General features: G+C 64.9%; 45 protein-coding genes, 4 tRNA genes and 1 pseudogene (2 of these 50 cut by a window edge). 27 read left to right on the forward strand and 23 right to left on the reverse strand.

The window, feature by feature from the left end; translation table 11 throughout:
• From DZC52_RS02115 to DZC52_RS02125, 3 genes are all read right to left on the reverse strand, one after another.
• Nucleotides 1-1,167, reverse strand: the 5' portion of a protein-coding gene (locus tag DZC52_RS02115; protein WP_116649467.1) for an NAD-binding protein. The gene continues 525 nt to the left of window position 1, outside the view; the window shows 1,167 of its 1,692 coding nt (coding positions 1-1,167); it begins with the start codon at nt 1,165-1,167; its stop codon lies off the left edge, out of view.
• Between the two features lie 15 nt (nt 1,168-1,182).
• Nucleotides 1,183-1,566 carry a DUF6394 family protein gene (locus DZC52_RS02120; protein ID WP_116649468.1) on the reverse strand — a complete coding sequence of 128 codons (384 nt, stop codon included), beginning with the start codon at nt 1,564-1,566 and terminating at the stop codon, nt 1,183-1,185.
• Between the two features lie 77 nt (nt 1,567-1,643).
• Entirely contained in the window at nt 1,644-3,323 is a 1,680-nt protein-coding gene (locus tag DZC52_RS02125) for an ABC1 kinase family protein (protein WP_116649469.1), read from the reverse strand.
• 128 nt (nt 3,324-3,451) lie between these two features.
• Here DZC52_RS02125 and DZC52_RS02130 point away from each other — a divergent pair, with 128 nt between their 5' ends.
• The gene (locus DZC52_RS02130; RefSeq protein ID WP_116649470.1) at nt 3,452-4,084 is read left to right on the forward strand and encodes a transglycosylase SLT domain-containing protein; all 633 of its coding nucleotides are present in this window, start codon (nt 3,452-3,454) and stop codon (nt 4,082-4,084) included.
• On the opposite strand, the gene DZC52_RS02135 is transcribed toward DZC52_RS02130, so the two are convergent.
• Complete coding sequence (locus DZC52_RS02135; protein WP_181918728.1) at nt 4,015-4,506, reverse strand: hypothetical protein; 492 nt, start codon at nt 4,504-4,506, stop codon at nt 4,015-4,017. The genes DZC52_RS02130 and DZC52_RS02135 overlap by 70 nt on opposite strands.
• A 96-nt stretch (nt 4,507-4,602) precedes the next feature.
• On the opposite strand from DZC52_RS02135, the gene DZC52_RS02140 reads away from it, so the two are divergent.
• The 3 genes from DZC52_RS02140 (at nt 4,603) to DZC52_RS02150 (ending at nt 7,480) form a co-directional block, all read left to right on the forward strand.
• Entirely contained in the window at nt 4,603-5,691 is a 1,089-nt protein-coding gene (locus DZC52_RS02140; RefSeq protein WP_116649471.1) for a PQQ-dependent sugar dehydrogenase, read from the forward strand.
• Between the two features lie 113 nt (nt 5,692-5,804).
• Complete coding sequence (locus DZC52_RS02145) at nt 5,805-7,115, forward strand: ferredoxin reductase family protein (protein ID WP_181918729.1); 1,311 nt, start codon at nt 5,805-5,807, stop codon at nt 7,113-7,115.
• Complete coding sequence (locus DZC52_RS02150) at nt 7,112-7,480, forward strand: cytochrome b5 domain-containing protein (protein ID WP_116649473.1); 369 nt, start codon at nt 7,112-7,114, stop codon at nt 7,478-7,480. The genes DZC52_RS02145 and DZC52_RS02150 overlap by 4 nt, the downstream gene beginning before the upstream one ends.
• A gap of 1 nt (nt 7,481) precedes the next feature.
• Here DZC52_RS02150 and DZC52_RS02155 read toward each other — a convergent pair whose 3' ends face one another.
• The 3 genes from DZC52_RS02155 to DZC52_RS02165 all read right to left on the reverse strand — a co-directional run bounded on the left by DZC52_RS02155 (nt 7,482) and on the right by DZC52_RS02165 (nt 12,030).
• On the reverse strand, nt 7,482-9,695 hold the full coding sequence (locus DZC52_RS02155; RefSeq protein ID WP_116649474.1) for an MtrB/PioB family decaheme-associated outer membrane protein: 2,214 nt from the start codon (nt 9,693-9,695) through the stop codon (nt 7,482-7,484).
• Between the two features lie 9 nt (nt 9,696-9,704).
• On the reverse strand, nt 9,705-10,676 hold the full coding sequence (locus tag DZC52_RS02160; protein WP_116649475.1) for a DmsE family decaheme c-type cytochrome: 972 nt from the start codon (nt 10,674-10,676) through the stop codon (nt 9,705-9,707).
• A 103-nt stretch (nt 10,677-10,779) separates the two neighbouring features.
• On the reverse strand, nt 10,780-12,030 hold the full coding sequence (locus DZC52_RS02165; RefSeq protein ID WP_116649476.1) for an arginine deiminase: 1,251 nt from the start codon (nt 12,028-12,030) through the stop codon (nt 10,780-10,782).
• A gap of 168 nt (nt 12,031-12,198) precedes the next feature.
• Between DZC52_RS02165 and DZC52_RS02170 the strand changes: the two genes are divergently transcribed.
• Nucleotides 12,199-13,362 (forward strand): AI-2E family transporter, encoded by a 1,164-nt coding sequence (locus DZC52_RS02170; protein ID WP_116649477.1) that lies wholly within the window; start codon nt 12,199-12,201, stop codon nt 13,360-13,362.
• A gap of 108 nt (nt 13,363-13,470) precedes the next feature.
• Here the strand turns inward: DZC52_RS02170 and DZC52_RS02175 are convergent, their stop codons facing one another.
• Both DZC52_RS02175 and DZC52_RS02180 read right to left on the reverse strand, forming a co-directional pair.
• The gene (locus DZC52_RS02175; RefSeq protein WP_116649478.1) at nt 13,471-14,562 is read right to left on the reverse strand and encodes a DUF4397 domain-containing protein; all 1,092 of its coding nucleotides are present in this window, start codon (nt 14,560-14,562) and stop codon (nt 13,471-13,473) included.
• A 141-nt stretch (nt 14,563-14,703) separates the two neighbouring features.
• Nucleotides 14,704-14,790 (reverse strand) — tRNA-Leu (locus DZC52_RS02180).
• Between the two features lie 91 nt (nt 14,791-14,881).
• Here DZC52_RS02180 and pgsB point away from each other — a divergent pair.
• The 4 genes from pgsB (at nt 14,882) to DZC52_RS02200 (ending at nt 19,203) form a co-directional block, all read left to right on the forward strand.
• On the forward strand, nt 14,882-16,096 hold the full coding sequence (gene pgsB / locus DZC52_RS02185; protein WP_116649479.1) for a poly-gamma-glutamate synthase PgsB: 1,215 nt from the start codon (nt 14,882-14,884) through the stop codon (nt 16,094-16,096).
• Nucleotides 16,093-16,674, forward strand: a complete 582-nt coding sequence (gene pgsC, locus DZC52_RS02190; RefSeq protein ID WP_116649480.1) for a poly-gamma-glutamate biosynthesis protein PgsC — start codon at nt 16,093-16,095, stop codon at nt 16,672-16,674. Before pgsB ends, pgsC begins: the two co-directional genes overlap by 4 nt.
• Nucleotides 16,671-17,819 (forward strand): poly-gamma-glutamate system protein, encoded by a 1,149-nt coding sequence (pgsW, locus tag DZC52_RS02195; RefSeq protein WP_220338243.1) that lies wholly within the window; start codon nt 16,671-16,673, stop codon nt 17,817-17,819. The genes pgsC and pgsW overlap by 4 nt, the downstream gene beginning before the upstream one ends.
• 97 nt (nt 17,820-17,916) lie before the next feature.
• The gene (locus DZC52_RS02200) at nt 17,917-19,203 is read left to right on the forward strand and encodes a TonB family protein (protein WP_116649481.1); all 1,287 of its coding nucleotides are present in this window, start codon (nt 17,917-17,919) and stop codon (nt 19,201-19,203) included.
• Between the two features lie 54 nt (nt 19,204-19,257).
• Here the strand turns inward: DZC52_RS02200 and DZC52_RS02205 are convergent.
• Together DZC52_RS02205 and DZC52_RS02210 are read right to left on the reverse strand one after the other, a co-directional pair.
• A tRNA-Cys gene (locus tag DZC52_RS02205) sits at nt 19,258-19,331 on the reverse strand.
• 98 nt (nt 19,332-19,429) lie between these two features.
• A tRNA-Gly gene (locus tag DZC52_RS02210) sits at nt 19,430-19,505 on the reverse strand.
• A gap of 156 nt (nt 19,506-19,661) precedes the next feature.
• Here DZC52_RS02210 and infA point away from each other — a divergent pair.
• Nucleotides 19,662-19,880: a translation initiation factor IF-1 gene (gene infA, locus DZC52_RS02215; RefSeq protein ID WP_116649482.1), complete on the forward strand. Its 219-nt coding sequence runs from the start codon at nt 19,662-19,664 to the stop codon at nt 19,878-19,880.
• 9 nt (nt 19,881-19,889) lie between these two features.
• On the opposite strand, the gene clpA is transcribed toward infA, so the two are convergent.
• The gene (clpA, locus tag DZC52_RS02220) at nt 19,890-22,169 is read right to left on the reverse strand and encodes an ATP-dependent Clp protease ATP-binding subunit ClpA (protein WP_116649483.1); all 2,280 of its coding nucleotides are present in this window, start codon (nt 22,167-22,169) and stop codon (nt 19,890-19,892) included.
• Nucleotides 22,170-22,252: 83 nt separating this feature from the next.
• Nucleotides 22,253-22,588 carry an ATP-dependent Clp protease adapter ClpS gene (gene clpS, locus DZC52_RS02225; RefSeq protein WP_116649484.1) on the reverse strand — a complete coding sequence of 112 codons (336 nt, stop codon included), beginning with the start codon at nt 22,586-22,588 and terminating at the stop codon, nt 22,253-22,255.
• A gap of 391 nt (nt 22,589-22,979) precedes the next feature.
• On the opposite strand from clpS, the gene DZC52_RS02230 reads away from it, so the two are divergent.
• Entirely contained in the window at nt 22,980-24,017 is a 1,038-nt protein-coding gene (locus tag DZC52_RS02230; RefSeq protein ID WP_116649485.1) for an ABC transporter substrate-binding protein, read from the forward strand.
• Nucleotides 24,014-28,039: an EAL domain-containing protein gene (locus tag DZC52_RS02235; RefSeq protein WP_116649486.1), complete on the forward strand. Its 4,026-nt coding sequence runs from the start codon at nt 24,014-24,016 to the stop codon at nt 28,037-28,039. The genes DZC52_RS02230 and DZC52_RS02235 overlap by 4 nt, the downstream gene beginning before the upstream one ends.
• A 144-nt stretch (nt 28,040-28,183) precedes the next feature.
• Here DZC52_RS02235 and DZC52_RS02240 read toward each other — a convergent pair.
• Nucleotides 28,184-28,444 (reverse strand): annotated as a pseudogene (locus tag DZC52_RS02240) (isocitrate lyase); the annotation flags it as partial.
• 125 nt (nt 28,445-28,569) lie between these two features.
• Between DZC52_RS02240 and DZC52_RS02245 the strand changes: the two are divergent.
• The 3 genes from DZC52_RS02245 to DZC52_RS02255 are packed head-to-tail and all read left to right on the forward strand — an operon-like array spanning nt 28,570 to nt 32,335.
• Nucleotides 28,570-30,531: a DUF1800 domain-containing protein gene (locus DZC52_RS02245; RefSeq protein WP_116649487.1), complete on the forward strand. Its 1,962-nt coding sequence runs from the start codon at nt 28,570-28,572 to the stop codon at nt 30,529-30,531.
• An 11-nt stretch (nt 30,532-30,542) separates the two neighbouring features.
• Entirely contained in the window at nt 30,543-31,856 is a 1,314-nt protein-coding gene (locus DZC52_RS02250) for a DUF1501 domain-containing protein (protein WP_116649527.1), read from the forward strand.
• Complete coding sequence (locus DZC52_RS02255) at nt 31,853-32,335, forward strand: hypothetical protein (protein WP_116649488.1); 483 nt, start codon at nt 31,853-31,855, stop codon at nt 32,333-32,335. The genes DZC52_RS02250 and DZC52_RS02255 overlap by 4 nt, the downstream gene beginning before the upstream one ends.
• A 39-nt stretch (nt 32,336-32,374) precedes the next feature.
• Here DZC52_RS02255 and aceA read toward each other — a convergent pair whose 3' ends face one another.
• A complete protein-coding gene (aceA, locus tag DZC52_RS02260) occupies nt 32,375-33,670 on the reverse strand; it encodes an isocitrate lyase (RefSeq protein WP_116649489.1) in 1,296 nt (431 codons plus the stop codon).
• 33 nt (nt 33,671-33,703) lie between these two features.
• Nucleotides 33,704-35,329, reverse strand: a complete 1,626-nt coding sequence (gene aceB, locus DZC52_RS02265; protein WP_116649490.1) for a malate synthase A — start codon at nt 35,327-35,329, stop codon at nt 33,704-33,706.
• A gap of 129 nt (nt 35,330-35,458) precedes the next feature.
• Between aceB and DZC52_RS02270 the strand changes: the two genes are divergently transcribed.
• On the forward strand, nt 35,459-36,367 hold the full coding sequence (locus DZC52_RS02270) for a LysR family transcriptional regulator (protein WP_116649491.1): 909 nt from the start codon (nt 35,459-35,461) through the stop codon (nt 36,365-36,367).
• 97 nt (nt 36,368-36,464) lie between these two features.
• On the opposite strand, the gene DZC52_RS15885 is transcribed toward DZC52_RS02270, so the two are convergent.
• On the reverse strand, nt 36,465-37,241 hold the full coding sequence (locus DZC52_RS15885) for a class I SAM-dependent methyltransferase (protein ID WP_116649492.1): 777 nt from the start codon (nt 37,239-37,241) through the stop codon (nt 36,465-36,467).
• Nucleotides 37,242-37,625: 384 nt separating this feature from the next.
• Here DZC52_RS15885 and mnmA point away from each other — a divergent pair, with 384 nt between their 5' ends.
• The 3 genes from mnmA to acnA all read left to right on the forward strand — a co-directional run bounded on the left by mnmA (nt 37,626) and on the right by acnA (nt 42,244).
• Nucleotides 37,626-38,762, forward strand: a complete 1,137-nt coding sequence (gene mnmA, locus DZC52_RS02280; RefSeq protein WP_116649493.1) for a tRNA 2-thiouridine(34) synthase MnmA — start codon at nt 37,626-37,628, stop codon at nt 38,760-38,762.
• Nucleotides 38,759-39,370, forward strand: a complete 612-nt coding sequence (gene hflD, locus DZC52_RS02285; protein ID WP_116649494.1) for a high frequency lysogenization protein HflD — start codon at nt 38,759-38,761, stop codon at nt 39,368-39,370. Before mnmA ends, hflD begins: the two co-directional genes overlap by 4 nt.
• Before the next feature lie 129 nt (nt 39,371-39,499).
• A complete protein-coding gene (gene acnA / locus DZC52_RS02290; RefSeq protein WP_116649495.1) occupies nt 39,500-42,244 on the forward strand; it encodes an aconitate hydratase AcnA in 2,745 nt (914 codons plus the stop codon).
• A gap of 335 nt (nt 42,245-42,579) precedes the next feature.
• Here acnA and DZC52_RS02295 read toward each other — a convergent pair whose 3' ends face one another.
• Complete coding sequence (locus DZC52_RS02295; RefSeq protein ID WP_116649496.1) at nt 42,580-43,068, reverse strand: Lrp/AsnC family transcriptional regulator; 489 nt, start codon at nt 43,066-43,068, stop codon at nt 42,580-42,582.
• A gap of 83 nt (nt 43,069-43,151) precedes the next feature.
• Between DZC52_RS02295 and DZC52_RS02300 the strand changes: the two genes are divergently transcribed.
• Nucleotides 43,152-44,396, forward strand: a complete 1,245-nt coding sequence (locus tag DZC52_RS02300) for a trans-sulfuration enzyme family protein (RefSeq protein ID WP_116649497.1) — start codon at nt 43,152-43,154, stop codon at nt 44,394-44,396.
• Here the strand turns inward: DZC52_RS02300 and DZC52_RS02305 are convergent.
• Nucleotides 44,308-44,781, reverse strand: coding sequence for a cyclic nucleotide-binding domain-containing protein (locus DZC52_RS02305; protein ID WP_116649498.1), 474 nt, complete (start codon nt 44,779-44,781; stop codon nt 44,308-44,310). The two genes, DZC52_RS02300 and DZC52_RS02305, sit on opposite strands and share 89 nt — an antisense overlap.
• 155 nt (nt 44,782-44,936) lie before the next feature.
• Between DZC52_RS02305 and DZC52_RS02310 the strand changes: the two genes are divergently transcribed.
• The 3 genes from DZC52_RS02310 to DZC52_RS02320 all read left to right on the forward strand — a co-directional run bounded on the left by DZC52_RS02310 (nt 44,937) and on the right by DZC52_RS02320 (nt 50,202).
• The gene (locus tag DZC52_RS02310) at nt 44,937-46,727 is read left to right on the forward strand and encodes an acyl-CoA dehydrogenase C-terminal domain-containing protein (RefSeq protein WP_116649499.1); all 1,791 of its coding nucleotides are present in this window, start codon (nt 44,937-44,939) and stop codon (nt 46,725-46,727) included.
• Between the two features lie 82 nt (nt 46,728-46,809).
• A complete protein-coding gene (locus DZC52_RS02315; RefSeq protein WP_116649500.1) occupies nt 46,810-48,804 on the forward strand; it encodes an alpha/beta hydrolase family protein in 1,995 nt (664 codons plus the stop codon).
• 18 nt (nt 48,805-48,822) lie between these two features.
• Nucleotides 48,823-50,202, forward strand: coding sequence for a YfcC family protein (locus DZC52_RS02320; RefSeq protein WP_116649501.1), 1,380 nt, complete (start codon nt 48,823-48,825; stop codon nt 50,200-50,202).
• Nucleotides 50,203-50,250: 48 nt separating this feature from the next.
• On the opposite strand, the gene DZC52_RS02325 is transcribed toward DZC52_RS02320, so the two are convergent.
• The 4 genes from DZC52_RS02325 to DZC52_RS15890 all read right to left on the reverse strand — a co-directional run bounded on the left by DZC52_RS02325 (nt 50,251) and on the right by DZC52_RS15890 (nt 53,797).
• Nucleotides 50,251-51,186: a ribose-phosphate diphosphokinase gene (locus tag DZC52_RS02325; RefSeq protein WP_116649502.1), complete on the reverse strand. Its 936-nt coding sequence runs from the start codon at nt 51,184-51,186 to the stop codon at nt 50,251-50,253.
• Nucleotides 51,187-51,239: 53 nt separating this feature from the next.
• Nucleotides 51,240-51,316: transfer RNA gene (locus DZC52_RS02330), tRNA-Gln, on the reverse strand.
• Nucleotides 51,317-51,389: 73 nt separating this feature from the next.
• The gene (gene lolB / locus DZC52_RS02335; RefSeq protein WP_116649503.1) at nt 51,390-52,004 is read right to left on the reverse strand and encodes a lipoprotein insertase outer membrane protein LolB; all 615 of its coding nucleotides are present in this window, start codon (nt 52,002-52,004) and stop codon (nt 51,390-51,392) included.
• Nucleotides 52,001-53,797, reverse strand: a complete 1,797-nt coding sequence (locus tag DZC52_RS15890) for a tetratricopeptide repeat protein (RefSeq protein ID WP_342766684.1) — start codon at nt 53,795-53,797, stop codon at nt 52,001-52,003. The genes lolB and DZC52_RS15890 overlap by 4 nt, the downstream gene beginning before the upstream one ends.
• Here DZC52_RS15890 and hemA point away from each other — a divergent pair.
• The 4 genes from hemA to DZC52_RS02360 all read left to right on the forward strand — a co-directional run.
• Entirely contained in the window at nt 53,748-55,004 is a 1,257-nt protein-coding gene (gene hemA, locus DZC52_RS02345; protein ID WP_116649505.1) for a glutamyl-tRNA reductase, read from the forward strand. The two genes, DZC52_RS15890 and hemA, sit on opposite strands and share 50 nt — an antisense overlap.
• Nucleotides 55,001-56,092, forward strand: a complete 1,092-nt coding sequence (gene prfA, locus DZC52_RS02350) for a peptide chain release factor 1 (RefSeq protein WP_116649506.1) — start codon at nt 55,001-55,003, stop codon at nt 56,090-56,092. The genes hemA and prfA overlap by 4 nt, the downstream gene beginning before the upstream one ends.
• A gap of 5 nt (nt 56,093-56,097) precedes the next feature.
• A complete protein-coding gene (locus tag DZC52_RS02355) occupies nt 56,098-56,505 on the forward strand; it encodes a secondary thiamine-phosphate synthase enzyme YjbQ (RefSeq protein WP_116649507.1) in 408 nt (135 codons plus the stop codon).
• A 120-nt stretch (nt 56,506-56,625) separates the two neighbouring features.
• Nucleotides 56,626-57,671, forward strand: the 5' portion of a protein-coding gene (locus DZC52_RS02360; RefSeq protein ID WP_116649508.1) for a cytochrome ubiquinol oxidase subunit I. The gene runs 364 nt beyond the window's last position; only the first 1,046 of its 1,410 coding nucleotides appear in the window; it begins with the start codon at nt 56,626-56,628; its stop codon lies off the right edge, out of view.

Consider the following 57,671-nt stretch of genomic DNA (forward strand, 5'->3'; position numbering starts at 1 on the left):
CAGCTGGCGATTGTGCAGGTGGTTTTCGCGCGCGATCACCAGCAGGTCGGGGTTGATCATCAGCGCCGTCATGATGGTCGAGAGGTTCTCCGCGTCGCTGGCATGGGCAACGACAAGCCCGGTCACCTCGGCCACCCCCGCGCGCTCGAGGGCGTGCCCCTCCGAGCTGGGCCCGAATACGCTGCCCGTCGGCCAGTCCCCATCCTCGCCTTCCTCGGCAATGATGCGCGTCGATACGCCCTGGCTTTGCAGACTCTCGGCCAGCGAACGGCCGAAGTCGTCCTGGCCGCAAATCAGCCAGGTACCGTCCAGACTGGTTTCCGGGTCCCATTTCTGCCTTGCACCGGCCTCGGAAAGGCGCTCGTAGAGCCGGTAGGCCTGCGGGCGCGTGATGGCCAGGGCGACGCGCCGCGAAAACTCCTCGGCCGGCCGGATGACGAAGCCGGTTTCGAACGAAGCCATGTTGCTGGCCGTGGCGCTCGAATCCGCGCGCGCGGCGACCATCACCTTCTGGTTGAGCAGGCGGCCCGCCAGCGCAATTTTCAAGTTGGTCTCGTCGCTGTCGGTCAACGCCAACAAGCCTGCGCACCAGCGATTCTGGAGACCGGCCTTGAGCAGGTTGTCCGGCACCGAGGCGTCCAGCCTAAAGCCCGGCACCAGAACGTGATAGTCACGCAGTTGAAGCTCGCGAATTGCGTACTCGGAACGGTCGACGACAACCACCCGCCTGCCACTTTGCACGAGATTGTCGACGAGCATCCCACCGGCACCGCCGTATCCGCAGATCAGGTAGAAGGGTGAGCGAATCGCGGCAATGGTGCGCTGCAGCCGGCGGCGTCCCAGCGCTTCGTGAAAGGCCTCGTCACGAACCAGGCCGACCAGGCTGCCGATCGCGAACAACCAGGCGAAGACCGTCAAGTAGATGCACACCATCGTCCACAGTCGCTGCGCCTCGCTGAACCTGGCGGGAATCTCCCCGAACCCGATCGTGCTGCCGGTGTAGCTCACGACATAGAAGGCATCCAGGAAATTCATGGTCCAGCGCTGGCCGTTTTCGTCGTAGCCGGGCACCAGGGTGTAACCGACCGTGGCCACGGCATACGCGCCGATCAGCACGATCAGCGGAAAGCGCATGCGCTGGAAAAGAAGTGAAAGCGGCGTGTTCATGGCCGGCGCTTCGACTCAACGCCGAAAGCGACTCGTCTCGATCAGCACCACGACCATGGAGACGACGTTCGCCAGCAGCGCGCCACCTGACAGCGAAACTACCGAGGCCATGACCGCAGGCGTGAGACCCGCTTCGGTGACGTGCACGGCCACGCCCCAGACCACGGCGGCAGCCAACAGCTGGAGGTCGGCGACCAGGCTGGAGGCCAGCAGCACCGCGCCGATGTGGGTCCGCTCGCCCAGCTTCATCACGGTCGCGATCAGGCTCACCACGATAGCCGCGAACAACTCGTAGGCATTGTGATGATCCGGGTTGTCGATCTCGCCGATGAAGAACCCGAAGTTGAGCGTCAATGCCAGAAGAATGAAAAACGCGAAAACGATCTTCTCGGGATTCATGACAGGTCCCCTCGCCGGCGGCAGTAACAAGCTGCACGTTAGCCGACCCGCCGGAGGCCGTCAATTCCGCGAATTCGCTAGTCCTTTCCGCTGCGCCAGATCGACACCAGCAACCACACGCCGCCGATTGCCGCGCCGACGAAGCCGAGAAAGCCGAACAGCGGCAGGCCGAACGCCTGCTTGTCCCCCTGTACGTTCATGACGATGGCCGAGCCGATGATCAGCGCGGCCGTGACGATGCCCAGAGTGAGCCGGCTGGCGGCCTGATCGAGCTGGTTGCTGACCTCCTTGAGCGCGCGGATGTCGACGTGTACCTCGATCCGGCCCTTGCTGGCGTTGCGCAGCAAGCGGCTCAGATCGGCCGGCAGGTCGCCGAGCAGACGCAGGGTCTGCGCCACGCTCTTGCGCATTCGCCGCGCCAGGTTGATCGGCGCGTAGTGACGGCGCAACACTTCCTCGATGATCGGCGCCGCTTCCCCGGCCATGTCGAAATTCGGGTCCAGGCGCCGCCCCATTCCCTCGAGCGTGATGAAGGCCTTGAGCATCAACACCAGGTCAGCCGGCAGCACCAGCTGATGCTGGCGCAGCACGGCGGTAATGTCGCCAATCATGCTGGACAGGTCGAGCTGCTGAAGCGGCACGCCGTGGTAGTGGTCGATGAACTCGTCGACGTCTTCACGCAGCTTCTCCTCGTCGACCTTGTCGTCTTCGCTCCACTCGATCAGAATATTCGCGGCGCTCTCGGCATCGCGCGAGACCAGGCCGTGCAGCAACTCCGCCACCTCATGCCGCCTCTGCTCGGACAGCCGCCCCACCATGCCGAAGTCGAGCAGGCCGATGCGATTGCCGGGCAGGTAGAGGATATTCCCGGGATGCGGGTCGGCATGGAAGAACCCTTCCTCCAGGATCATCAGCAGGATCGCGCGCGTGCCCCGCAGCGCGATCTCGTGTCGATCGAGCCCGGCGGCATCGACCGATTCCAGGTCGCGTCCCGGGATGCCGTCCAGGCAAGCCTGTACATTGAGACGTTCGCAGCTCCACTCCCAGAAGATATCGGGAATCACGATGCCCGAATCGGGCTCAAGGGAGTCGGCGATGCGCTCGGCATTCCGGCACTCGGCCATGAAATCCAGCTCGAGCCTCAGGGAGCGGGCGAAGTGCCGCACGAGCATCCGGGGACGGTAGTGGCGGAGCTCGCTCGCCTCGGACTCGAGGATCTCAGCGAGGCGCCGAAGCAGCCGCAGGTCGGCCTCGATGACGGACTTGATGCCCGGCCGGCGCACCTTCAGCGCCACGGCCGTGCCGTCCTCCAGCCAGGCGCGGTGCACCTGCGCCAGGGAGGCGGCCGCCAGCGGTTCGCGCTCGACCCGTTCGAACATCTCTTCGGGTGGCGCCCCCAGATCCTCGGTCAACTGGGCCTCGATCTCTTCCCAATCGACTGCGGGCGCATGGTCCTGGAGCTTGCCGAACTCCGCCAGCCATTCCGGGCCGAACAAGTCGACACGGGTGGCCAGCACCTGGCCGAGCTTGACAAAGGTCGGGCCCAGTTCCTCGAGTACCCGGCGGACGCGTTCCGGGGGCCTCAGCCTGGCCAGCTCCTCGCCCTCCTTCCAATGCAACACCTTGCCGGCCCGCTGCAATGCACCGGCCATGCCGATGCGCTGAACGACGTCGCCGAAGCCGTATCGGATGAGGACCGAGGCGATGTCCTGCATTCGACCGATATCGCGTGCTGCGCTGAGTGCCTGCCAGAGCATTCCGTCCACCCGTTCAAAATTAGCGACTAGAGTAGCTTATCGAGCAAGTGCTCGCCGTCGTCCGCCGGGCCAAAGGGCGCCTGCCCGCTCGCGAAACGAACACGCTCGACCGGGGTAGAATCCGGTTCATGCGATCGACAAGCCGAATCCTCGTGACCTTGGCCCTGGCGTGCCTGCTCTTCGGATGCGCATCGACGCCGCCGAAACGCCAGGACAACCTGTGCGAGATATTCGAACAGGAACCGGGCTGGTACGACCACGCCTACACCAGCGAGAGGCGCTGGGGTATTCCGATCTCCGTCCAGATGGCCATCGTCCAGCGCGAGTCGTCCTTCCGGGCCCGAGTTCGGCCCGAACGCACGAAACTGCTCGGGTTCATCCCCTGGCGGCGCCCGTCTTCCGCCCACGGATACGCCCAGGCGCAGGATCCGGCCTGGCAGGAATACCTCGAGATGACGGGCCGTTCGGGCTGGCTCACCAGCCGCGCCGACATGGCCGACGCGCTGGATTTCATCGGCTGGTACAACTACACCAGCCATCGGCGTCTCGGCATTGCCCGCAACGACGCCTACGAGCTCTACCTGGCCTATCACGAGGGCCGCACCGGCTATGAGCGGGGGAGTTGGCGCGGCAAGCCAAAAGTACGGCAGACCGCACGCCAGGTGGCCGAAAGAGCCGACCGCTACGCCCGTCAGCTGCCCGCCTGCGAAGAGGAGTTTCGCTGCGCGGCCTGGTGGAAGGTCTGGCCCTTCTGCCGCTGAAGCAGGACCACGTAGAGCCAGCCGCCGAATGCACCCGGCAGGCTCATCATCATCAGCCCGCCCCAGGTTCTCGCTGCGGCTACCACGGTCACGGGCAGCATCGCGTCCATCACGAGCAAGGCCACCAGCGGCGCGAAAAAACCGGCAAGCACGTGCAGCGAAACCGACCATATCGGCCAGCGACGCGCCAGCCCGCTCGCGACCAGCAGGGCCACCAGCAGTCCGGCGGCGACGATGACGCCCCACAGCGGCGCGAAGCCGAGCAGGTCCTGCCCGGTCGTCACCAGCCGCTCCGCCACGCTCACATCGACGCCGAGGCCCGTTATCCGGGCGAGGTTGATCTGGGTCTGGATCACGCTGCCGATCGAGGCGGTGACGAACACCGCCGTCACCCAGGCCAGGAACCATCTCAATACCTTCATGCGAGGTACTCCGCGCTGCGTCGAGCGAACAGATTACCAGCCCCGAAGCCCGAGTCTGCTATCTTCGAAGTCACTGCCTGGTTGATGGAGCCCCCAATGGCCCGGATTGCCGTGCTGTTCAGCCTGATCCTGATGTGCTGCACCCTTCGCGCGCAGCCCCTGGCTGTCGAAACCCACGTCGACGGACTCGAGCATCCCTGGTCGATGGTCTTCCTGCCCGACGGCCGGGCACTGGTGACGGAGCGACCCGGCCGGTTGCGGGTGATCGCTGCCAACGGGCGGCTCGTCGAGGCGCCCGTGGCCGGCACGCCGGAAGTCTACGCCGACAGCCAGGGCGGTCTCATGGGCCTGGCCCTGCATCCCGATTACGCCGAAAACGGCTGGATCTACATGACGCTGGCGCACGGCACCGCCCAAGCCAATGCCACGCGCGTGGTGCGTGGACGCCTGGAGGAAGGCGCCTGGACCGCCAACGAGGTCCTGTTCACGGCGCAGCCCTTCAAGGACACGCCCGTACACTACGGCGGCCGGATGGCCTTTCTCCCCGACGGCACGCTTCTGGTCAGCGTTGGTGACGGCTTCGACTACCGCGAACACGCCCAGCGCCTCGACAGTCACCTGGGCAAGATCATCCGCATCCACGACGACGGCAGCGTGCCTGCCGACAATCCATTCCGCAGTCGCGAAGACGCGCTCCCGGAGATCTTCTCCCTGGGTCATCGCAATCCTCAGGGTCTCGTGGTCGAACCCGGCACCGGCCACATCTGGTCGCACGAACACGGCCCGCGCGGTGGCGACGAGCTCAATCTGATCCGGGCCGGAAACAACTACGGCTGGCCGGTCGTCACGCAGGGCGTGGACTACTCCGGCGCACGGGTCACGCCATACACCACCCGTCCCGGCATGATCGATCCCGTGCACGGCTGGACGCCTTCGATCGCACCCGCCGGAATGGGCCAATACCACGGCTCGCTGTTTTCCGAGTGGCAGGGCGACCTGCTCGTCGCCAGCCTGGTCGAGAAGACCGTACGGCGCGTGGCGATAGAAAACGGCGAGGTTGTCGGCGACGCGCCGCTGGGCCTGGAGCTGGAACATCGGCTGCGCGACGTGCGGGTGGGTCCGGACGGCGCCCTGTACGTGCTCACCGACGAGAAATCAGGTCAGATCATCCGCATAAGCTATTGATGCTTGTTGATCCGTAGCGAGCTGGTCACGCACCTGCCGGGGCGCCCTTGATCCCATCCCGGCGATGAGAGTCTGGTAAATTGATGCTGTTTCGTCATCGGGAGGGAGCGAGCATGTCGGCAAGAACCGCCCATCGCCTGGTCTGGCTTGCCGCCTTGCTGCCTTCGGTGATTTTCCTGGCGCACCTGGACGCAAGTGCGATCGCTTCGACGAGCGCTGTACTGAATTCGACTGGCCGCCTCACGGGCGTGGCCGGCCTGTCGATGCTGCTGATGGCCGCGATCCTCAGCGCCCGCGTCCCGGGCTTCGACCGCCCCTTCGGCGGACTGACGCGGCTGTGGCGAACCCACCACCTGCTCGGCGCATGGTCCCTCATCCTGCTGCTCCTGCACCCTGTCCTCCTGGCGTTCTCGGCGGCCGGCGCCAGCATCGATTCGGCCGCCGCCACCCTGCTCCCGCCGCTCTCGGACCTGGCCAGCTGGAGCGGCTGGGCAGCGCTGGTGCTGATGATGATCTTCCTGGCGCCGAGCTTCTCGTTCTTCGGCCGCCCCCGCTACGAGCGCTGGAAGAAGATCCACCGGCTGGCCGGTCCGGCCGTCGCGCTGGCGCTGGTTCACGATTTCTGGCTGTCCCGGGGGCTGCCGACCTGGCTCGACATCGCCCTGTGGTCAGCGCTGGCTCTACTCGCCGTGGGCGCGGTCGGCTGGCGCTTTGTTTTCTCCCGTCGAATCGGCCGCCTGGCTTACACGGTCAGCGAGGTCACCGCCGTCGCCAACAACGTAGTCGAACTGAGCCTGGAACCTCACGGCCGCAAACTTCGGCACGAGGCGGGCAATTTCATCTATCTCACCCTCGAAGACGCTTCACTGGCAGCGGGACGAGGCGAGGAACACCCCTATACCCTGTCCTCCTCGCCAGACGAAAGGCAGCTTCGCGTGGCGATCAAGTCGCTGGGTGATGCCAGCCGCGCCACGCAGACGATCCGACCGGGAACGACCGCGCGCGTCGAAGGTCCTTACGGACGGTTCTTCGTCACGCCCGATCGTGTTCCGGAACCCGAGCTATGGGTGGCCGGCGGTATCGGCGTGACGCCCTTCCTGGCGAGAATGCGGCATCTGCAGCGTCGGGGTGAGACCGCCGACGTGTGCATGATCTTCTGCGTCCAGGACCCCGCCCGCGAGATCTTCGCGACCGAACTGCAAAACCTGGCCGACCAGCTGGAAGGGTTCCGGCTCAATATCCACTACTTCTATCGCGAGGGACCGCTGTCGGGCAGCTACCTGGACGAGGCCTGTCCCGACATCAGCCGGCGAAGCGTCTACATCTGCGGACCCGAGCCGCTCAACGCTCTCGTCCAGCAGCATGCCGCAGCCGCCGGCATTGCGGCATCGAGGATCCACACAGAGGAGTTCGAACTGCTATGAAACAGGCCGTCTACACCATCTTCGTCGCATTCTGGGCTTGCGTCCTGACCGTCGTCGCACTCGACGCCCTGACGCCAGCCGCCGAAGCCGGCGATGGCCAGGAAACGAAGTCCACGTTCACCCTGGCCGAAGTCGCCGAACACGACCGGCTCGAGGACTGCTGGATGGCCATCGAGGGTCATGTCTACGACTTCACCGCCTACATCGATCAGCACCCTACCCCGCCGGAAGTCCTGGAGCCCTGGTGCGGCACCGAGGCGACCGAGGGAATGCGCACGAAGGGGTACGGACGCGACCATTCCGAGCGTGCCTGGCAGATGGCAGAGCAGTATCGCGTCGGATCGCTGGCCGAAAACGGCAACTGAATCAGAAGCGGTAACCCAGGGTCGCCAGGACGGCGGTCACCGAGTAGTCCGGGGCCGCCCGTCCCAGCAGGAGCAGGTTGGCCACGCTGTCGATGGCCACGTCCTCGAAGGCGTAGTCGCGCGAACGGAAACGCTCGTGCTCGACTCGCAATTGCACGCGCCAGCCCGACGGCGCCGAGTAGCTGGCCCACGCGGCCCAGCTTCGCCGGCGGCTGAGCGTCTCCGGCAGGGGCTCGACGTTCAGTCCCTCGGCCGCCCGGACGTCGATATCGCCGCGGGCGCTGACGTACACGAAGTCCGCTCCGAGATCCACACCACCGTTTAGGCCCAACGAGGCCATCAGGCGCCGCGCGAAATCCGCATCCCGCCAGGCCAGCGACACGCTCGCCGTCTCGACCCGGTCGTCGTGGCTGGCCCACCAATTCCTCGCGGGATCGAAAGCCAGTTGCGGCGCAAAGCCCGGCCAGTCGCGACCCGACTGGTCGGCCCGGTATCGGTCGCTGGCATAGAGGCCGCTGACCGTCACCGCCCGAGAGAGCTGCCAACCGAAATCGGCCGATACCGTGCGCACTTCGGATCGTTCGAGCCCGAACCGCTCGTCGTCGTAGTCGTCGCGATGGTAGCGACCGCCCAGGCCAAGATTCAGCCGCGCGGTCGGCTGCGCATCCAGTCGCAGTCCGATGCCCGTCCGGTCGCGATCGGCGACGTTGTACTTGCGCAGCTCGGGGTGATTCTCGAAATCCTCCGGCTCGACCGTGCCCGGCAGGCGTCCGGCGCGAAACGGTGCCCGACCGACGTACTCGTCGAATCGGCGAGTCGATCGCTCGGCGTCCAGGCGCAGACGCATCTTCGAGCCGACACGACCACGCCAGCCGATCTCACCGCCCCACTCGTCCAGTTGCGCCACTTCCGCGAAATCGTCCCGATCCTCCCGCTCGAAGGCGACACCGCCCACCAACCGCTGGTAACCGTCCAGGCGCCAGCGGCCGTCGATTTCCAGCTTCTGGCGGCGCAGGCTGTACGGCAGGTTGATCCGGGTGTCCTCGACCGCGCGCTGGCCCTGGGAATCGGCGCTGACGATCCGCCAGGGTAGCGAGGGCGTACGGTTGTCGCGATCGTCGTAGCGGTAGGCGACGACCAGGTTGAGTCGGTCGCTCGCTTGCGTCACGAGGCGCAGGTTGGCCACGGTCGTACGCATTTCCGCGTCGAGCCGGGTCACGGGAAGCGGCTCGTCGACCTGCAGCTGCTCGTTGGCCGTGTAGGGAAGCAACAGGTCGTCCTGCCGCATCAGACCATAGGCCAGGTCCGCGCCCAGTCGAGTTCGGTCGCCCAGCGTCCAGGTCCCGAATGCCCGAAGCTGGTGGGCGCTGTTGTCCGGGTAGTCGGCGATGCGCCCGACGCCCTCCGGATAGCCCGCCGCAGGCGGCCACTGCGGATGCCGGGCGAAGGCGTTATCGAACTCGATCGACCGACGGTCGTTGCGGTAGAACGATCCCGACCAGGCCACGCCGTACTGGTGACCGGCCGGGTCGGCATAGGTCAGCCGGCTCTCGAGGCGCCGGGTGCTGTCGTCGACCACGGCGGGAAGGAGCATGCCCCGCGGGTTGCCGCCGGTATAGCCGAAAATGGCGCCGATCAGGCGATTGCCGTCGCGTCGCTCTTCGCTCGCCTCGACCTCCACGCGCCAGCGATCGCGGAAACGCTGCCAATAGCCCAGATCGAGCCGCTTTCGCCGCGACCGGATTTCGACCGGGTGCAATTCCGCATCACTCGCGGCCAGCCCGGCCGTGGTTTCCAGGCCCTGCCAGTTGCCCGGCAATGACAGGCGCCCACCCGGACCGGCCATGAAAGGCGTGGCGCCACCCGACAGGCTCCAGCCGGGCATCTCCCGCCAACTCAACGACAAGGCCTGCCGGCCGGAACGCTCGGCGAGGAAGTCCAGCCGGCGCGACGGCAGGCCGAGACGCGATCCCTCAAGACGCAGGTACCAGTCGTCCGAGCCCTGCCGGGGGCGTTCCAGGCGAATGTCCACCAGCGGCGACATGCCGGCCTCGTCCAGGCCGGAGAAACGCCCGAAGCGCTCGGCGTCCTCGTCGAGCCAGGCCAGGCCCAGGTCGATGCTTCCGAACAACTGCATCCCGGCGGCCCGGCTGGGCGCTGTCATTGCCACCAGGGCCGTGGCGATGACGAAGACTGCGGCGAGCGGGGTCCTCATGGCCGCCTCCTATCGCGTGAAGCCCGGCGAGGACGGATGGTTGGAGCCGTGGACCGCCGTATGGCAGTTCATGCAGCTCTGTCCGAGCAGGTTCGGGTCAGCGCCCAGCGGCGGCAGACCGGTGCCGCTGCGAACCGTGCTCGGATGATACTGGGCCAGATGGCACTGCTGGCAAAGCTGGGGCGGTCTCTGGCGCAGCAAGGCGTCGTGGATGGCGCCGTGCGGCAGGTGGCAGGTGCTGCAGTCTTCGCGCACGGGTGCATGCTCCCAGAGGAACGGCCCCCGCAACTGTGCGTGGCACTCGTAACAGGTTTCGTTGAGCGTCATCCGATTGAGCTCGGCGACGGTCGCGCTGCCGTGCGCATCGTGACAGTCGCTGCAGGAAAGCAGGCCGGCATCCGACGCGAATCCGCCGGAGGCCACTGGGTGTCGACTCGGCCGCATGAACTCCGCGCGTTCGCGCTGGTGGCACTCGAAGCAGACGCCCGCCTGCCGCGCGGGATCGAGCGCCGGATCACCGGCCGCATCGTGCGCGTTGTGGCAGTCCGTGCAGGCCAGTTCCTCGAACTCGTGCACGCTGCCCTGCCAATGGGGCGCCACTTGTCCGGCGTGACAGGTCGAGCAGGTCGCATTGATTCCGGCGCTCGGATCATCGGGGCCGAAGGAATGATCCGGCGGCGGTCGCGTGCCGTCCTCGGCCAGGCCCAGGTGCTCCCGGCTGGAGCCGTGACAGGCCGTACAACCCTGCCCGCTTTCGCCGAACAGGACGGCGTGGCTCGAGTGAACGATGCCCGCGGCAGGCAGAGGGGCATTTTCGCCGTGGCACATCAAGCAAGCGCGCGAGGGATCGGCTTGCGGCGATGGCGGGGAATCGGGTTGCTCTGCAGCGGCCCACAGGACCAGTCCGGTCCAGGTCAACAACGCACCCAGCCCCGCCGCCAGGACCTGACGCCTTCCTTTCCTGCACACTGCCTTCGTCATCCTGCCCTCCCGATGGCTTCCCTCGGCTCCCCGGCCGCCCCTGCAGTCTCAGATTGGCATGGCGGAGATCACGGCACGTTGACCGGGATCAAGCGCCGGGCACTCAGGACGAGAGTGGATCCCTTGCCACCGGCATGGTCATGCAACGGCAGCCGCCGCCGCCGCGCGACAGTTCCGCGCCGCCGATGGTCACGACCACGCGCTCGTCGCGCCCGATCGTTCGACCTGCATCGATCAGTTCCGGGGCGTCGACCACGCTGAAGCCGGCCTTGTCCAGCGCCTCGACCGTATAGCGGTTGTGCCGGTAGCCCAGGATCTGGCCCGGGCCGAAAGCGAAGAAGTTCGCGCCGCTGGCCCACTGCTCGCGCTCCTGGTGGAATTCCTGCTCGCCGCCGCAATTGATGGGGGCAAGATCGATACCAAGCGAAGACAGCGCGGACAGCACGTCGCGATGCTCGGTGATCTTCGCGTCCGGCCCGCCGTTGAAGGCGCAATGGAAGGCGCGCGAGCGATTGGGGCCGGTGATCAGCGGCGGGAAGACCACACACTTGTCGTGGTCGACCATGGTAAAGATCATGTCGAGGTGAATCGTCGCACGCGTCTTGGGAATCTCGACGACGATGAAATTGCTGATCGGCCCCTGCGCGGCGATGGAGCGCATCAACTGATCGATGCCGGCAACCGACGTGCGCTCGCTGTAACCGATGACCGCCAGGTCCTCGCGAATCACCAGCAGGTCACCCCCTTCGATGGTCACCTCCGAGTTGCGGTTGTCGGTGCCGTCGAAGTAGAAACCGGAGGAGTGGATATCCGGGTGGTACCGGAATACCGCCTTGAGCAGCAGGGCTTCGGCCATGCGCGCCCGGTAGGCCATCGATCCGATGATGATGCGGTCGTTGACGCACATCGTCGCGTCGCGGGTGAAGAAGGTATTGGGCAGCGGCGGAATGGCGTAGCGCGAGGGACTCAGGTACTTCTCGAGGCTGATCGCCTTCTTGGGCGTCCCCTCGACGACCTGGCGCGCCAGGTCCTCGGCCGGCAGGGCGAGCAGTTCGTCGCGCACCTCCGGCGAGTCGAACAGGTCGCACAGGGCCTGCACGAGCGCCTCGCAGACCCGTCCGTCCTCCAGCACCTCCACCAGCAGGTCGTGCAGCTCGATGGTGCGGCAGACTTTTTCGAGCACGCCCTTGAGCTGGCGGTGCTCGCCGGTGGCCAGCTCCAGGTTCAGGATGTCGTCGTAGAGCACTTCGGCCGCCGTTTGCGGCGTCATGTTCTCGATCTCCTGCCCCGGGGTGTGTACGACGACGGTCCGCAGCGGACCGATCTCGGAGTTGACGTTGATATCGATGGACATTGGGGAAAACAGCCTGCCTTTGCGGTGATTCGTTCGGGCTTGCGCCGGCAAGCCCGCTGACCCGCTCGATTATACCGGCGCGGCCGACCCCACTGTGACCTTCGGCAGTTGCAAGCCCCGCCCCGCCCTGCCAGTATTCGCCAATCTCGAGGACAGAGGGAACCCTCCATGAGCGAACGTGAGCACGTGCCGTTCCCGCGGCTGAGCCGCTACCAGATCGGATGGATACTGGCCAGCCTGCTGATTGCCGGCTGGTTGCTCTGGCTGCTCGGCCCCGTGCTGACGCCGTTTTTCATCAGCGTATTGATCGCCTACATCGTCAACCCGATCGTGGGCTGGCTCGAGGATCATCGGATGCGGCGCGATCTCGCCGTGTCGCTGGTCTTCGCAGTGGCCTTCGTGCTCATCGTGATCGTGCTGCTGATCGTCATACCCGTGCTGGTGCGGGAAGTCGCGGACTTCCTGGGCCGCCTGCCCGGCTACCTGGACGCCTTACAGAAGAACGTCCTGCCGTGGATCGAGGCGCAGCTCGGAATCGAACTCAACCTGCAGTCCTTCGACGTCGAACGCGCGCGCAATCTGATCCAGGAGTATTTTTCCAACATCGCCGGGGCGGCCGGCAACGTGCTCAGCGTCATGACCCAGTCGGGCGGCCGATTCCTGGTCTGGATCAGCTCGATGATCCTGGTGCCGCTGGTCACCTTCTACCTGCTGCGCGACTGGCGCCTGCTGATGGACACGCTCCGCGACATCCTGCCGCGCAACATCGAACCCACGGCGGTCAAACTGCTGGAGGATTGCGACGAAGCCCTGGGAGGCTTTCTGCGCGGCCAGTTGATGGTCATGGTCAGCCTGGGCCTGGTGTACGCGATCGGGCTGTGGATCGTGGGCCTGAACAACGCCATCGCCATCGGGATGATCTCCGGGCTCGTCAGTTTCGTGCCCTACCTCGGCGCGATCATCGGGGTGTTGCTGGCCGGTACCACGGCCGTGATCCAGGATTTCAGCTTCTTCTTCCTGCTTTCGGTGGGCGTCGTTTTCGTCGTCGGCCAGCTGATCGAGAGCTTCGTGCTCACGCCAAAGCTGGTCGGCGACCGCATCGGCCTGCACCCGGTACTCGTCATCTTCGCGGTGATGGCCGGCGGGCAATTGTTCGGCTTCGCAGGCGTCCTGCTCGCCCTGCCCGCAGCCGCCGCCGGGACGGTGATCGTTCGCTTCGTCTACAACAACTACAAGCTCAGCGAGGTCTACCAGGCGAACCACGCCGTGGATGACGAGCGGCCGGAAGCATCCGGGAGCGAGTCGGATGACGAGGCGCCCGAGGATCGGTGAGGCGGCGACACGACCTGAAAGCCGCGCGACGAAAAAGGCCCCGACCGCGCGTGCGGACGGGGCCCGTGATCGCCCTGGGGCGTTCGATTGAACTACTGCGTCATTGAATTACTGCGCCTGATCGCTCAGGTTGCAGCCGACCGTGTCCACCAGGCGCTCGAGGGTCCAGGTGGCTTCCGCACCGCCGTCGAGCATCGCGGTGAAGACCGCCTCGGAGCACGACAGGAACTCGATGCCGAAGGTGCCGGCTTCTTCGACGTTGGCGCTGTCGTCGCCGGCCAGGGTCGCGCCGCTGGCAGTGTAGAGCGTACCCATCGCCTCGCGGCCGTCGAACCCGCCTTCACCGGAGTCGAGCGTGAACCAGGCCTGTTCTCCGGAACCGTCGGGCGCGTAGGTGTAGACCGAACCGACGAGCTGATTGCGGGCCGGAATCGGCAGCAGGGCCAGGCCTTCCTCCGCGGCATTGGCCGAAGTCCACCAGCCGTTGACGCTGTTGTCGACCGGCGTGCGGGTCTCGAGCAGGCCGACCGGCAGGGCGAGAATGCCCAGCGGCTGGTTGATACCGTCGCCGATCGCGATGACCGTCACGTCCAGCCCGGCCGGAAGATCCACGGGAAGCGGATCGATGTAGTTGACCGTGCCGTCGTTGGAAGCGACCTTCAGGTCGTAGTTGCCGGCCGGGATCGCGAAGTAGCCGCTCTCGGCGAAGTACGGCACGCCGACCAGACCGTTGACGACATCGCCGCCGGCCGTGCGGATGGACACTTCGGTCGCTTCCGAGCTAGCGGCAAACGGGGCGGCGTGGACGACGCGGATGTTCAGGTTGCCGTCGCCCGGCGCCATCGCGTCGTCGACCAGCGGCCACAACGCCAGATCCTGCGTGCTGCCGTTGCCGGTGGCAAGGACGGTGTAGTCGACGCCGTCCGTCAGGTCCACCGAGGCCTCCATCGCAGGATCTTCCGAGCCCGCGGGGAACACCGCCAGGTCGTAGCTGCCGGCCGGAAGCTCGACGTAGTCGGTGAAGTCGCCGAAACGGAAGTCCTCGAGCAGGGTATCGCCGTTCGCCGTAACCGTCACCGCCGTTCCTTCGAGGCTGTCCGCGAAGGGCGCAGCATGAACGACTCTTACGCGGGCGTCCGCGAGTACAGTAGAAGCCGCAAAGGTCGCGGCCAGTCCAACAATCATTACGAGCTTGTTCATCGGGGGGAACCCTCTGTCTGTGAGTGCAGCTCGTTTTTACCCCCGGCCTGTCGACGCGCGGTCAAGAAACTGTCGCGAAAATGTGAAGCATATCCGAAACTTTGCAGCGCTCGCTGCAAACGCGATGGTGCGGGATGGAAATGGTGCCCGGAGCCGGGCTCGAACCGGCACGGTGTTGCCACCGAGGGATTTTAAGTCCCTTGCGTCTACCAATTTCGCCATCCGGGCATGCGCTGAATGTTAGCAGAGGCGAATACCCGGGAGCGGTCTTACAAAGTCAGGCGAGTGCCGGTAACATGCCCCGGAACCGACGACGGGAATGGCCGCCATCAGCAACGCCTTCGCCATCATCACGCTCGCCTGCATTCTGATCGCGCTGATCGCCCTGGGCATCACGGAGACACTCGTTCACCGCTGGGTGCTCCGGCGGCTCCCCGTCCGCGTCCACGTGAACGGTACGCGCGGCAAGACCAGCGTCGTTCGACTGATCGCTGCAGGGCTCCGCGCGGGCGGGAAGCGAGTCTGCTCGAAAACCACCGGCTCGTTCGCAGCAGTTACGGGGCCCGACGGTGAGGACTACCCCCTGCACCGCCCCAACCAGCCCAACATCATCGAGCAGATGCGCGTCATGCGGCGGGTTGTCGGATTTCGGCCCGATGTCCTGGTCATGGAATGCATGGCCCTGCAGCCGCACTTCCAGGCCCTGACCGAACGCCAGATGGTCCGCTCCACGCACGGCGTGATCACCAACGCCCGCGCAGACCACCTCGACGTCATGGGGCCGGGCGCGCCGGACGTCGCGCTCGCCCTGGCCGGCACGGTGCCGTACGGCGCCCACCTGTTCACGGCCGAGCGGGAATACCTCGACACCTTCCAGATGGCCGCCGAGGATCGCGGCAGCCAATTGCACGCCACCTCTGCAGAGGACGTGGCCGCCGTATCCGACGAGGAGATGGCGGCGTTTCGCTACGCCGAACACGCCGAAAACGTCGCCCTGGCCCTGAACGTCTGTCGGGCGCTGGGTGTCGAGCGGGCGGCGGCCCTGCGGGGCATGCAGCAGCTCGAACCCGAGGTGGGGGCCACCCGCGTTCAGAGCGTGGATTTCTTCGGCCGCGACATCATTTTCGTCAACGCCTTTGCCGCCAACGACCCCGATTCCACCGAGCTCATCTGGGAGAAAGTGGTCGATCACTACGGCCAGGACCGCTTCAAGTTGGCCGTGGTGAACTGCCGCTTCGACCGGCCTCAGCGCTCGCAGCAGCTCGCCGAGGTCGCGGGCCGCTGGACGCCGGCCGACCACTACGTGCTGATGGGCACGGGTACGTTGCTGTTCGCCAGGGCCGCGGTTCGGGCCGGACTGGCACCCAGCCGCATGACCGTGGCCGAGGGACTCGACCAGCACGAACTGTTCGAAACCGTGCTGGAACACACCGAAGGCGCCGCGCTGATCGTGGGCATGTGCAACGTTCACGGCGGCGGCGCCGAACTCGCCAGGCAGTTCAACAACCGGGCAACACGGAGCCAACCCCTATGATCCTGCTCAACCTGCTGGCGGTGTCGATCGGCATCGGCCTGCTCGTCACCCTGCTGCTGGTGGAGGTCTTCGGACTCGCCGCCGGCGGCCTGGTCGTGCCCGGCTACGTGGCGCTGAAACTGCTGCAGCCCTGGAGCGTGGCGATGACCCTGCTGGCCGCCTACGTGACCTATATCGCGGTGCGGACCCTGTCGAGCTTCATGGTCGTCTACGGCCGGCGGAAGACCGCGCTGATGATCCTCTTCGGCTACCTCTCCGGATCGCTGATGGACATGGCGATGGGCGGCGTTCTCAGCTTTCCGGCGCCCGAAACCGCCGGCGCACCGGGCACCGCGGGCAGCGCGATGCACTTCAGCTACTTCGAATTGAGCGTGATCGGCTACATCATCCCGGGGCTGATCGCCATCTGGTTCGAGCGGCAGGGCGTGGTCAAGACCCTGGTGGGGCTGATCGTCTCGGCCGTTCTCGTGCGCCTGATCCTGGTACTGATCATGCCCGATGTCCTGATGACCTACGAGGCGGAGCAGGCGCTCAACCGCGCCGACATCACGACGGTTCTCCAGGAGGTGTTCGAATGATGCCGCGTGGTCAGAAACTCTACTGGCGTCCGTCCGACATTCCCACGAGCGCGCTGCTTCTGCTCGCCCTGGCGGCGATTGCCGCGCTGATCGTGGTGGAGACTTTCACGCGCGAAGAGGCCTCCGACTACTACGACGAAATGCTCGACGCCTCTCGCCTGGTCCAGCAAAGCATCGAGACCCTGCGGCCCATCCGGGGCCGGATCGAGCCGATCAACCCGGACGTCGATCCGCTGCGCTCCGGGCTCATCGGCGTTGCCTCCTCGCCCATCACCAGCAACAGCGGTCACCTCGAAGCCAAGCAGGCGACGATCAACCCCAACTGGGCCGCGGTCGTCATCCGGCTGCTTGCCGAAGCCGGCGTCGAACCCGGCGATCACGTGGCGGTGGCGGTTTCCGGCTCCTTCCCCGCGCTCAACCTCTCGGTCTACGCCGCACTCGAATCCATGGACGTGACGCCCATCGCCATCGTGTCGGGATCGGCGTCGCAATGGGGCGCCAATGTGCCCGGCTTCGCCTGGATGGATATCTCGCGGGAGTTGCGCAATGCCGAGCTGATCGACATGCAGGCCCGGGCAGCCACACTGGGCGGCATCGAAGACCGGGGCATCGGCCTTAACGAGCGCGGCCTGCAGCTCATCCGCAGCGCCGCGGATCGGGCCGGCATCGAACTGATGGTTCCCGACAGCTACGATGCCGCGGTCGCCGAACGCATCCGCATCTACAACCAGGGCGCCGACGGGCAGCCGATCGCCGCGCTGGTCAACGTCGGCGGCGGAACGGCCACCACCGGCCCCGAGAGTATCGACCACTACTTCGGCAGCGGGCTCATCCGCAAGGCGCCGTCGGCCGCTTTCCGGGTGCCGTCCGTCATGGGGCACTTCCTGCAGGAAGGCGTTCCGGTCATCAACTTCTCCGGCATTCGCGGCCTGGCGACCCAGTTCGGCCTGCCCTACCCGCCCCAGCGCATGGAGAGCGTCGGCTCGGGCGGGGTCTACCGGGCCGAGTCCTATCAACGCTGGCTGGCCGCCCTGATGATCGTGCTGCTGCTCGGCCTGACGGCCCTGATCATGCGCTCGGCCAACATCGCCCTGGCCGCGGGGCAATCCGGCCGCAAGAAGGACGCCATGAAACCGAAGGTCTGAATCGGGCCGGTTTTCGTCTCCCGAACTTGACCCGCTCCCCGCCGCTCGCTAGGTTGTAACCGGGAAAGGGCTTGATTCAACAAGAACGGAGACGACAATGAATCGAATCGTGATGGCGATTCTGGCCTGCCTTTGCGCAGGCGCACTCGAGGCGAGGCAACCGGTGTCCTTCGACGAAACCGTGGAGGCGCACGCGGCCGGTGAACTGGAGGCGGCGCGAACCGCTTTCCGCCGCATGGCCGAAGCCGGCCGGGTCGAAGCCCAGTTCAACCTGGGCGCCATGCTGGCGAACGCAGAGGGAGGGCCTGCCGATGTTGTTGAAGGCGCCCTCTGGATCACACTGGCGTCCGAAGCCGGCTTCGATGCGGCCGAGCAGGCCGCTCCCATCATCTCCGAAGCGCTTGACGAGGCCGAAAGAGACGAGTTTCGACAGCGCTTGCCCGACTGGCGCAATAGCTATGCCAGGGACGAGTTGCTGGCTCGCTTCACGCCCCGATTCTGCGGAGGCTGCGAAGTGAACGACGTCAATGCCCGCGAGGCGGAACAACACCGGCTCGAAACCCTGTTGGAGGGCAAACGCCTGACCGTCGAGCGTGAAGCCCCCAGCTACCCCAGGGAGGCCGCCCGTTCGGGCGCCATGGGGGAGGTGCTGATCGGCGCCTGGCTCAACGAGGAAGGAGAGATCGAACAGCCCCATATCCAGTTCGCCGACCCGGAAGGCGTGTTCGACGAAGCCGCCCTGCGCGCCTTTTCGCGTTGGGATTTCGACTGGGTCGGCGAGCCCCCGGAAGGCGCGCCCTTCTACATCGTCCAGCAGATCAGATTCCAGCTCGACGGTGCCAAGGAAAGGGCCTTCGACAGCATGACACGGCGCCAGCTGCGAGAGGATGTCCGGAACTGGGACGAGGACGTGCTGGCCGCGTACCAGGCCGCCTGGACGCTGGATTTCATGGACGAAGAAGTCGACCCGGACAATCCGGCCGCACTGGTCGAGGTCACCTATCAGGCCGCATACGCGGGCATCATCCGGGCGCAACTCGACCTTGCCGAGCGCTTCCGTTGCGGAGATAACGTCGCACAAAGCACCCCGGCCAACCACTTCTGGCTCAAGCAGGCGGCTTTCGAGGGCGTTCCAAGGGCCCAGTTTCTCCTGTCGATCAAGGATTCCACTGATCCGGAATTCGCCGCGGCACTGCGCTCGAGCGCCGCCGAAAACGGGTTTCTACCGGCCACCCTCGCGGAAATCCGCCACCAGGTGGAGCACGGAAACGAGGTCGATCAAAGGGAGCTGGCTGCGCTGATCGACAGCCTCCCCGACCGCTGGCGCAAGCATCACGGTGACGGTGAGGTCATGCGCCGCGCCAAAGCGATAGCGGAACTGTAAGAGCCGATACGCAAAGAGCCGGCGAAACGCCGGCTCTTTGGTCTATCAAGTTCTTGGAGGCCAGGCCCGGAATCGAACCGAGGTACACGGCTTTGCAGGCCGCTGCATCACCACTCTGCCACCTGGCCGGATGCGGGTCAGATTGTACCCCAACTATCCGCCTGTTACAGCGGCGGGAGCACCCTGACGAAAAAGGCCCGGGCGCTACCCGGGCCTTCTCGGAATTTGGAGCGGGAAACCGGACTCGAACCGGCGACCCCAACCTTGGCAAGGTTGTGCTCTACCAACTGAGCTATTCCCGCGAAAGACGAGAATTTTAGCCGGACAGAATTTCCTGTCAACCCCTCTCGCCCACTTTTTCGATGATTTGCCCGTCGGCGTCGAATTTCGGGCTTTGCGCTTGCGTCTGGCTCAGAAAGTGTCAAAATAACGCGGTTTTAATACTTCGTACAGGGATTATGGCAAAAGACGAACATATCGAAATGGAAGGCAAGGTTCTCGAAACCCTGCCCAATACGATGTTCCGGGTCGAGCTCGACAACGGACACGTCATCACCGCCCACATCTCCGGGCGCATGCGCAAGCACTACATCCGCATCCTCACCGGCGACCGCGTCAAGGTCGAGATGACGCCCTACGATCTCAGCAAGGGCCGCATCACCTACCGCATGAAGTAAAGCCGCCCCCTAGTCCGCGATCGGGGCCGCCGCCGCGGAGTTGCTGCGGCAGACGAGCTCCAGGCCGCTGCCGTCCTCGCGGACGGTGACTTCGACCTCCCCGCCTTCGGCCAGGTCGCCGAACAGCAGTTCGTCGGCCAGTGGCCGCTTGATGTGGTCCTGGATGATGCGCTTCATCGGCCGCGCACCCATCTTCTCGTCGAAGCCGTGCTCGGCCAGCCAGGCGCGCGCCTCGGAACTGACCTCGATGGTCACGCCCTTGTCGGCGAGCTGGTTTTCCATTTCCATCAGGAACTTGTCGACCACCTGCAAGACCACCTCCATCGGCAGGGAGTGGAACTGGATGATCGCATCCAGGCGGTTGCGGAACTCGGGGGTGAACTGCTTGCGGATGGCCTCCATGCCGTCGGTCGTGTTGTCGGACGGCATGAAGCCGATCCCGCGGCGGCTCATCAACTCGGCGCCGGCATTGGTGGTCATCACCATGATCACGTTGCGAAAATCCGCCGTGCGGCCGTTGGCGTCGGTGAGCTTGCCGTGGTCCATGATCTGCAGCAGCAGGTTGTAGACGTCGGGGTGCGCCTTCTCGATCTCGTCGAGCAGCAGCACCGCATGCGGCGTCTGGGTGACTGCTTCGGTGAGCAAGCCGCCGCGATCGAAGCCGACGTAGCCCGGCGGCGCGCCGACCAGGCGTGAAACCGTGTGCGCCTCCATGTACTCGGACATGTCGAAGCGGATCAGTTCGATGCCCATGGTCATGGCCAGCTGGCGCGTGACCTCGGTCTTGCCCACGCCGGTCGGGCCGGCAAACAGGAAGCTGCCGATCGGACGGTCGACGTCGGCCAGGCCCGAGCGCGACATCTTGATCGCCGACGACAGGGTCGCGATCGCCTCGTCCTGCCCGAACACGACCATCTTGAGGTCGCGTTCCAGGGTCTTGAGGGCATCGCGGTCCGAACGCGAGACCTGACGCGGCGGGATGCGGGCCATCTTGGCGATCACTTCCTCGATCTCGGTCACGCCGATCCGCTCGGCACGCTCGTCTTCGGGCTTGAGCCGCTCGCGCGCGCCCGCCTCGTCGATCACGTCGATGGCCTTGTCGGGCAGGTGCCGGTCGTTGATATGACGCGCCGACAGCGTTGCCGCCGCCTCCAGGGCTTCGGGCGTGTAGCTCACGCCATGGTGCTCCTCGAAGCGGTGCTTGAGCCCGCCGAGAATCTCGATGGTCTCGCCCACCGAGGGTTCGACGATATCGATCTTCTGGAAACGGCGGGCCAGCGCCCTGTCCTTCTCGAACACGCCGCGGTATTCCTCGAAGGTGGTCGAGCCGATGCAGCGCAACTCGCCGTTGGCCAGCACCGGCTTGATCAGGTTGGAGGCGTCCATCACGCCGCCCGAGGCCGCACCGGCACCGATGATGGTGTGGATCTCGTCGATGAACAGTACCGCCTTCTCGCGCGCCTTGAGCTCGGCCAGCACCGCCTTGAGGCGCTTCTCGAAATCGCCCCGGTACTTGGTGCCGGCCAGAAGCGCGCCGAGGTCCAGCGCCCAGATCTCGGCGTCGTGCAGCACTTCCGGCACTTCCTCGCGCACGATGCGCAGCGCCAGGCCTTCGGCCAGCGCCGTCTTGCCCACGCCGGATTCGCCGACGTAGAGCGGGTTGTTCTTGCGCCGACGACACAGGATCTGGATCGTGCGCTCGACTTCCAGGGCCCGACCGATCAGCGGATCGATCTTGTCGGCCTTGGCGCGCTCGTTCAGGTTGGTCGCATAGCTGGCCAGCGCGGATTTCTCCTCTTCCGCACCGGGTTCGGCCCCTTGCGCCGCTTCCGAGCCCGCCTGCGGGCCGGTCTCGTCGGTCTTGGCGATGCCGTGCGACAGATAATTCACCACGTCCAGTCGCGCCAGGTCCTGCTTGCCCAGGAGATAGACCGCGTGCGAGTCCTTCTCGCTGAAGATCGCCACCAGCACATTGGCGCCGAGCACTTCCTTCTTCTCGGCCGACTGCACGTGATAGAGCGCGCGCTGCAACACGCGCTGAAACCCGATGGTCGGCTGCGTATCGCGCTGGTCGCCCTCCGAGAGCACGGGCACGGACTCGTCGAGCACCTGGTCGAGCTCGTGGCCGAGCAACTGGATATCGACGCCGCAGGCCAGCAGCACCTCCCGCGCCGACTCGTTGTCGAGCAGCGCGAGCAGCAGGTGCTCCACGGTCAGGAACTCGTGGCGCTTGCTGCGGGCCGTGTGGTAGGCCTGCGAAATGGAAAGTTCAAGTTCCTTGCTGAACATCTGGGCAACCTTGCGCGTGCGGCAGAACTAAATATGTCGAATCAATAAGACCCCGAAGCAGACCGATGATTCCGCGAGAAGCTTCATTCACCGGTCTCTTCCAGGGTGCACTGCAGTGGATGGTCATGTTCGCGTGCGTAGTCGTTGACCATGACCACCTTGGTCTCGGCAATCTCGTAGGTGTACACGCCCGCCACGCCGCGACCACGGGTGTGGACGTGCAGCATGATGCTCGTGGCCTTGTCCCGCGACAGGCTGAAAAAGCGCTGCAGCACCTCCACCACGAATTCCATCGGCGTGTAGTCGTCGTTGAGGATCACGACCTTGTAAAGCGGCGGCTTGCGGACCTTGGGCCTGGCCTCCTGAAGCGCCAGCCCGTCGCCCTTGCCCGGGTCGGAGTGGTGTTCGCGTTCGCTCATCGATCGAAGGGGTGGATTGCGTCTTCCATCCCATCATACTGCGGCAGCCGTGAGGGCTTTTCAAGCGCGTATCGAGCGCGAACGAGCACTGCTCCGAAAGTGCGCGCCCGGCGCTCTCCAGCGCTGGAAAAGCAGCCGCCCGGCTTCTCGAATCTCCCGCCACAGACCGGCCGCCGGAGCCTTCGCCCGCGCCGGCGCGGGCGCTGATGCAAATCGCCCACACTCGAACGCTCGACAAACCTGTTAGTTAACCACTAACATGCATTCAAGAGCCATGATCGAGATCAAGAATTTCGCATCTGGGGGGCGACGGCAAGACGGTTGATGGCTCGCAACGCCCGGGACGCCTCCGCAATCTCCCAGGCAAGTGAAATGGGTGGGTGGCAGCAACATGATCAACCTAGCGCGTATCGGGCTTGTCGCAGGCATCAGCAGCCTGCTGTCGCTGCCGCCGGCTGTGCGCGCCGATGAGACCGCCGACATCGCGCGCATCGCCGGGGCCGTCTACCTCGGGGATATTCCGACCGCGGTGGCCGACAAGTTTTCGACCTTCCAAAGCAACGGCGTTCAGGCGGTCGTCGAGTACAGTGAATCCGGACAGCGGAGCCTGGCCCGGCTCAGGTCCGGAGAGGTGGACTTCGCCCTCATGGCTCTGACGCCCTTCGTACTCGACCGCCTCGCGGACCCGGACCCCGGGCAGCCCGACGATCCGATCATTCTTGCCAGTCTTGTCCACTCCGGCGAACTGACACGGCTGCTTTTTCGAGACGACGCGGGCATCGAGCGGCCAGCGGACCTGGTCGGCAAGCGTATTGCCGTTCAATGCGGCACCAACACCGACTTCGCGCTTTGGCTGTTCATGCAATTCCACGGAATTGAGCCCGGATCCGTCCGCCGGCAGTGCGTCGATTTCGGCCGCACCGCCCAAGTCCTGCAAACGGGGCTTGTGGACGCAGCGGTCCTGCCCGACCCATGGTCGTTCGATGCACACCGTTCCGAAGCAGGCGCCTCAGCAATGTCGGCATTCGACCTGCGACGAATCTACACCGGCTCCTGGGTTCTGGTCACGACTCGGCACGTCGTCGAGGGACATCTTGCTCGCGCCAGCCGGATTCTCGCCGCCTACCTCGACGCCATCGAACTCACCGAGAATCGCCCCGACCAGGCGCTCGAGGCCTACAACGCCCGTCATTTCGTACCCGCTCCGGTCAGCCGCGAGCAGTGGGAAGCGCTCGACTTCGACGTCACACTGACCTGGGCGCTGATTTCCGCGGTCAGACAGCAGTTGGACTGGGCGCGCTCGATGGGCGCCGACGGCTCCGAGCAGCCCGTGGCCGTACTGGAGCTCATCGACCCGAGACCGCTCCGGCAACTCCAGCCCCATCGCGTTGACATTCCCGTACGGCTTAACGAGGCGCCTGCTCGATGAACTTGTCGCGCCTGTCACTGCTGAGCATCATAGGATGCATCGCGGGACTGGTCGTACTGCTGGCCGTGACCGTGATCAGCACGCAGCAGCTGAACGAGAAGCAAGCGGCCATGGGCCGAATGCTCGACTTGCGCAACCGCATTCAGGATTTCACGACTGCGAGCGCGAGCCTGCTGCTCTATCCAACCGACAGCAGCCTTCAGTCGGCCTATCGTCAGGAGTCGCAACAAATTCTCGAGGCTCTGAATCGGCTCGGAATGGAATTTCCCGCTGCCCGCAAGGCCGCCCGGCGAGTGGAACTGATCGTGGCCTCCGTCGCGTCCGGCCTGGACAGCGAAGTCGGCTCGGGGCTCTTGTCGGAAAACGCCGCGCGCAGCCGCATCGTCATGCAACAAGTGATCGACAACGGCATCGTGCTCAGCGCCGCGCTGGACAATGCACTGCGCGATCGCCGGCAGGCCATTGCCAGCGAGGCAGCGCGGATCCGCACCCTGCTGATCGCCGCCGCTCTGCTGTTCGGAGCCCTTTGTGTGATTGCCTTCGGGTTGATCCACGCCCGCATCGCCCGTCCTGCCCGCCACATTGCCGCGACGCTCGACCATATCCGAAGCGGCAACCCGCGGGCGCGCGCCGATGTTGGCGGCAACGATGAACTGTCGCGACTGGCGCACACGCTCAACCGGACCCTCGACGAACGCGACGAGGCCGACAGGCAGCTGGCCGAGCGACAGGACAAGCTGCACGACGCGCTGGCGAAACTCGCTGATACCCGAGATCGCCTGCTGCGCGCCCAATCCGTGGCCAATATCGGCAGCTGGGATCTGGATCCGACCACGCGAAAACTGACCTGGAGCGACCAGGTTTACTGGATTTTCGGATTGCGGTCCGAGGAGTTCTCCAGCACGGTCGAGTCCTTCTTCGAATCGGTCCACGCCAATGATCGGCACTGGCTCAGGGAGCACTACGCCGGTTGGCTGAAGCGAGGCGGACCGCTCGACGTCAAGCATCGCATCGTCCGCCCGGATGGCGAAGTGCGCTGGGTTCGGGAAATGGCTCGCGTCGTGCCCGATGAGCACGGACGGCCGACTTCGGCAACCGGCACGGTGCAGGACATCACCGAGCAGCACTTGCTCGATGAACGGCAACGACAGTTCCAGCAACTCATCGAGGGTTCGGAGGACTGGTACGGCATCATCGACGAGAACTACCGGTTTCTCTGGGCCAACCGCGCCTACGCAGAGAGATACGACCTCGAGCCCGAATCGCTTCCGGGCAGGATGGTGGCCGATGTGATCGGGGAGGCCTATTTCGAGCAAGTCATACGCCCGAAGATCGACCGCTGCCTCGAGGGAGAGGCCCAGCGATTCGAAACTAGACGAGACCTGCCCCATGAAACGGATCGCCACCTGCTGGTGCGCTACTACCCGATACACGTTCCGGGACGATCATCGCGTCGCGTGGGTGCTGTCATTACCGACATCACCAACATGAGAAGAGTCGAAGAGGAAGCCGCTCGCCAGGGTCAGTTGCTCGACATGGCTGGACGGGCAGCGCGGTTCGGCGCCTGGTCGGTCGAGCTGGGCGCGGACCGAATTGAATGGTCCGACACCGTTGCCGCCATCCACGGCATGCCGAGCGATCCCCCGCCCACGGTGGAGGAAGCGATGTCGTTCTACGCGCCAGAGTACCGGGGACGAATCAGGGAAGTCTTCGAGGCCTGTACACAGCGCGGTGAACCTTACGACGAAGAACTCCAGCTTATCGATGCCGGCGGCGAACGACGCTGGGTGAGAACCATCGGCGAGGCAGTACACGACGACACCGACGACATCGTGCGGGTGCAGGGTTCGTTCCAGGATATTACCGAGCAGAAAGCGCTGGAAATCGAAAGTCGCCGCCTGTCCGACCGCCTGGCCACCATGCTCGAGTCGATCACCGACGGCTTCGTGGCCTTCGACGAGCAATGGCGCTACACCTACGTCAACCCGAAGGCCGAAGCGCTGCTGGGCAAATCGGCGCAGGAATTGTTGGGCGCGACCGTCTGGTCGCAGTTCCCCGGCCTGGCGGGTACCGGATCGGAGCGTGCGCTCAAGCGGGCCATGGATGAGCGCGCTACTGCCAGCGCCGAGGAATTCTTCGAGCCGCTCGACGGCTGGTTCGACATGCGGGCCTATCCCTGGGAGGGCGGCGTCGCGGCCTACTTCCGGGACGTCACCGAAAACCACCGCATGCTGGAGCGACTTCGCGCACAGGAGGCCGCCCTGCGCAATTCGACCAAGGAGTTGAACGAGGCACTTGACACCCGACAAGTGCTGATCAACTCACTGCCGGCGCACATCGCGATGCTGGACGAAGCGGGCGTGATTGTGGACGTCAACGACCAATGGCGTCACTTCGGCGAACAGAACGCTCATGATTCGGCCGACTTCGGGGTCGGAACGAACTACGTCGAGCTGTGCGAATCGGCGAGCGGTGCCTGTTCGGACGAAGCCGAGAGCGTTGCCCGCGGCCTGAAGGACGTTCTCCGCGGCACTCGCGAGTCCTTTGCGCTGGAATATCCATGCCACTCGCCCGAGGAGCAGCGCTGGTTTCGCGTGATGTTCAATCGCCTCGCGGCAGATGAAGACGACCGAGCCGGCGCCGTGGCAATGCATATCGATATCACTGCACGCAAGCAGGCCGAACAGCAAATCAACCGCCTGGCCTATGAAGACCCACTGACCGGGGTGCTTTCGAGGAACGGCTTCGTCAGGAAACTCAACGAACGCCTAGGGAATGACGGATGGCCGAACAACGGCATCCTGGCAATGGTCGACGTCGTCAATCAGCATGACATCAACGATGCCCACGGATATGAAATGGGCGACCTGCTACTGACCGGCTTGAGCCGGCGCCTCACCAATCTCGTGGACGATCAGGGACTGGCCGGTCGTACCGGCGGCGACGAGTTCGTCGTCTACTTCCCCATGCCGGCCGATTATCATCCTGAATCGTTCCTGGAAGGTCTCGAACAATGTGTCGAGCAGCCCTTCCTTTTCAACGGTGGAAAGGTTGCCGTTGAGATAGACCTGCGCATCGGGTACACAGCGCTCGGGGATCGAAGGCGCAGCACCGATAGGCTGATCCGGGAAGCCGAATTGGCCCTCTTCGAGCAACGCAGGAGCGCTTCGACCGGCCAGTCGCGGCTCGCCTACACCAATGAGCTCAAGAAGCGAACCCGCGAACGCATAGAGCTGACCAACGAACTGCGTCGTGCCTTGGACGCCGAAGAGTTCGAGCTACACTTCCAGCCCAAGGTCAACCTTTCCGACGGCAGCATGATTTCCGCCGAAGCCCTTATCCGATGGCGGCACCCTCAGCGCGGACTACTCTCGCCGGGTGTGTTCATCCCGGTGGCCGAACAGAGTCAACTCATCGGCCCCATCGGCGACTGGGCACTGCGCGCAGCCTGCCGGCAGTTGAACGAATGGCGGCGTCACGAACTGGACGCAGTCCGCGTCGCGGTCAACGTATCACAGGTCCAGTTCATGCTCGGGGACTTTTCGGCCAAGGTTCAGGCCGCGCTCGAGGACTTCAATGTCGACCCGGACCACCTTTCGCTGGAAATCACCGAGTCCGTTTTCGAGCGACATTCCGATCGGATGCTTTCGGAAATCCGCGAGCTGCACACGCTGGGCGTACGCCTTTCCCTCGACGACTTCGGAACCGGATACTCATCGCTGCTGTACCTGCAGCGCTATCCTTTCGACGAGATCAAGATCGACCGCGGCTTCGTCGACCGCATTCTAGAAGATCGCTACAGCCGCGACATCGTGCTGGCCGTTGTCAACCTGGCGGGGGCCCTGGACGCCGAGGTCGTCGCCGAAGGCATCGAATCGAAGGAGATTGCTGCGGCCTTGCTCGAAATGGGGTGTCTCTACGGCCAGGGCTTCTATTACAGCCTGCCAATGACGTCGGAGGATTTCAGGTGGCTGCTTCATCAGAGAAGCAAACTGCCCCTGGACACTTCGAGCAAGAGATAAAGCCGCCGCTGACCGCCTGGGTGAGCTCGTCAAAGTAGCCCGTTCCGACTTCGCGCTGGTGGCGCGTAGCGGTATAGCCCTGGGATTCGGCGTCGAACTCGGCTTGCTGCAGTTCCACCTAGCCTGACATCTGACGCGCCTTGTAGCCGCGAGGCGCGCGGAATCCAGCTTCCGAAAAGCTCCGCTGGTGGGGACGAGCACGTTGCCGCACATGTGGGCGCACTTCTTGGCCTAGGCGAGCGGGTCCTCGAAGTGCACGCCGGCGGCACCCGCATCGATCATGTCCTTCATCAGCTCGTGTGCGTTAAGCACGCCGCCGAAGCCGGCCTCGGCGTCGGCCACGATGAGCGCGAACCAGTCGATGCTGCGCTTGCCTTCCGACGACTGGATCTGGTCGGCACGCCGCGGCACTTACCGGAAGGGCTGTCGCGCCGGCATCCTAAGCAACGAGTCCCTTGCCCTTCCAAACGCATCGGGCTTGATATAGACTCCGAAGAACGAGGGGGTTGGTCACTGTCAGGGACTTGCCCATGAGCAAAAGTGAATCCGCCCTCGCGCTCCCGTCGCGCCGAGCCCTTTTCAAGTCACGCCTCAATAACCGCACGCTGATGCGGCAGGTAATCGCGCGCCAGGAGTCACGGCGGAGCAGGAACCTGTCCGACGCCGCCGAGCTGCCGCCGTTTGCGGTGCGCGTGCTCACACGCATGGGCTTCGGTCCGCGCCGCACCGAGTTGGCGCCCCAGTCCGCGCCCAACCCGAATCAGGTGTTCTCCGACCAGTTCCAGCGATCGCCTCTGCTGGGCAAGGACGATGTCGCCTACTTCGAATCACTCGGCCGCAACGACGACGAGCGCCTGGAGCGTTACGTCGACGAACAGCTGTACGGCAACCTCCCCGACCCGGAGTGGGAACAGCGCAAGGCCGCCTATCCAGCCAGTTTCGACACGCTCGACGAACCCCTGTCGACCACCTACTCGGAGCGCGAGTGCCAGGGGTTCTCGAACTACGTCGTGCCCCAGCGACAGGTCGAGCGGGCCGCTTTCGCCCGTGCGTGCTACAGCCGTCGCCAGCTTCTCGAGCTGATCGTCGACTTCTGGCACAACCACTTCAACGTCTTCAGCGGCGGCGACGAGGACATCTACGTTTCCTGGGCCCACTGGGATCGCGCAGTGATCCGCGAGCACGCCTTCGGCAATTTCCACGACCTGGTCCAGGCCACGGCCAAGCACCCGGCCATGCTGCACTACCTGGACAACTACGCCAACGAGGCCGGCGGCTTCAACGAGAACTATGCCCGTGAGCTGTTCGAGTTGCATACTCTGGGCGCGATCAACTACCTGGGAAATACCTCCCCGCTTGATGCGCCGTTGCTGGCCGCCAACCCCTATTCGGGCCTGAACGATCCGCTGCTCGATGCATTGAACATCAGCGACCCGGCGCGCGATATCCAGAGCCATTACACCGACAACGATGTCTACGAAGCGGCCAAGGCCCTGACCGGTTGGCGCTACGACGACGAGGACATCCGGGACGAAAACAACGTCTGTACCAGCGGCGGCACCGGCGCGTTTTTCGTCAACGAAGCCGACCACGACAGCGGTGGGAAAGTCATCCTGTCCGGTGGATTGCAGAACATCCCGGCCGACCGCGGCGCGCTCGAGGATGGTGAAGTGGCCATCAAGCTCGCCGTCTACCATCCGGGCACGGCGCGCTACATCGCGCTGAAACTGTGCCAGCGGCTGATCGCCGACGAGCCGCCGGAAAGCGTGATCCAGGCCGCCGCGGACACCTTTTACGCCAACCGCACCGAGCCGGACCAGATCGCGCGCACCCTGCGCACGATCCTGCTGTCGGACGAATTCAAGGATCCCGCCAACTGGGGCAAGAAGATCAAGCGCCCCTTCGAGTACGCGGTCTCGGCCATGCGCGCCGCTCAGTGCGACTACACCTGGCGATTCGACGATCGCGACACGGACAATTTCCTCAGAACCTACGAAGGTACCGGACAACGCTTGTACTGGTGGCGAACGCCCGACGGCTACGCGGACGACCGTGCCGCATGGATGGGTTCGACCACGCTTGTACAGAACTGGCGTACTGTCGATTGGCTCCTCGACGAGAACGACGACAGCGACGCCGACCGCGTGATGCGCATCATCGACACGACGCTGGAGAATTTCCCGGGCAACCCGACGCCCCGGGAACTGGTCGCCTTCTGGTGCCACTGGATTCTCGGGTTTACCCCGAGTGGCGGCTGGGTCGGTGATGTCGGCACCTACTACGCTCACGAACCGACCGCACTAGGCCGGGCCTGCATGCAGTTCATCACCCAGCAGGACTTCAATGGCGAGGAGGATTCACCGCCCTTCCCCGCCGACCAGCAGATTCCGCGCGAAGAGTTGCGCAACGACGACTGGCCGAATCGGTGGCACCGACGCCTGCGGGGCATGGTCAAGCTGATCCTGTGGTCGCCCAACTTCATGCAACGCTAGAGGCCCGCCCCATGAAAAAGCGAATTCTCCGGCACCTCAACCCGAAATTCTCGCGCCGACGCTTTCTCCAGATGTCCGGTGCGGCGGCAGGCACTGCCGCCCTGGGCCTGAGCTTCGCCCAGCCGACCTTCGGCGGCTCGGCCGGCCAGAAAGTCCTGGTCTACGTCTTCCTGCGCGGTGGCATCGACGGATTGAGCCTCCTGCCGCCCATCGCCGGTGCCGATTACGGCTTCTACGTCGACGCCCGGGATCGCACGCTCGTGGATATCAACGACTCGGATGTTGCCAACCGACCCATCCCGCTCGTCAACGGGCAGGATCTCGGATTCCACCCCTACTGCCAAGGCCTGGCCGACATCTATCACGACGGCGGGCTCGCCGTGGTGCAAGCCGCCGGCCATCCGCCGAACACCTTCACTCGCAGCCACTTCGACGCCCAGGAGCAGATCGAACTGGGACAACCGCTGGTGGTGGGCGGCAGCGGCCAGTCCCTGCCGGCGTCGGGCTGGCTGACACGCTACCTCCAAACCGCCCCGGGCGTGCCGTCGGCCAACGCCGTTTTCACCGCCATGGTCTCGAACAGCACGCCGCCGGCGAGCCTCGGCGGCTGGCCGGACGTGGCCACCCTGGATTCACCCGACAGTTTCTCCCCCAACTCGGGGCATTTCGGCGATACCCACCGGGCCGTGCTCGGCTCCCTCTACAGCGGCACCGGGGAGCTGGATGTCGCCGCCGGCGCCGCACTCGACGCGGTCGACCTGATCAACAGTCTCGACCTCGACAACTACGAGCCCGGCGGCGGCGTCGAATACCCCGATAGCGGCGAGGGACGCGACCTTCGGCTCATTGCCCAGCTGATCCGCCAGAATATCGGCATCGCCACGGCGACGATCGATACGGGCGGTTGGGACACGCACAACAACCAGAACGTTTTCGGCGGCGGATTCGGGAGCAACGTCGAAGATCTCAGCGAGGCATTGACCGCCTTCTACCGTGATCTCGAGGGAGCCGGCTACATCGATGACGTGGCGGTCGTGGTGCAGAGCGAATTCGGCCGCCAGGTCAAGGAGAACGCCAACTTCGGCACCGACCACGGTCTTGGCAACCCGATGCTGGTGCTCGGCGGCGGTGTCTCGGGCGGACAGGTCTACGGCCAGACCGACGGAATCGCGCCGTCTGCGCGCGTGGGCGACAGCCTCGTGCCCAAGACGGATTTCCGCAACGTGCTCGGCGAGGTCGCTTCCGGCCTGCTCGGCAATCCCAACGTGGACGACATCTTCGCGGACACGTCCTTCACTTACCAGCCGGTCGGATTCTCGGCTTGATTTTCCGCTCGATCTGCGCCGCCGTGATCGTTGCGACGGCGCCCGCGACACGGGCGCAGAACCTGCAATGCGCCGACCTCGGCGGCGTACCGCCGATCGAGAACGTGCGATTCAACGAGGACGTGCTGCCGATCTTCGAAGAAGCGCTATTGCAGTGCACGAGCTGCCACGGCACTTCGGCCGATCTGTCGCTTGACCAGGGGAATGCCAGCCACGACGAATTGGTCTGCGCAAACACCCGGGGCAGCGTGCCCGAACCGGCGGGCAAGCGCGTCGTGCCGGGCGCACCCATGGAGAGCTGGCTCTTCCTGCGGGTGGCCTGCGACGACCCGAACGACCCCGACTTCAGGATGCCGCGCAACGAATGGACCCTCACGACCAGCGAACTGCGCATCATCCACGACTGGATCATGCAGGGTGCCCCTTCGGCCGAAGCGATCTTTGCCAGCCGTTTCGACAGCCGGGGCCATTGCCCCTGACGGCATCCCGGCGTCCGGGAGCCGTCACTCCTTCTCGGGTCAGGCGCTCTTTTTCGAATCGAACTGGTCTTCCTCGGTCGAACCCGACAGTGCGCCCAGCGAGGACTCCCCGCCGCTGATCGCCTGGGTGAGCTCGTCGAAGTAGCCCGTTCCCACCTCGCGCTGGTGGCGCGTGGCTGTGTAGCCCTGGGACTCGGCATCGAACTCGGCCTGCTGCAGCTCCACGTAGGCCGACATCTGGCGCGCCTTGTAGCCGCGGGCGAGCTGGAACATGCTGTGGTTGAGGGCATGGAAGCCGGCCAGTGTGATGAACTGGAACTTGTAGCCCATGGCACCCAGCTCGTTCTGGAACTTTGCGATCTCGGCGTCGGAAAGATTCTTCTTCCAGTTGAAGCTCGGCGAGCAGTTGTAGGCAAGCAGCTTGTCGGGATACTCGGCGCGGATGGCCTCGGCAAACTGCCTGGCCTCGCCCAGGTCGGGCTTGGAGGTCTCGCACCAGACCAGGTCGGCGTAAGGCGCGTAGGCCAGGCCGCGCGCGATCGCCTGGTCCATTCCGGCGTTCGTGCGGTAGAAGCCTTCCGAGGTGCGCTCACCGGTGATGAAGGCGTGGTCGGCCTCGTCGATATCGGAGGTCAGCAGGCCGGCGCCCATGGCATCCGTGCGGGCGATGATGATCGACGGCACGTTCTCGATGTCGGCCGCGAGGCGCGCGGAAACCAGCTTTTGAACAGCTTCGCTGGTCGGCACCAGCACCTTGCCGCCCATGTGGCCGCACTTCTTGGCCGAGGCGAGCTGGTCTTCGAAATGCACGCCGGCGGCACCCGCGTCGATCATGTCCTTCATCAGTTCGTGGGCGTTGAGCACGCCGCCGAAGCCGGCCTCGGCGTCGGCCACGATCGGCGCGAACCAGTCGATGTCGCCCTTGCCCTCCGAAGACTGGATCTGGTCGGCGCGCCGGAAGGTGTTGTTGATGCGCCGCACCACCGAGGGGACCGAGTTGGCCGGGTAAAGCGACTGGTCGGGATACATCTGGCCGGCGATGTTGGCATCGGCCGCCACCTGCCAGCCCGACAGGTAGATGGCTTTGAGCCCTGCCCTGACCTGCTGCATGGCCTGGTTGCCGGTCAGCGCGCCCAGCGCGTTGACGTAGTCATCGTCGTGCATGGCCTTCCAGAGCTTCTCCGAGCCCCTGCGGGCCAGGGTGTGCTCGATGGTCACGCTGCCGCGAAGACGAACGACCTCGTTGGCGTCGTAAGGCCTTTCCACGCCCTTCCAGCGCGGGTTTTCCAGCCAGTCGCGTTCCATCTCGATGATCGGGGTGACGTCCTTGTTCATGGTCTTGCTCCGGTTTAAGTCGATCTTTGAAGATCAGTCGAGCCGGTCGTAGCCCGGCAGCGTGAGAAATTCGACGAAGTCATCGTCGGCGGTGACCTCGTAAAGCAGTTCGGCCGCTCGCAGGAAATGACCGCTCGAGAAAGCCTCGTCGCCGAGATCGGCGCGGATCTTCTCCAGCTCCTCGCCCTGCCAGCGGCGGATCAGGTCGAGATCGATGTTCGTGCCGTCTTCCAGCACGCCGCGGGCATGCCGGGCCCACTGCCACAGCTGCGCACGAGCGATCTCGGCGGTGGCGGCGTCTTCCATCAGGTGGTTGATCGGAACGCAACCCTGCCCGGCCAGCCAGGCGCCCATGTAGCGGATGGCGACGTTGATGTTGCCCCTCACACCCGCCTCGGTGATGCTGCCCTTGCAGGGCGCCACCAACTCCTCGGCGGTAACGGAAACGTCTTCACGCAGTCGGTCGAGCTGGTTGGGCTTGTCGCCGAGCTGCTCGTCGAAGATTTCCATGGCCAGCGGGATCAGGCCCGGGTGGGCGACCCAGGTGCCGTCATGGCCATCGCCGGCCTCGCGTTCCTTGTCTTCGCGCACCTTCTGGATGGCCGCGGCGTTGGCCTTCTCGTCGCCCTTGATGGGAATCTGCGCGGCCATGCCGCCCATGGCGAAGGCGCCGCGGCGATGGCAAGTCTTGATCAGCAACTGGGAGTAGGCCTTGAGGAAGGGCACGGTCATGGTGACCTGCGCGCGGTCCGGAAGCACCTTGTCGGAATGCGCGCGTAAACGCTTGATATAGCTGAAAATATAATCCCACCGACCGCAATTCAGGCCGACGATCCGGCTCTTGAGCGCGTGCAGGATCTCGTCCATCTCGAAGACCGCGGTGATGGTCTCGATGAGGACGGTGACCTTGATCGTTCCTGGCTTGAGCTCGAGCGCGCCCTCGATGTCGGTCAGCACCCGCTCCCAGAGCTCGGCCTCGTGCCGGTTCTCCAGCTTGGGCAGGTAGAGGTAGGGGCCGCTGCCCTGGTCGATCAGGGCCTGGGCGTTGTTGTAGAGGTAGACCGCCGCGTCGAAGATGCCGCCAGGAACGGCCTTGCCGCCGATTCGCACGTGCTTCTCGTCCAGATGCCAGCCCCGCGGGCGCACGATCAGCACCGCGGGGTCCGGATTGAGCCGGTAGTGCTTGCCGTTGTCGGCCGTGAATTCGATGCTGCGACGCACGGCGTCGAACAGGTTGACCTGCCCGTCGATCATGTTTTCCCAGCTCGGCGTCGAGGAGTCCTCGAAATCGGCCATGAAGACCTTTGCGCCGGAATTCAGGGCGTTGATGATCATCTTGCGGTCGACCGGACCGGTGATCTCGACGCGCCGGTCGCGCAGGTCGCTCGGAATCGGCGCGACCTTCCAGTCGGATTCGCGGATTTCGGCCGTTTCGGCGGGAAAATGCGGGACGGCGCCCGCATCCAGGCGGGCCTGAAACTCCTGGCGCGCCGCGAGCAGGTGATCGACCCGGTCGCGATAGCGCTCGCCCAGGCGCGCCAGCAATCGGCGCAAGCCGTTGGAGAAGAGGGGTTTCGCCTCGACCGGCAGCTCCCGGGTCAGCTCGAGCCCCCCGTTGCCGGCCTGTTCGGGATCGTGATGCTGCGATTGCTTGTTCATCGACTTCCATTCCCTGGCGTATGGACAATTGAAGCCTAGGCGCTGCGCAAGTATTTGTCGAATTAAATCTTTTGATCTTTAGTATCTGTTTATGCAATACTCTCGTCGTTCCAACCGGAGCGGACTGCATTGGCCTCCTACAAGGGCAACCTGCTCAAGCACCTGCGCGCCTTTATTCAGACCGCGAGAAGCGGCAGCGTATCCGCGGCGGCTGAAAAGTTGTTTCTCAGCCAGCCTTCCGTGAGCCAGCAGATCCGGGCGCTGGAGGACGAGCTCGGTCGCCCCCTGTTCGAGCGCCACGGACCCCGCCTGCAGCTCACCCCCGCGGGCAAGGCCCTGCTGGAAATGGCCCGGCCCCTGGTCGAGCGCCTGGACGCCCTGCCCGACGAGTTTCAGCGCCGCTACGGCTCACTCGACACCGGCGAGATCCGCATCGCCGCGGGCGAATCGACCATCCTCCACCTGCTGCCCTCACTGATGATGCGCTTCCGGCGCAAGCACCCCGGCATCTTCGTGCACCTGCACAACGTCACCGGCGCCGACGGTCTGGGCATGATCCGCAACGACGACGTCGACTTCGCCGTGGGCTCGATGCTCGACGTGCCCGAGGACATCGACTACCGGCCGATCTGGCACTTCAACCCGGCCCTGATCATGAGCCGCGACCACCCGCTGGCGCGGCGGCGCGAAATCGACCTCACCGACATCAGCCCGCACGGACTGATCCTGCCGCCGAGGCGCCTGAGCACCTACCAGCTCGTCGACCTGGTCTTCCAGAAGCACGGCCTGCCCTTCCGCGTGAACCTGGAGGTCGGCGGCTGGGAGGTCATCAAGCGCTACGTCTCCCTGGGCATGGGCATCTCGATCGTGACCAGCATCTGCCTGACCGAAACCGACCGCCAGCAGCTGGCGGTGCGCGACATGAGCCGCTATTTCCCGCGCCGCAGCTACGGCGTGGTCCTGCGCCGGGGCGCCTACCTCTCGCCGCAGGCCGAGCGGTTCATCGATCTGATGAGCCCGGATCTTTTCGGGGAGTAGCCTACCGCGCTCGGGTTGAGGTGGGAGTTGCCGCGGGCGGTGCCCGAGGATCCGTCGCTCAATGAATGCCGGACCTACGGAGAGATCGGCGGACTAGTCACTCTGGCTTGCGTGACACGAACACATCCAGGCTTTCCCCCTCAATTCCCTGTTCGGGCGCATGTGGCTGCATTCGCTCGGTCATCATGCCCGATGAATTCTGGATGGTCGCAAAGAGGTCCTCCCCCCATTCAGTAACCACCAACGCACCATCCGAATTCACGGGATCGCCATGAAACTCTGGGGGCTCGAGATGGATGACGTCCCCGCGCTCCAGCCTGGCCCGGATACGGCTCGGCTGACTACCGAAATACGGAACGGTGAAAACGTGGACGCCACCCGGCTTCAGTATGCGTTCGATTTCGGAGAATCCTCGCTCAGGCTCGAAGACGTGCTCAAAGACATCCTGGCTAATCACCACATCGAACATACGATCGTTGAATGTCAACGACCGGAGGTCTTCATTTCGATAACCACCAACCATCTCCCCGGCCGCCCTATCGGGAAGATATACCGAACCCACATATCCCCGAGCTTGACGCTCAAGTCGTGCCGATACTGGACCGTAAGGAGCAAATTCGAGAATTGATCGCTGGCGCCACCCGGGCACAACCTCAGCAAGAACCGACACCAGTGCCCGCCCCCGGGCTGAGCTGATGCAGCGCGCACAGCGACAATCCTCCCGCAACCAGTCCGATAGGCGAACGAATAGCGTCATCCGCTCGCAGACAGGACACCAGCCCTTTCGTTTGGGACGGCTAACTACCGCCCAAAACTGCTTGAGCTTCAGTCGACCGAACCATCTCGTTCCATGGATGCGAGGCTGCTCAAGCATGGGTCAAATCAAATCAGAGTCGAGTCTCTCGGAACACAACTGAGACTCTCACCGAAGCCCTCCTACTGCTCGTGTCACCAATTGAAGTGATCAATGCCAGCCCCCCCTCTGCCGGTTCTGAAAACCGATTTCAGGCGGCCACAACCAGCAAGCTCCACGCTACATCATCTGCTGACAAGCGATCAATCTCAAAAAGACAGATTCCCGATTTGGCACAGTGGCAGGCTCACTGACATCCGAACGACTCCGCACAAGGCAGTCCCGAATCGCCGTTCGCCCTGCAATCTTCGAATCGCAGCCACCATTCCACGCTCTCACCCCCGTAGAATCCACACGCATCACCACCCCTCGCAAAAATCCATCCCAAACCCCATATCGAAAAACATGAGTGATCTGATCATGGTGGCCCTATCCGGCGGGGTGGATTCGTCCACCGTGGCCTGGCTGTTGAAGCAGCAGGGCGAGCCCATCGCCGGGATGTTCATGAAGAACTGGGAAGAGGAGGACACCGTCAGCGGCTGCACGGCCGAGGACGATGCCGCCGACGCCCGGCGCGTGGCCGAAATCCTGGGCATCGACTTCCACGGCCGCAACTTCGCCGCCGAATACTGGGACGACGTCTTCGAGCACTTTCTGGCCGAACTGAAGGCCGGACGCACGCCCAACCCTGACATCCTGTGCAACCGCGAGATCAAGTTTCGTACCTTCGTCGAGCACGCCCGCGACCTGGGGGCGAAGGCCATCGCGACGGGCCACTACGCGCGCCGGCGCGACAACGACGACGGCACGGTCTCGCTGCTCAAGGGTGTGGACCACAACAAGGACCAGAGCTATTTTCTCTACGCCCTGGACCAGGAACAGCTCTCGCACGCCCTCTTCCCCCTAGGCGAGCTCACCAAGCCCGAAGTCCGCGAACTGGCCGCGCGCGCCGACCTGCCGGTGGCCGCCAAGAAGGACTCGACCGGCATCTGCTTCATCGGCGAGCGCAATTTCGACCAGTTCATCGCCAATTATCTCGACGCCGAACCCGGTGAGATCCGCACCAGCGAGGGTACGGTCATCGGCACCCACCAGGGCCTGATCCACTACACCCTGGGCCAGCGCAAGGGCCTAAATATCGGGGGGCTGAAGGACTTTCCGGAAGCACCCTGGTACGTGACCTACAAGGACATCGACCACAACGTGCTCTACGCCGAGCAGCAGACCGATCACCCCACGCTGATGTCGACCGAGCTCGAGGCCGGCCAGCTCAACTGGATTCGCCGTCGCCCCGAAGCGGGCGAGCGCCTGCACGCCAAGGTGCGCTATCGCCAGCCCGACCAGACCTGCCGCGTCGAATCGATCAATGACAATGGCCTGGTGCTGAGCTTCGAGCGCCCGCAGCGCGCCGTCACCCCCGGGCAGGCGGTTGTTCTTTATGATGGGGACGAGTGCCTGGGCGGCGGCACCATCACCAAGAACAACGCGCCGCTGCCCGAGCAGCTTCTCAGAACCTTGAACAAGGAATCGGTCCAGGCATGAGAGACGCCACCATCGCCTTCGCGGGCATGCTCCAGGCCAGCGAGCTCGTTCGCCAGATCGCCACGTCGGGCACCTGCTCGGGTCAGGCCGCCCAGGCCAGCGTGGCCAGCATCTTCAATCGCGACCCGGATGCCACCGAAGACGTCTACGGCGGCATCGGCGGCGTGCGCATGGGGTTGCGCGTGATGACCGAACTGTTCAGCGCCCGCAGCAACCACGAAAGCCTGCAATCGCTCAACTACGTCCTGGGCCTGGCCAAGCTGGGCAAGCTCGTCCGCCGCGACGGCAAGCGCCTGAACGCCATCGGCGAGGAACTCGACCTGGTCGAGAAGGCCTGGCTCGATGCTTCCGAGACCCTCGACGACAGCGTCACCTCCCAGCTCGCCGACGTCTACCAGCGCCATGTCTCCACCCTGGGCTTCCGGCTGTCGGTCAGCGGAAAGCCCGAGTACCTCAAGCAGCCGGAGAAAGTCGCCTTTCTGCGCGCCCTGCTCCTGGCCGGCCTGCGCTCGGCCATCCTCTGGCACCAGGTCGGCGGACGCCAGTGGCGCCTGGTCTTTCAGCGCGGCAAGATGCTGGAACAGGCGCGCGCCCTGCTCACCGCCTGAGTCCCGGCCTGCGCCCAACCGGGGGAATCAGCCGCCGGGCGCGTGCTAAAATCAAGGGCTGGCTCCGGGGGCGTGGGCGCAGACGACCGCGCCGCCCGGTTCACCCGTTCATGACTGGAGGAGAGTCTCATGCGTGACGAGCTCGGCTGTCTCGATCACTTCAAGGCCAACGGCAAGGAAATCGGCTTCTATAGCTTGCCCAAGCTGGCGGAGAAACACGAAAACGTCAGGAGGCTGCCTTACTCGCTTCGCATCCTGCTGGAAAACTTGATGCGCTTCGAGGACGGCAGCAACATCACTGCCGACGACGTCGCCGCACTGGCCGACTGGGACCCCAAGGCCGAACCCAGCAAGGAAATCTCCTTCACGCCCGCCCGGGTGGTCCTGCAGGACTTCACCGGCGTACCGGCCATCGTCGACCTGGCCGCCATGCGCGAAGCGATGAAGGCGCTCGGCGGCAAGGCCGATCGCATCAACCCGCTCTCGCCGGCCGAACTGGTCATCGACCACTCCGTCCAGGTCGACAGCTACGGCCAGGCCGACTCGCTCGACCTCAACAACCAGATCGAATTCAAGCGCAACAAGGAACGCTATGCCTTCCTGCGCTGGGGCCAGGGCGCCTTCGACAACTTCAAGGTGGTCCCGCCCAATACCGGCATCGTCCACCAGGTCAACCTGGAGCACCTCTCGCGCGTCATTTTCGACGGCGAGATCGACGGCAAGCCGATGGCCTGGCCCGACACCCTGGTCGGCACCGACTCTCACACCACGATGATCAACGGCCTGGGCATCCTGGGCTGGGGCGTGGGCGGCATCGAGGCCGAGGCCGCCATGTTGGGCCAGCCGATCTCGATGCTGATCCCGCAGGTCATCGGCTTCAAGCTCACCGGCAAGCTGCCGGAAGGCACCACCGCCACCGACCTGGTGCTGACCATCACAGACATGCTTCGCGACAAGGGCGTGGTGGGCAAGTTCGTCGAGTTCTTCGGCGAGGGCCTGTCGCACCTGCCGCTGGCCGACCGCGCGACGATCGGCAATATGTCGCCGGAGTTCGGCTCGACCTGCGCGATCTTCCCAATCGATGAAGAAACGATTCGCTACCTGGAACTGTCGGGCCGCAGCAAGGAGCGCGTCGAACTGGTGCGTGCCTACGCCGAGGCGCAGGACCTGTGGCGCAACGACGAGGACGTCGATCCGGTCTACAGCGACGTGCTGGAACTCGACCTGGGCGACGTGGTGCCCAGCCTGGCCGGCCCGAAGCGACCGCAGGATCGCGTGCTGCTGAGCGAGGCCAAGAATACCTTCATCCGGCAGATGTCGGAACTGACCAAGAGCCGCGACGACGCCCGCAACGGCGAGCTCGACCGCTTCGCCGGCGAAGGCGGCGGAACGGCTGTGGGTGCAAGCGAGATCCCCGGCGCAGCCGAAGTCGAGTACAAGGACCAGACCTTTATCCTCAAGGACGGTGCGGTGGTCATCGCCGCCATCACGTCCTGCACCAACACGTCCAACCCCGCCGTCATGCTGGGCGCGGGCATCCTCGCCCGCAACGCCCGGGAAAAGGGCCTCAACGTCAAGCCCTGGGTCAAAACCTCGCTGGCGCCGGGCTCGAAGGTGGTCACCGACTACCTCGAGAAGTCCGGCCTTGACGACGACCTCGAAGCACTCGGCTTCTACACGGTCGGCTACGGCTGCACCACCTGCATCGGCAACTCCGGCCCGCTGCCGGAACCGATCGAGGACGCCATCAAGGAACACGAAATGGTGGCCTGCTCGGTGCTCTCGGGCAACCGCAACTTCGAGGGCCGAATCCATCCCGAAGTCAAGATGAACTACCTGGCCTCGCCGCCGCTGGTGGTGGCCTACGCGCTGGCCGGCAGAATGGATATCGACTTGCTCAACGAACCGTTGGGCGAGGATCCCGACGGCAATGAGGTCTATCTCAAGGATGTCTGGCCCGACGCCCACGAAATTCAGGACTTCATCCGGCAGAACGTCAGCTCCGAGATGTTCACCAAGAACTACAAGAGCGTGTTTGAAGGCGACGATCTCTGGAACAGCATGGACACGCCCACCGGCGAGATGTTCGAGTGGGACGAGGACTCGACCTACGTGCGCAATCCGCCGTTCTTCGAGGGCATGGGCATGGACCCCGAGCCCATCGGCGACATCACCGGCGCGCGCGTGCTGGCCAAGCTGGGCGATTCGGTCACGACCGACCACATCTCGCCGGCAGGCGCCATCAAGCCCGATTCCCCCGCCGGTCACTACCTGCAGGAGAAGGGCATTCACCCGGCCGATTTCAACTCCTACGGCTCGCGCCGCGGCAACCACGAGGTCATGATGCGCGGCACCTTCGCCAACGTGCGCATCAAGAACCAGATCGCCGAGGGCACCGAAGGCGGCTTCACCACCTACTTCCCCGACAGCGAGGTCATGCCGATCTACGACGCGGCCATGAAGTACCAGGAAGACGGTACGCCGCTGGTGGTCATCGCGGGCAAGGAGTACGGTTCGGGCTCCTCACGCGACTGGGCGGCCAAGGGCACACGCCTGCTGGGCATCAAGGCGGTGATCGCCGAAAGCTTCGAGCGCATCCACCGCTCGAACCTGATCGGCATGGGCGTGCTGCCGCTGACCTTCAAGGATGGCGAGAACGCCGAGAAGCTCGGCCTCGACGGCACCGAGACCTTCGACATCACCGGTCTGGCCGACGGCACCGAGAAGGAGGTCGAGGTCAAGGCCACGCATCCGGAAGGCAAGGAGACTTCGTTCAAGGCCAAGGTGCGCCTGGATACCCCGAAGGAAATCGAGTACTACAAGAACGGCGGGATCCTGCACTACGTACTGCGGGATATGGCGAAGGCGGCCTGAGTCGGATAGGTTTCAGGGATTCAGGGTTCAGGTTTCAGGAAACCGCCCCGCTCTCTCTGCCAACGATCGATCGCAAGAGGCCCGCCACTGGCGGGCCTTTTTCGTTGTGAGGGGGCTCTTTCGGTGGCCGCTACGGGCCGACGGTGGGGAGTTCTATCGCGCTCATACGAAATCGGAGATTTCCAAATCACGCGATAGAGCTTCCCGCCGCCGCCCCTCCGCTAAGTGCATTCTTCAGCACCGAGGAGGGTGTCGGGGCATAGGGCGAGCGATTTGGAAATCTCGGATTTCGTATGAGCTCGTCCTATGCCCCGCCACCCTCCGCTCCGACAGTCTCAATCCTCCTCCAGGTCCAGGTAGACCGGCAACTCGTGGTTGCGCCGGTGGGCGAAGATGAGCTGGGTTTCGATGTGGTCGACTTCCGGGCGCTCGGTGAAGGCCGAAAGGGCCAGTTCGCGCAGGTGGGCCGAGTCGCGGACGGCCACGTGGACCAGGTAGTCGTTGGCGCCGGCGACATGGAAGATGGTCACCACCTCGGTCACCGTCTCCAGATGCCGCTCGAAGGCTTCCACGTCCGCTCTCGCGTGACGCGCCAGGCGAACCGCCACCATCGCCTGCAGCCCGATCCCGAGCGGGTCGGGGTCGACGTCGGCGTGATAGCCGGTGAGCACCCGGGCCATGCGCAGCCGGCGCACGCGCTCCAGGCAACTCGACTGCGCCAGGCCGGCCTTGGCCGCCAGCTCCTTGTTGGAAATCCGTGCATTCTTCCGCAGGAGCCGCACAATACGCACGTCTTTTGCATCTAATTCGACATTTTTACTCATTACCGATTTCTCTTCGGTTTGAAACACTACTGTTGAATATATTCCTAGAATGGACGGCGTTTGACAACTCTGGAGCCCGAAAAATGAGCCGCTACGATCACACCCTGGGCGTGCACGCCGGACGCGAGGACCTGCGCGAACTGGGCGTCCATGCCCTCCCCGTCGACTTGTCGACCACCTACCCCCTGCAGGATCTCGGAACGGGCACGGCGAGCCTGGATGCACTCGTGGCCGGCCAGGCGGAAGCCGAGAACCCGGTCTACGCGCGGCTGCTCAACCCCACGGTGTCGCGCTTCGAGAAGGCCCTGGCCCGGCTGGAGAACGCCGAGGCTGCCGTTGGCTTCGCCTCCGGCATGGCTGCCCTGACCGCCATCGTTCTGGCCACGCAGGAGCGGGGACGCGAGATCGTCGCCGTCCGCCCGATCTACGGCACCAGCGACCACCTGCTCGAAAGCGGCCTGCTGGGAAACAAGGTGACCTGGACCACGGCCGACAAGGTGGCCGATTGCATCACCGATGAGACGGCCTTCGTGATGATCGAAACGCCGGCCAACCCGACGCTGGAGCTGGTCGACATCGCCGAGGTCGTGCGCCAGGCCGGCGACGTGCCGGTGGTGGTCGACTCGACCTTCGCCACGCCCGTCCTCCAGCAGCCCCTGGAGATGGGGGCGGCGATGGTGCTGCACAGCGCCACCAAGTTCCTGGGCGGGCACGGCGACGTGATCGCCGGCGCGGTCGCCTGCAGCGAGTCGCTGGCGGCCGGCCTGCGCCAGGTCCGCGTGGCCACAGGCGCCCTGATGCACCCCTGGGCCGCCTACCTGCTGCACCGAAGCCTGCCGACCCTGAAGCTGCGCGTCGAACGCGCCCAGCAGACGGCCCTGGACCTGGCCGATCGACTGGCCGGGCATCCCGACGTCGAGCGGGTGTTCTATCCGGGATGGCGCAATGACGGGCAGCGCGAGCTGCTCGATCGGCAGATGAGCGGCGGCGGCTGCGTGCTGGCGTTCGAGCCGAAGGGAGGCTACCGCGCCGCGTCCACGGTGATGCGTGAAGTCTCGCTGATGACGCCGGCGGTAAGCCTCGGCTCGGTGGATACCCTCATCCAGCATCCGGCCGGCCTGACCCACCGCGTGCTGTCGGAGCAGGGACGCGAATCCGGCGGCATCGGAGATGGCCTGCTGAGGGTTTCGATCGGCCTCGAAGAAGCCGACGACTTGTGGGCGGACCTGACGGCAGCGCTCAGGGCAGCCCGGCCGGCGACCACTGATCCATCATCTTGCGCTGGGCCGATTCGAGACGCGTCCCCATCAGCGCTGAAAACCGCCTGAGCAGGGCGTAGCCGAATTTCGGCTCGTCCTCGGCGCGCTTGAGGATCGCCAGGCCGTCGAAATCCAGCACCCGGGTCGGCCCCGCGGCCCGGGCGTTGAAATGCCAACGGTAAGGTTCGATCAGCCACGACCAGCCGAAGATCTTGCCCGGCCCCAGGCGCGTGACTTCCAATGTCGGTCCGGTCAGGGCCGGCACTTCCACCACCAGTTCGCCGTCCAGGACCAGGAAGAAGCGGTCGGCCGTGTCGCCGTGGCGGGCCACGAGCTGACCGTCCTCGAACCGCGTCTCGCTGGCGTGCTCGGCCAGCCAGTCGCGGTGCTCCGCGTCAAGCCCCCCGAAAAAGTCCGATTTTTCAAGAAGCTCTGCAATCTCTTTTGCTTGCATGACGGCACTCCACTGGGCTGGCGACATTGTCTCTTCTCAGTCTGGCGACAACATTGCCCCGCGTCAATTCCATCGGCCTGACAGTCGTGCTAGTCTGCTACCATACGTTGCCGTATGGTCAATCAACGAGCCCACCGAACGCCGAGGAGCGCCGAATGCCGAGCTACACCGGACCCGTAGAAGACTTCCGATTCCTGATCCACGAGTGCCTGGATCTTCAGGAATGCCGCGACCTGCCATCCCTGGCGGGCGTCGACAGCGACATCATCGATGCCGTACTTGCCGAAGGCGCTCGCTTCTGCGAGTCGGTGCTGCAGCCGCTGAACGCCCCGGGCGACGAAGCCGGCTGCCGCCTGGAAGGCGACGAAGTCTTCACGCCCGAGGGCTTTCGCGATGCCTACCGAACTTATACGGAGAACGGCTGGCCCGGGCTGACGTCTTCTCCCGACTATGGCGGCCAGGGCATGCCGCATTTCCTCGGCATTGCCATGTCGGAGATGATCACGGCCGCCAACACCTCCTGGGGCATGTACCCCGCCCTGGCCCACGGCGCCTGGGAACTGATCCACCTGCACGGAAGCGATGAACAGAAGCGGACCTGGCTGCCGAAGATGATTGCCGGCGAATGGACCGGCACCATGAACCTAACCGAACCGCACTGCGGCACCGACCTCGGCCTGGTCCGCACGCGGGCCGAACGCCGCGACGACGGCAGCTATCGAATCTCCGGCACCAAGATCTGGATCTCCGCCGGCGAGCACGACCTGGCCGACAACATCGTCCACCTGGTGCTGGCGCGCACGCCGGACGCGCCCGAGGGCACCAAGGGCCTGAGCCTGTTCATCGTGCCCAAGTTCCTGGTCGACGATGGCGGTGGAATCGGCGAACGCAACGGCGTGCGCTGCGCCGGGTTGGACCACAAGATGGGCATCCGGGCCTCGGCGACCTGCGAGATGGTCTACGAAGACGCGGTCGGTTACCTCATCGGCGAGGAGAACAAGGGCCTGAACCTGATGTTCACCATGATGAACGGCGCCCGCCTGGGCACCGGCATCCAGGGCCTGGGACTGGCCTCGGTCGCCTACCAGAACGCGGTGACCTTCGCGCGCGAGCGGCTGCAGGGACGCAGCCTCGACGGCGCGAAGAATCCGGAAAAGCCCGCCGACCCGATCATCGTCCACCCCGACGTCCGGCGCATGCTGCTGACCTCGAAGGCCTTCATCGAGGGCGCGCGCGCCCTGGCCGTCCACACCGCCCTTCAGCTCGACATCGAGTACAACCATCCCGACGCCGAACGGCGCGAGCGGGCCGGTCACTGGGTCGCCCTGATGACGCCGATCATCAAGGCCTACTTCACCGACATGGGCTTCGAGGTCACCAGCCTGAGCATGCAGGTGCACGGCGGCGCCGGCTATATCGTCGACACCGGCGTCGAGCAGTACATGCGCGACGCCCGCATCGCCCGCATCTACGAGGGCACCAACGGCATCCAGGCCCTCGACCTGGTCGGGCGCAAGCTCACGGCCGCCAACGGCGAAACGGTCAAGTCCTTTTTCACCGAAGTCGAGCGGCTGCTGGGCGAATGCGCCGACGAGCCGGCCATGGCCGAGTTCACCAAACCGCTGGCCGGGGCCGCCGAACGGCTCAAGAGTACGACCGCGGCCGTCTACCAGAAGATGGCCGGCGACCCGCTCGAGGCCGGTGCCGCCTCGGTCGACTACCTCGAGCTGTTCGCCCTGACGGCCATGGCCTGGTCCTGGACCACGCAGGCCCGGGCCGCTCTACGCGCCCTCGACGCGGAGGGCGCGCGCTCGGATTTCTACCGGACCAAGCTCGACACGGCGCGATTTTTCATGGCGCGCATGCTGCCGGAAACACTGGGCCTGGAGCAGAAGATTCTGGCCGGCGGCGAAACGCTGATGGCGCTGGACGAGTCGGCGTTCTGAAGCCCCGGAAGCCGGCGGCCTGACAGGTCGCCGGCTTTCTGCCAGAATGACCCGGTTTGTTTCACGCACCCGGGAGTCCACCATGCCCTATCGGCTCGCAGTGACCGCGGCCATCGCGGCCCTTGCCGTCCTGAACCTCGCCACGGCGTCAGCCGACACCGTCCCCACGCGCCAGTTCGTCAGTCACGCCGACGTCCGGAGCATGAAGATCTCCCCCGACGGCGAGCACGTGGCCTTCACCTACGAAGAAGGCACGCAGGTCAAGCTGGCCTCGATGGCCCTCGACAGCCAGGAGATTACCGCCAGCTTCGAGTTCGGCAAGAACCAGCACGTGCTGAATTTCTGGTGGGGCAGCAATGAACGACTGGTGATGTCGGTCGGCGAGGTCACCGGCAACCTGGACAATACCGGCCGCGCCCTGCAGCTCTACGCCGCCGACCTCGACGGCCAGAAGCGCCGCGAGATCTTCGACACCGCCACCCGCGGCGCATACCGCATGCTGCATCCACTGCCCGACGACGATCGCCGCATCATGGTCGCGCGCTACCACCCGACCGACGGCGGCGAGCCGAAGGCCAACTACGTCGACATGTACGACGCGGAAATGCGCCCGGCCGGGGACCTGCCGGTCGACAACGACATCGTCGCGCTGGTCGCCGACAACGACGGCAACCTGCGCGGCGCGGCCGCCGTCGAGTGGGGCGACAGCCTCGACGAAAGACAGCTGCGCCTGCACGTGCGGCACGAAGGCGAATGGCAGCAGGTCCGGATCCAGCCCGAGCGGCCGTCACCCAACCTCGACTTCCTCGGCTTCTCCAGCGAGAACGACCAGGTCTACTTTTCCTCCAACCACGACATGGCCGAGAACGACCGGCTGGGCGTGTTCCGCTACGATTTCGACACAGAGCAGGTCGAGTTGCTCTTCCGTCACGATGACATGAACGTCGGCGGGCTGATCTACGGTCCGGACGGACAGATTCTGGGCGCCACGACGCGCTTCGGCCCGATGAATTACCACTTCTTCGACGACAAGGTCGAGGAGAACCGGCGCAGCGTGCAGATGATCAGCGGCCTCGTGCAGGCCTTTCCGGGCAACAACGTCACGATGGTTTCGAGTTCGGAAGACGGCCGGCGCGCCATCGTCTGGGTGCGCGGCGACCGGAACCCCGGGGAGTTCTACCTGCTCAACACCGAGACGATGGAGATGCGCTTTCTCGTCGCCGCCCTGCCCGAACTGCCCACCGAAGCCCTGGTGCCCATGCGGCCGGTCCGGATCGAGGCCCGCGACGGCCTCGAGCTGCACGCCCTGCTGACCCTGCCCGAGAACCGCGACGAAGATCTGCCGCTGATCGTCAACGTGCACGGCGGCCCCTTCGGCGTCGTCGATCGCTGGGGCTACAACATGGAAGCACAGCTGATGGCGCACCACGGTTACGCCACGCTGCAGGTCAACTACCGCGGCTCGGGCGGGCGCGGCGATGATTTCGAGCGCGCCGGCTGGAAGGAATGGGGCGGCAAGATGCAGGACGACGTCACCGACGCCACGCGCTGGGCGATCGAGCAAGGCATCGCCGACCCGGGGCGCATCTGCATCTACGGCGGCAGCTATGGCGGCTACGCCTCGCTGATGGGCGTCATCAAGGAACCCGATCTCTACCAGTGCGCGGTCGGCTACGTGGGCGTGTACGACCTGCCCTGGTTCCGCAGCGGCGACGGCAACGACTTCTCCAGCCAGCGCGGCTACGGCCGCGACGCCCGCGCCAACTTCGAGCGCTTCATGTCCACCGCCGTGGGCGACGACATGGAAAAGCTGCAGGCCAATTCGCCGGTGCACAACGTCGACCGGATCCAGGCCGACCTCTACCTGGTGCACGGCGGCAGCGACGTGCGCGTGGTCATCGGTCATCTCGAGCGGCTGCGCAAGGCGCTCGACGAGGCCGGCAAGGACTATGAGTGGATGGTCAAGGAAGAGGAAGGCCACGGTTTCTATGACGTGGACAACCGGGTCGACCTCTACGACAGCATGCTCGAGTTCTTCGACGAGCATATCGGAGAGCAGGCGCAAGCCGAGGACTGATCGAGGGAGAACAAGCCGATGTCGAAAACGTTGCGGATGCCGCACACGCTGGTGCTGATGTTCATCATGATGATCGTCGCGCTGGTGCTGACCTGGGTGCTGCCGGCCGGCAGTTTCGAGACGATCACCAACGATCACGGCCGCGAAGTCGTGCAGCCCGGCACCTATGCCACGGTGGACGATGCGCAGACGCTGCCGCCCTGGCACCTGTTCACGGCCGTGCCGCGCGCGATGGCCGACGTTCAGGGGATCATCTTCTTCGTGCTGCTGATCGGCGGCTCGCTCGCCGTGATCCGCAAGACCGGCGCCATAGAGGCGTTCCTGGGCACGGTGATCCAGCGCTTCGGCGACAACGCCTTCGGATTGATCGCGTTCGGGGTCTTCCTTTTTGCCGCCGCCTCGGCCACGCTCGGGATGGCCGAGGAATACATTCCCCTGGCCGCGATCCTGATATCACTCTGCGTAGCCATGCGCATGGACACGGTCGCGGCCATCGGCATCATGGTCGTGGGCTACTGCGTCGGTTACGGCGCGGCGGTGCTCAACCCGTTCACGCTGTTCATCGCCCAGGATATCGCCGAGCTACAGCCCGGGTCGGGCTTCATGTTCCGATCGATCATCTTCTGGCCGTTCCTGGCCGTGGGCATTCACCATGTCTGGTCCTATGCCCGCAAGGTCCAGCGCGATCCTGAAGCCAGCCTGGTCCACGGCGTGGCCTCGGCGCAGCCGCCGCAGGAATCCGAGCTGCCGGAAATGACCGGCAAGCGAAAGGCCATCCTGGGCGTCACCGGCCTGGCGCTGGCGGTTCTTGTCTACGGCATCGTCGAACACGGCTGGTACCTGGTGGAGCTCGGCGCGATGTTCATCGCCCTGGCGATTGTCGTGGCCCTGATCGACCGGATGTCTTTCGACGACCTGGCGAAGAACTTCTCCTTCGGCGCCTCGGAACTGGCCGGGACGGCCATCCTCATCGGTTTCGCCAAGTCGATCGCCCTGATCCTGGAAGACGGCCAGGTCCTGCACACCATCGTCAATGCCATGGCCAGCCCCCTCATCGACCTGCCCGCCGAGCTGTCGGCGGTGGGGATGCTGGGCATCCAGAGCGTGATGAACATCTTCGTGTCTTCGGGCAGCGGCCAGGCCTACCTCACCATGCCCCTGATGGCGCCCATCGGCGACCTGGTGGGCATCACGCGACAGGTATCGGTGCTGGCCTACCAGTTCGGCGATGGCTTCATGAACATGATCGTGCCGACCAACCCCGTGCTGATGGGCATTCTGGGCCTGGCGGGGATTCCCTACGACCGCTGGTTCCGTTTCGTCTTCCCGCTGATCCTCAAGCTGCTGGCGCTTGCCGCGGTCTTCATGGTGGTGGCCGTACAGATCGGGTATTCGTAGGTCCGGGGTCGCATCCCCGACGGACGCGGGCGATAGCAACGCCCGGCGTCAGTCGACGTAAAGGGAGCTCACGGATTCGCCTTCCGCCATGCGCCGGATGGTCTCGGCGAGCATCTGGGCGACGGAGAGTTGGCGGATGCGGCCCGTGTCCTTCGCCGCCTGGCTCAGGGGGATGGTGTCGGTGACCACAATCTCGTCGATGCGCGAGCCGTTGATGTTGTCGATGGCCTTGCCCGAGAGCACGGGATGGACACAGTAGGCCACGACTTTCTTCGCGCCCTTGTCCTTGAGGGCGCCGGCGGCCGAGCACAACGTGCCGGCCGTGTCGATCATGTCGTCGACGAGCACACAGATCTTGCCGTCGACGTCGCCGATGAGGTTCATCACGGTCGCTTCGTTGGCCCGCGGCCGGCGCTTGTCGATGATGGCCAGCTCGCAGTCCAGCCGCTTGGCGATCGCGCGCGCGCGCACCACCCCGCCCACGTCGGGCGAGACGACGATAATCTCGTCGGAGGTGTAGTGCTTCCAGATGTCGGCCAGGGTCAGCGGCGAGGCGTAGACGTTGTCGACCGGCACGTCGAAGAAACCCTGGATCTGGTCGGCGTGCAGGTCGACGGTGACGACCCGGTCGGTGCCGGCCGTGGAGATCATCCGGGCTGCGACCTTGGCCGTGATCGGCACGCGCGACGAGCGCGGACGGCGGTCCTGGCGGGCATAGCCGAAATAGGGAATGATGGAAGTCACACGGTAGGCCGAAGCCCTTTTGAGGGCGTCGATCATCACCAGCAATTCCATGAAATTCTCTGCCGTGGGCTGACAGGTGGGCTGGACCAGGTAGACGTCGCGACCGCGAACGTTTTCCATGATCTCGACCATGGTCTCGCCGTCGCTGAAGCGACCGACGTTGGCACGGCCCATGGGCACACCCAGATTTTCGGCGATGGCCTGGGCGAGTTCCGGGTTCGCGTTCCCGGCAAATACCATCAGCGAGGGATGACTCAAGAAAACACCCTAATTGTGGCTGGAGCTGGAATAAATGGCAGGGACGGCAGGACTCGAACCTGCGAATGCGGGGATCAAAACCCCGTGCCTTAACCAGCTTGGCGACGTCCCTGCAAGGCGAAACCGTTCTAGCCGGCGACCGGGTCGGCGCCACCGGTCGCGATGGCGGGCATTATAACGATTTTTTACCGTGCTTCGACCCCGAAACGCCAATCGGCGATAACGATGCGAACGGTGTAACGATCCGAACGAGCCTCCAGGCGCGCCGGCAACAGGCGTCCCTCCACGCGGTCGAAATGCTTGTACTCCAGCGCCCACAGCGGATCGGTAACGCCCGCCAGCGTGCCGTCACCGGCGAATCGAAGCTCACCCCCTTCCGGTGGCACGAGGCCTCTGATCCACCAGGAAAGAGCATGGACCGGAATCGGCCAGCCGACGGCCTCCTCGACCAGGGGATCGGGATTCGTGCCGGCCAACCGGCCAACCTCGCTGCCCTGCAGGACCGCGCGGCCGGGCGAGAACCTCAGTCGCCACTGCTGGCCGCCCGCCGAGGTGCGCAGGTGAATGTGGTGTTCGTCGCCCTCGGCCCGCCAGGTGAATCCCAGCGAACCGCCGCGCTCGCCGTCGTGAAGTCCGACGCGGCCGGAAATGGACCACTGCGCGTGTTCCTCGAACCAGGCTTCGCGTTCGCTCAGCCAGGCACCTGCCGGACGCTGTTCGCGGGTGGCGCAGGCTGCCAGGATCAGCACGACGAGAAATGCCAGCGCAATCCGGGCAGGCGCGGTGATGCGTTCGCTCACGGCAACCGGCCCAGACGTTCCAGCGTCTCCCGCAGATACTCGTCTTCGGGGTAGTCGCTGATCGCCCGAGCGGCCAGCTCGCCGGCCTCCTCGTTGCGTCCGATATGATCGAGCACCTCAATCAGGTGCGCCATGATCTCGGGATTCTCGTCGCCCTCGAGCGCACGTCGAAGGTAGTCGACGGCTTCCTCGCCGCGACCCAGGCGATAGAGCACCCAGCCCATGGAATCGAGCGTTGCCGGATCGTCGGGATCGAGCTCCAGCGCGCGCTGGATGAGCCGGTAGGCCTCCTGGTGACGATCGGTCTGGTCGGTCAGCGTGTAGCCCAGGGCATTGAGCGCCATGGCGTTGCCGCCTTCCATCTGGATGATACGGCGCAGGTCCTGCTCGGCAAGGTCGACATTGCCGGCGGACGCCGCGCTGAGCGCGCGCGCGTAGAGCAGGTCCGTGCTGCCGGGATTGTCGGCAAGCGGCTTGGCCAGAAGGGACACGGCTTCGGCCGGCCGACCGTTGCTGCGAAGCATTTCGGCCTCGATCAGCCAGGTATCGAGCGCCAGCCCTTCCTCGTCGTCCTCACGCAGCTCGGCCAGCAGGGAACGCCCGTCGCTTATCCGTCCGAGGCGTCCCAGTATCACCGCGCGCCGGAGCTTCGCCTCCTGCAGGCGAGCCGGATCGTCGACGAGTTCGTAGAACTCCAGCGCCGCCTCGTCGCGCCCGACCAGTTCGGCCAACTGGGCGACCAGGAACACGTGGCCATCACGCCGGTTCGGTTCAGGCAGCTCACGCATCCGCTGCCAGACGGCCTCGGCCTCCGCTTCGCGATCAAGCTGAACGAGGTAAATGCCGAGCGTGTAGAGGGTCTCGCTGTCGGCCGGCAAGGAGCGAAGCAGTTCGATCGATTCCTCGTCGCGATCGAGCTGACGCAGGACCTCGGCCTCGGAAAGGGCCAGGGACACATCATCGGCACTGTCCTCACGCGCCTGACGATACAGGGACAGGGCGCGCTCCAGGTCGTCGCTGTCAGCGGCCAGCTGGGCCGCCCAGATCAGATGATCGACTTGCCCGCTGGTGTTCGCGGCCTGGAGGGCGCGTTCGAGCGACCGCGCCCGGTCGCCCTGGCGCCACAGAAGGATGCTCTCGGCATGAGCGACTTCACCCGCCGGCGCTGCCTCGCCCCGCTGTTCAACCAGTTGCTCGAAGACCGCGCGCGCGGTTTCGTCGTCGCGGGTGGCTGCCAGCAGCATGGCGGCACGGCGCCACCAGCGCGGCGAATCAGCGGAGGCCTCGCGATCGAGCCAGGACGTGATGGCATCGACAGCCTGTTCGGTCTGGGCCAGGTTGACCCGGGCTATAATGCGCACGTGGTGGGCCGAGTCGGCATCTTCGTCCAGTTCAATCCAGCGCTCGGCAGCGGTGATCGCTGCCGGCCAGTTCTCGAGCTGCCCGGCCAGGCGAGTGACCATGCGGGCGATCTCGGGGTCGCTGGACTTATTGGCCGCGGCCAGGTATTCCTCCAGCGCCGACTCGTACTCGCCCACGTCGACGAGCCTTTCGGCGGTGGCAATATGGAGCATCGCCTCCGATTGCCCCTGCCCGGTTTCTGCCCGGCCTTCTTCCCCCTCACCTTGACCGGTGGTGGCGCAGGCCCCGAGCATCAGGCACAGACCGCCGACAGCCAGCGCGCGCTTGATCTGCCGGGCTGCGGGTAGGAAAATTACACGTTTGTCCATCAACTGGTCCTGAATGTCGCTATTCACCCTGGGAATCAGCCACCAGACCGCACCGATCAGCATTCGCGAGCGGCTGGCATTCGCGGCTGAGACATTGCCGGAGGCGCTCTCCTCGTTGTCGGCGATTCCCGGCGTGGAAGGCTGCAGCATCTTGAGCACCTGCAACCGCACGGAGCTGTACGTTTCGTCGGAACAGGCTATCACGCGCAGCATAATGGATTGGTTGCACGAGTGGCACGGTCTCGCTCCCGGTCACTTTCGGGAGCACGTATACCAGCTCGAGCACGGCGCCTGCACCTACCACCTCATCAAGGTCATCTCCGGGATGGACTCGATGATCATCGGCGAACCCCAGGTCGCCGGTCAGGCCAAGCAGGCCTGGCAACAGGCCCAGGCCGCCAACACCCTCGACAGCCGGCTCGATCGCATGTTCCAGCACGCGTTCGCGGCGGCCAAGCGGGTTCGCAGCGAGACCGGCATCGGCCGCGACCCGGTCACCCTGCCCTTCGCCGCCCTGCGGCTGGCACGGCAGATCTTCGGCGGGCTCGATTCCCTGCGCGTGCTGCTCATCGGCGCCGGCGAGATGATCGAAGACTGCGCGACGCATTTCCACGCCAGCGGCATGAACACGCTGACCATCGCCAACCGCAGCGCCGAGCGCGCCGGTCGGCTGGCCGAACGTTTCAACGCGCGATCGGCCACGCTCGACACCCTGCCGGAGCTTCTCGGCGAAAGCGATCTGGTCATCGCCTGCACGGCCAGCCCGTCGGCGATCATCGATCGGCAGATGATCCGGGACGCGCTGAAAACCCGACGCCGGCAGCCGATGTTCGCGCTTGACCTGTCGGTTCCGCGCAACATCAGTGCCGACGCCGGCAATCTCGACGACCTGTACCTCTACACCATCGACGATCTTCGCGCGATCGTGGAATCGGCCCAGCAGCAGCGACAGGAAGCGCTGCAGCAGGCCAATGCCATCGTCGAGTCGGAGGTGGCCACTTTCGAGCGATGGCTGCGGCTGCAGTCGACTTCGAGCACACTGAAGTCCCTGCGTCAGCAAGCGCAGGGCGAGCGCGACCGACTCCTCGAGCGGGCGCGCCAGGAACTCGAGCGCGGCGCCGATCCCGAAGACGTCATGCGCCGGCTTTCGCACCGCCTGGTCAATCGCCTGCTGCATGGTCCCAGCATCCGGATCAGGCAGGCCGCAGAAGCGGGCGACGAAGAGCTCCTGGCCGCCGCACGCTTCTATTTCACGGACGAGAATTCATGAACGAGGGAATGCGCCAGCGACTCGCGGAGGCTCGGGAACGCTTCGAGGAACTCGAGCAACTCCTCGCCAGTCCCGAAGTGATCGGCGATCGAAACCAGTTCCAGCAGTTGTCGAAGGAATACGCCGAACTCGAACCGGTTATCGGCGTGTGGCGCAGGTTTCGCGACAACGAAGCGGCAATCAGAGAAGCTGGCGAACTGCTCCGGGCCGACGACCCCGAGATGCGCCAGATGGCCCGCGACGAACTCGACTCGCTCGAAGCCGAAACAGAGTCGCTCGAACAACGGCTGCAGAAACTGCTGCTGCCCCGCGATCCCAACGACGAGCGCAGCATCTTCCTCGAGATCCGCGCCGGCACGGGCGGTCAGGAAGCGGGCATCTTCGCCGGTGACCTGCTGCGCATGTACACGCGCTATGCAGAACGTCGCGGCTGGAAGGTCGAAATCATGTCGGCCCACGAGAGCGAGGCCGGCGGCTTTCGCGAGGTCATCGCGCGCGTCATCGGGCAGGGCGCATGGTCACGACTCAAGTTCGAGTCCGGCGTTCATCGCGTCCAGCGTGTTCCCGAAACCGAGTCCCAGGGACGAATCCACACGTCGGCCTGCACGGTCGCTATCCTGCCCGAGGTCGACGACGTGGAATCCGTCAACGTCGACCCGAACGACCTGCGCGTGGACACCTTCCGCTCGTCAGGCGCCGGCGGCCAGCACGTCAACACCACCGATTCGGCCATCCGCATCACCCACCTGCCCACCGGCATCGTGGTCGAGTGCCAGGACGAGCGATCGCAACACAAGAACCGGGCGCGCGCCATGAGCCTGCTCAACGCCCGCCTGCTCGAAGCGCAGGTGCAGCAGCAAAGGGACGAGCGCGCCGCCGAGCGCAAGCTGCAGGTTGGATCCGGCGACCGCTCCGAACGCATTCGCACCTATAACTTTCCGCAAGGCCGCGTCACCGACCACCGAATCGGCCTGACCCTGTATGATCTGGACAAGATCATCGACGGAGAGCTCGATGCCGTCATCGAACCCCTGGTGGAAACGCATCAGGCCGAGCTGCTGGCAGAGTTGACGGCTCACGCTCACTGACCCCCATGCACCAGGCCGAGCTGACGATCGAAACCCGGGGCCGCGACACACTCGACATCACCGGGCGAATCTCACGCGAGGTGACGGCGAGCGGCGTCGAGACCGGGCTCTGCCACATCTTTCTCAAACACACCTCCGCTTCGCTTCTGATCAACGAGAACGCCGATGCCGACGTGCAGCGCGATCTTGAAACCTTCTTCGCCGACCTGGTGCCCGACGGCGACCCGCGCTTCCGCCACCGGGCCGAAGGCGCCGACGACATGGCCGCCCATGTGCGGCTGGCCCTGACGCACTCGGACCTGACCGTTCCCGTCAGCAACGGCCGGCTGGCGCTGGGCACATGGCAAGGCATCTTTCTCTGGGAACACCGCTACGAGCCGCATCACCGCCACATCGTGGTCACGATCCGATAGCTAGAATTCGGGGGTGACCGATCGGGTCAGGAGTAAAAGGCGCTGATAGATTCATTACCCATACGCTATATTAGCGCTATATAATATTATCGCCACAATTCGGAAAAGGAGCGGACGATCATGGAGCTGGACCCCCTACTGCTGTCGAGAATCCAGTTCGCCTTCGTGGTGTCATTCCACGCCATTTTCCCCGTCTTCACGATCGGGCTGGCCTCCTACATCGCGGTTCTCGAAGGCCTGTTCTATCGCACCGGTCGTCCGGTCTACCTGCGTCTTTCGCAGTTCTGGACGAAAGTATTCGCCCTCGTGTTCGGAATGGGCGTGGTTTCGGGCATCGTCATGTCCTTCCAGTTCGGCACGAACTGGAGCGTTTTCTCCTACCAGGCGGCGAACTTCTTCGGCCCGGTGCTCAGCTACGAGGTCGTGACCGCCTTCTTTCTGGAAGCCACCTTCCTGGGCGTGCTGCTGTTCGGGCGCAACAAGGTCCCGCCGGGCGCCCACCTGTTCGCGGCCTGCATGGTGGCCGTCGGCACCTTTATCTCGAGTTTCTGGATCCTGGCGGCCAACAGCTGGATGCAGACGCCGGCCGGCATCGAAATGGTCGACGGTGCCGTGAAGATCACCTCCTGGGGCGAAGCCATCTTCAATTCCTCTCTGCCCTACCGCTTCGCCCATATGGGACTGGCTTCGTTCATCACCGGCGGTTTCGTGGTCGCGGGCGTGAGCGCGTGGTATCTCCTGCGGGGTCGTCACCGCAACAGCAGCCTCACGGCCCTGAAGATGAGCCTGCTGATGCTGGCCGTCGCGACCCCGCTCCAGCTTGTCGTCGGCGACCTGCACGGCCTCAATACGCTCGAGGAACAGCCGATCAAGGTCGCAGCGATGGAGGGGCACTGGGAAACCAAGCAGGGCGCGCCCTTGATCCTGTTCGCCATTCCGGATTCAGACGCCGAGAAGAACCACTTCGAAATCGGCATTCCCTACCTGGGCAGCCTGATCCTCACCCACAGCCTCGACGGCGAAGTGCAGGGGCTCAAGTCGGTCCCGCCCGAAGACCGCCCACCCGTGGGAATCGTTTTCTGGAGCTTTCGCTTGATGGTCGGGCTCGGCGTGATCTTCATCGCGGTGGCGCTGCTGGGCGCCGTTCAGGTGCTTCGCGGAAGGCT

The organism is Wenzhouxiangella sediminis (genome assembly GCF_003410055.1).
GTDB lineage: Bacteria > Pseudomonadota > Gammaproteobacteria > Xanthomonadales > Wenzhouxiangellaceae > Wenzhouxiangella > Wenzhouxiangella sediminis.

Coding starts and splice junctions, on each gene's coding strand:
- DZC52_RS02150 (WP_116649473.1), top strand. CDS start 7,112: ATGAAACAGGCCGTCTACACCATCTTCGTCGCATTCTGGGCTTGCGTC.
- DZC52_RS02300 (WP_116649497.1), top strand. CDS start 43,152: ATGAGCCGCTACGATCACACCCTGGGCGTGCACGCCGGACGCGAGGAC.
- DZC52_RS02355 (WP_116649507.1), top strand. CDS start 56,098: ATGCACCAGGCCGAGCTGACGATCGAAACCCGGGGCCGCGACACACTC.
- DZC52_RS02130 (WP_116649470.1), top strand. CDS start 3,452: ATGCGATCGACAAGCCGAATCCTCGTGACCTTGGCCCTGGCGTGCCTG.
- DZC52_RS02160 (WP_116649475.1), bottom strand. CDS start 10,676: ATGACGAAGGCAGTGTGCAGGAAAGGAAGGCGTCAGGTCCTGGCGGCG.
- aceB (WP_116649490.1), bottom strand. CDS start 35,329: ATGAACAAGCAATCGCAGCATCACGATCCCGAACAGGCCGGCAACGGG.
- DZC52_RS02310 (WP_116649499.1), top strand. CDS start 44,937: ATGCCGAGCTACACCGGACCCGTAGAAGACTTCCGATTCCTGATCCAC.
- DZC52_RS02120 (WP_116649468.1), bottom strand. CDS start 1,566: ATGAATCCCGAGAAGATCGTTTTCGCGTTTTTCATTCTTCTGGCATTG.
- acnA (WP_116649495.1), top strand. CDS start 39,500: ATGCGTGACGAGCTCGGCTGTCTCGATCACTTCAAGGCCAACGGCAAG.
- DZC52_RS02140 (WP_116649471.1), top strand. CDS start 4,603: ATGGCCCGGATTGCCGTGCTGTTCAGCCTGATCCTGATGTGCTGCACC.
- DZC52_RS02245 (WP_116649487.1), top strand. CDS start 28,570: ATGAGCAAAAGTGAATCCGCCCTCGCGCTCCCGTCGCGCCGAGCCCTT.
- pgsB (WP_116649479.1), top strand. CDS start 14,882: ATGGCCGCCATCAGCAACGCCTTCGCCATCATCACGCTCGCCTGCATT.
- DZC52_RS02145 (WP_181918729.1), top strand. CDS start 5,805: ATGTCGGCAAGAACCGCCCATCGCCTGGTCTGGCTTGCCGCCTTGCTG.
- DZC52_RS02320 (WP_116649501.1), top strand. CDS start 48,823: ATGTCGAAAACGTTGCGGATGCCGCACACGCTGGTGCTGATGTTCATC.
- DZC52_RS02200 (WP_116649481.1), top strand. CDS start 17,917: ATGAATCGAATCGTGATGGCGATTCTGGCCTGCCTTTGCGCAGGCGCA.
- DZC52_RS02155 (WP_116649474.1), bottom strand. CDS start 9,695: ATGAGGACCCCGCTCGCCGCAGTCTTCGTCATCGCCACGGCCCTGGTG.
- hflD (WP_116649494.1), top strand. CDS start 38,759: ATGAGAGACGCCACCATCGCCTTCGCGGGCATGCTCCAGGCCAGCGAG.
- DZC52_RS02135 (WP_181918728.1), bottom strand. CDS start 4,506: ATGAAGGTATTGAGATGGTTCCTGGCCTGGGTGACGGCGGTGTTCGTC.
- pgsW (WP_220338243.1), top strand. CDS start 16,671: ATGATGCCGCGTGGTCAGAAACTCTACTGGCGTCCGTCCGACATTCCC.
- clpA (WP_116649483.1), bottom strand. CDS start 22,169: ATGTTCAGCAAGGAACTTGAACTTTCCATTTCGCAGGCCTACCACACG.
- DZC52_RS02170 (WP_116649477.1), top strand. CDS start 12,199: ATGAGCGAACGTGAGCACGTGCCGTTCCCGCGGCTGAGCCGCTACCAG.
- hemA (WP_116649505.1), top strand. CDS start 53,748: ATGTCGCTATTCACCCTGGGAATCAGCCACCAGACCGCACCGATCAGC.
- clpS (WP_116649484.1), bottom strand. CDS start 22,588: ATGAGCGAACGCGAACACCACTCCGACCCGGGCAAGGGCGACGGGCTG.
- DZC52_RS02295 (WP_116649496.1), bottom strand. CDS start 43,068: ATGAGTAAAAATGTCGAATTAGATGCAAAAGACGTGCGTATTGTGCGG.
- aceA (WP_116649489.1), bottom strand. CDS start 33,670: ATGAACAAGGACGTCACCCCGATCATCGAGATGGAACGCGACTGGCTG.
- DZC52_RS02315 (WP_116649500.1), top strand. CDS start 46,810: ATGCCCTATCGGCTCGCAGTGACCGCGGCCATCGCGGCCCTTGCCGTC.
- DZC52_RS02125 (WP_116649469.1), bottom strand. CDS start 3,323: ATGCTCTGGCAGGCACTCAGCGCAGCACGCGATATCGGTCGAATGCAG.
- DZC52_RS02325 (WP_116649502.1), bottom strand. CDS start 51,186: ATGGTATTTGCCGGGAACGCGAACCCGGAACTCGCCCAGGCCATCGCC.
- mnmA (WP_116649493.1), top strand. CDS start 37,626: ATGAGTGATCTGATCATGGTGGCCCTATCCGGCGGGGTGGATTCGTCC.
- prfA (WP_116649506.1), top strand. CDS start 55,001: ATGAACGAGGGAATGCGCCAGCGACTCGCGGAGGCTCGGGAACGCTTC.
- DZC52_RS02235 (WP_116649486.1), top strand. CDS start 24,014: ATGAACTTGTCGCGCCTGTCACTGCTGAGCATCATAGGATGCATCGCG.
- DZC52_RS02175 (WP_116649478.1), bottom strand. CDS start 14,562: ATGAACAAGCTCGTAATGATTGTTGGACTGGCCGCGACCTTTGCGGCT.
- DZC52_RS15890 (WP_342766684.1), bottom strand. CDS start 53,797: ATGCTGATCGGTGCGGTCTGGTGGCTGATTCCCAGGGTGAATAGCGAC.
- pgsC (WP_116649480.1), top strand. CDS start 16,093: ATGATCCTGCTCAACCTGCTGGCGGTGTCGATCGGCATCGGCCTGCTC.
- DZC52_RS15885 (WP_116649492.1), bottom strand. CDS start 37,241: ATGCTTGAGCAGCCTCGCATCCATGGAACGAGATGGTTCGGTCGACTG.
- DZC52_RS02165 (WP_116649476.1), bottom strand. CDS start 12,030: ATGTCCATCGATATCAACGTCAACTCCGAGATCGGTCCGCTGCGGACC.
- DZC52_RS02250 (WP_116649527.1), top strand. CDS start 30,543: ATGAAAAAGCGAATTCTCCGGCACCTCAACCCGAAATTCTCGCGCCGA.
- infA (WP_116649482.1), top strand. CDS start 19,662: ATGGCAAAAGACGAACATATCGAAATGGAAGGCAAGGTTCTCGAAACC.
- DZC52_RS02230 (WP_116649485.1), top strand. CDS start 22,980: ATGATCAACCTAGCGCGTATCGGGCTTGTCGCAGGCATCAGCAGCCTG.
- DZC52_RS02305 (WP_116649498.1), bottom strand. CDS start 44,781: ATGCAAGCAAAAGAGATTGCAGAGCTTCTTGAAAAATCGGACTTTTTC.